The sequence below is a fragment of the Pontitalea aquivivens genome (assembly GCF_046507575.1).
GTDB lineage: Bacteria > Pseudomonadota > Alphaproteobacteria > Rhodobacterales > Rhodobacteraceae > Pontitalea > Pontitalea aquivivens.
The window spans coordinates 1-57,050 of sequence record NZ_JBKFEY010000002.1; the positions used below are offsets into that span (position 1 = coordinate 1).

52 protein-coding genes and 1 tRNA gene (1 of these 53 running past the window's edge) are annotated in these 57,050 nt (G+C 63.0%); 30 read left to right on the forward strand and 23 right to left on the reverse strand.

What is annotated here, in order from left to right:
* Positions 1–77 precede the first annotated feature (77 nt).
* The 4 genes from ACK8OU_RS03560 to phoB all read left to right on the forward strand — a co-directional run bounded on the left by ACK8OU_RS03560 (position 78) and on the right by phoB (position 3,108).
* Positions 78–773, forward strand: a complete 696-nt coding sequence (locus ACK8OU_RS03560; RefSeq protein ID WP_410302018.1) for a sirohydrochlorin chelatase — start codon at positions 78–80, stop codon at positions 771–773.
* Between the two features lie 117 nt (positions 774–890).
* On the forward strand, positions 891–1,688 hold the full coding sequence (gene pstB, locus ACK8OU_RS03565; protein WP_410302019.1) for a phosphate ABC transporter ATP-binding protein PstB: 798 nt from the start codon (positions 891–893) through the stop codon (positions 1,686–1,688).
* A gap of 10 nt (positions 1,689–1,698) precedes the next feature.
* Positions 1,699–2,412: a phosphate signaling complex protein PhoU gene (gene phoU, locus ACK8OU_RS03570; protein WP_410302020.1), complete on the forward strand. Its 714-nt coding sequence runs from the start codon at positions 1,699–1,701 to the stop codon at positions 2,410–2,412.
* A 3-nt stretch (positions 2,413–2,415) separates the two neighbouring features.
* A complete protein-coding gene (gene phoB, locus ACK8OU_RS03575; protein WP_410302021.1) occupies positions 2,416–3,108 on the forward strand; it encodes a phosphate regulon transcriptional regulator PhoB in 693 nt (230 codons plus the stop codon).
* Here the strand turns inward: phoB and ACK8OU_RS03580 are convergent.
* Both ACK8OU_RS03580 and ACK8OU_RS03585 read right to left on the reverse strand, forming a co-directional pair.
* On the reverse strand, positions 3,093–3,974 hold the full coding sequence (locus ACK8OU_RS03580) for a ribokinase (protein WP_410302022.1): 882 nt from the start codon (positions 3,972–3,974) through the stop codon (positions 3,093–3,095). The two genes, phoB and ACK8OU_RS03580, sit on opposite strands and share 16 nt — an antisense overlap.
* A gap of 77 nt (positions 3,975–4,051) precedes the next feature.
* The gene (locus ACK8OU_RS03585) at positions 4,052–6,319 is read right to left on the reverse strand and encodes an NADP-dependent malic enzyme (protein WP_410302023.1); all 2,268 of its coding nucleotides are present in this window, start codon (positions 6,317–6,319) and stop codon (positions 4,052–4,054) included.
* Between the two features lie 112 nt (positions 6,320–6,431).
* On the opposite strand from ACK8OU_RS03585, the gene mutS reads away from it, so the two are divergent.
* A complete protein-coding gene (gene mutS, locus ACK8OU_RS03590; protein ID WP_410302024.1) occupies positions 6,432–9,077 on the forward strand; it encodes a DNA mismatch repair protein MutS in 2,646 nt (881 codons plus the stop codon).
* A gap of 63 nt (positions 9,078–9,140) precedes the next feature.
* Here the strand turns inward: mutS and ACK8OU_RS03595 are convergent, their stop codons facing one another.
* Together ACK8OU_RS03595 and hrcA are read right to left on the reverse strand one after the other, a co-directional pair.
* Entirely contained in the window at positions 9,141–9,692 is a 552-nt protein-coding gene (locus ACK8OU_RS03595; protein ID WP_410302025.1) for a nucleotide exchange factor GrpE, read from the reverse strand.
* A gap of 5 nt (positions 9,693–9,697) precedes the next feature.
* On the reverse strand, positions 9,698–10,759 hold the full coding sequence (gene hrcA, locus ACK8OU_RS03600) for a heat-inducible transcriptional repressor HrcA (RefSeq protein ID WP_410302026.1): 1,062 nt from the start codon (positions 10,757–10,759) through the stop codon (positions 9,698–9,700).
* Positions 10,760–10,873: 114 nt separating this feature from the next.
* Here hrcA and rph point away from each other — a divergent pair, with 114 nt between their 5' ends.
* The 5 genes from rph to ACK8OU_RS03625 are packed head-to-tail and all read left to right on the forward strand — an operon-like array spanning position 10,874 to position 14,075.
* Entirely contained in the window at positions 10,874–11,587 is a 714-nt protein-coding gene (gene rph / locus ACK8OU_RS03605) for a ribonuclease PH (protein ID WP_410302027.1), read from the forward strand.
* Entirely contained in the window at positions 11,584–12,192 is a 609-nt protein-coding gene (rdgB, locus tag ACK8OU_RS03610) for an RdgB/HAM1 family non-canonical purine NTP pyrophosphatase (protein WP_410302028.1), read from the forward strand. The genes rph and rdgB overlap by 4 nt, the downstream gene beginning before the upstream one ends.
* Before the next feature lies 1 nt (position 12,193).
* Positions 12,194–12,568: a RidA family protein gene (locus tag ACK8OU_RS03615; RefSeq protein WP_410302029.1), complete on the forward strand. Its 375-nt coding sequence runs from the start codon at positions 12,194–12,196 to the stop codon at positions 12,566–12,568.
* Positions 12,568–13,722 (forward strand): radical SAM family heme chaperone HemW, encoded by a 1,155-nt coding sequence (gene hemW / locus ACK8OU_RS03620; RefSeq protein WP_410302459.1) that lies wholly within the window; start codon positions 12,568–12,570, stop codon positions 13,720–13,722. The genes ACK8OU_RS03615 and hemW overlap by 1 nt, the downstream gene beginning before the upstream one ends.
* The gene (locus ACK8OU_RS03625) at positions 13,722–14,075 is read left to right on the forward strand and encodes a YbaN family protein (RefSeq protein WP_410302030.1); all 354 of its coding nucleotides are present in this window, start codon (positions 13,722–13,724) and stop codon (positions 14,073–14,075) included. The genes hemW and ACK8OU_RS03625 overlap by 1 nt, the downstream gene beginning before the upstream one ends.
* A gap of 3 nt (positions 14,076–14,078) precedes the next feature.
* On the opposite strand, the gene ACK8OU_RS03630 is transcribed toward ACK8OU_RS03625, so the two are convergent.
* From ACK8OU_RS03630 to ACK8OU_RS03660, 7 genes are all read right to left on the reverse strand, one after another.
* A complete protein-coding gene (locus ACK8OU_RS03630; RefSeq protein ID WP_410302031.1) occupies positions 14,079–14,969 on the reverse strand; it encodes a ParB/RepB/Spo0J family partition protein in 891 nt (296 codons plus the stop codon).
* A 3-nt stretch (positions 14,970–14,972) separates the two neighbouring features.
* The gene (locus ACK8OU_RS03635) at positions 14,973–15,788 is read right to left on the reverse strand and encodes a ParA family protein (protein ID WP_410302032.1); all 816 of its coding nucleotides are present in this window, start codon (positions 15,786–15,788) and stop codon (positions 14,973–14,975) included.
* Positions 15,781–16,410 carry a 16S rRNA (guanine(527)-N(7))-methyltransferase RsmG gene (gene rsmG, locus ACK8OU_RS03640; RefSeq protein ID WP_410302033.1) on the reverse strand — a complete coding sequence of 210 codons (630 nt, stop codon included), beginning with the start codon at positions 16,408–16,410 and terminating at the stop codon, positions 15,781–15,783. Before rsmG ends, ACK8OU_RS03635 begins: the two co-directional genes overlap by 8 nt.
* Positions 16,410–18,272: a tRNA uridine-5-carboxymethylaminomethyl(34) synthesis enzyme MnmG gene (gene mnmG / locus ACK8OU_RS03645; protein ID WP_410302034.1), complete on the reverse strand. Its 1,863-nt coding sequence runs from the start codon at positions 18,270–18,272 to the stop codon at positions 16,410–16,412. The genes rsmG and mnmG overlap by 1 nt, the downstream gene beginning before the upstream one ends.
* A gap of 12 nt (positions 18,273–18,284) precedes the next feature.
* Positions 18,285–19,568 (reverse strand): tRNA uridine-5-carboxymethylaminomethyl(34) synthesis GTPase MnmE, encoded by a 1,284-nt coding sequence (mnmE, locus tag ACK8OU_RS03650; RefSeq protein WP_410302035.1) that lies wholly within the window; start codon positions 19,566–19,568, stop codon positions 18,285–18,287.
* Between the two features lie 33 nt (positions 19,569–19,601).
* On the reverse strand, positions 19,602–20,873 hold the full coding sequence (gene rho / locus ACK8OU_RS03655; protein WP_410302036.1) for a transcription termination factor Rho: 1,272 nt from the start codon (positions 20,871–20,873) through the stop codon (positions 19,602–19,604).
* A 123-nt stretch (positions 20,874–20,996) separates the two neighbouring features.
* A complete protein-coding gene (locus tag ACK8OU_RS03660; protein WP_410302037.1) occupies positions 20,997–21,461 on the reverse strand; it encodes a CopD family protein in 465 nt (154 codons plus the stop codon).
* Positions 21,462–21,865: 404 nt separating this feature from the next.
* On the opposite strand from ACK8OU_RS03660, the gene ACK8OU_RS03665 reads away from it, so the two are divergent.
* From ACK8OU_RS03665 to nadC, 13 genes are all read left to right on the forward strand, one after another.
* Positions 21,866–22,459, forward strand: coding sequence for a Maf family protein (locus ACK8OU_RS03665; RefSeq protein WP_410302038.1), 594 nt, complete (start codon positions 21,866–21,868; stop codon positions 22,457–22,459).
* Positions 22,456–23,295 carry a shikimate dehydrogenase gene (locus tag ACK8OU_RS03670; RefSeq protein WP_410302039.1) on the forward strand — a complete coding sequence of 280 codons (840 nt, stop codon included), beginning with the start codon at positions 22,456–22,458 and terminating at the stop codon, positions 23,293–23,295. The genes ACK8OU_RS03665 and ACK8OU_RS03670 overlap by 4 nt, the downstream gene beginning before the upstream one ends.
* Positions 23,292–23,897 carry a dephospho-CoA kinase gene (gene coaE / locus ACK8OU_RS03675; protein WP_410302040.1) on the forward strand — a complete coding sequence of 202 codons (606 nt, stop codon included), beginning with the start codon at positions 23,292–23,294 and terminating at the stop codon, positions 23,895–23,897. The genes ACK8OU_RS03670 and coaE overlap by 4 nt, the downstream gene beginning before the upstream one ends.
* The gene (gene dnaQ / locus ACK8OU_RS03680) at positions 23,890–24,591 is read left to right on the forward strand and encodes a DNA polymerase III subunit epsilon (protein ID WP_410302041.1); all 702 of its coding nucleotides are present in this window, start codon (positions 23,890–23,892) and stop codon (positions 24,589–24,591) included. Before coaE ends, dnaQ begins: the two co-directional genes overlap by 8 nt.
* Positions 24,592–24,743: 152 nt before the next feature.
* A complete protein-coding gene (locus ACK8OU_RS03685) occupies positions 24,744–25,694 on the forward strand; it encodes a TAXI family TRAP transporter solute-binding subunit (protein WP_410302042.1) in 951 nt (316 codons plus the stop codon).
* A gap of 69 nt (positions 25,695–25,763) precedes the next feature.
* On the forward strand, positions 25,764–27,863 hold the full coding sequence (locus ACK8OU_RS03690; protein WP_410302043.1) for a TRAP transporter permease: 2,100 nt from the start codon (positions 25,764–25,766) through the stop codon (positions 27,861–27,863).
* Positions 27,860–28,222 (forward strand): DUF1850 domain-containing protein, encoded by a 363-nt coding sequence (locus ACK8OU_RS03695; RefSeq protein WP_410302044.1) that lies wholly within the window; start codon positions 27,860–27,862, stop codon positions 28,220–28,222. The genes ACK8OU_RS03690 and ACK8OU_RS03695 overlap by 4 nt, the downstream gene beginning before the upstream one ends.
* Before the next feature lie 2 nt (positions 28,223–28,224).
* On the forward strand, positions 28,225–29,424 hold the full coding sequence (gene lhgO / locus ACK8OU_RS03700; protein ID WP_410302045.1) for an L-2-hydroxyglutarate oxidase: 1,200 nt from the start codon (positions 28,225–28,227) through the stop codon (positions 29,422–29,424).
* Positions 29,421–31,196, forward strand: a complete 1,776-nt coding sequence (locus tag ACK8OU_RS03705; RefSeq protein WP_410302046.1) for a sensor histidine kinase — start codon at positions 29,421–29,423, stop codon at positions 31,194–31,196. The genes lhgO and ACK8OU_RS03705 overlap by 4 nt, the downstream gene beginning before the upstream one ends.
* Entirely contained in the window at positions 31,193–32,497 is a 1,305-nt protein-coding gene (locus tag ACK8OU_RS03710; RefSeq protein WP_410302047.1) for a sigma-54-dependent transcriptional regulator, read from the forward strand. Before ACK8OU_RS03705 ends, ACK8OU_RS03710 begins: the two co-directional genes overlap by 4 nt.
* Positions 32,498–32,605: 108 nt before the next feature.
* Positions 32,606–33,658: a quinolinate synthase NadA gene (gene nadA / locus ACK8OU_RS03715; protein ID WP_410302048.1), complete on the forward strand. Its 1,053-nt coding sequence runs from the start codon at positions 32,606–32,608 to the stop codon at positions 33,656–33,658.
* The gene (locus ACK8OU_RS03720) at positions 33,655–35,217 is read left to right on the forward strand and encodes an L-aspartate oxidase (RefSeq protein WP_410302049.1); all 1,563 of its coding nucleotides are present in this window, start codon (positions 33,655–33,657) and stop codon (positions 35,215–35,217) included. Before nadA ends, ACK8OU_RS03720 begins: the two co-directional genes overlap by 4 nt.
* Positions 35,214–36,059 carry a carboxylating nicotinate-nucleotide diphosphorylase gene (gene nadC / locus ACK8OU_RS03725; RefSeq protein WP_410302050.1) on the forward strand — a complete coding sequence of 282 codons (846 nt, stop codon included), beginning with the start codon at positions 35,214–35,216 and terminating at the stop codon, positions 36,057–36,059. Before ACK8OU_RS03720 ends, nadC begins: the two co-directional genes overlap by 4 nt.
* 11 nt (positions 36,060–36,070) lie before the next feature.
* Here the strand turns inward: nadC and ACK8OU_RS03730 are convergent, their stop codons facing one another.
* From ACK8OU_RS03730 to rsfS, 6 genes are all read right to left on the reverse strand, one after another.
* On the reverse strand, positions 36,071–36,559 hold the full coding sequence (locus ACK8OU_RS03730; RefSeq protein WP_410302051.1) for an RNA pyrophosphohydrolase: 489 nt from the start codon (positions 36,557–36,559) through the stop codon (positions 36,071–36,073).
* Positions 36,560–36,612: 53 nt separating this feature from the next.
* The gene (locus tag ACK8OU_RS03735; protein ID WP_410302052.1) at positions 36,613–37,968 is read right to left on the reverse strand and encodes a S41 family peptidase; all 1,356 of its coding nucleotides are present in this window, start codon (positions 37,966–37,968) and stop codon (positions 36,613–36,615) included.
* Between the two features lie 3 nt (positions 37,969–37,971).
* Complete coding sequence (locus ACK8OU_RS03740) at positions 37,972–39,117, reverse strand: murein hydrolase activator EnvC family protein (protein WP_410302053.1); 1,146 nt, start codon at positions 39,115–39,117, stop codon at positions 37,972–37,974.
* Positions 39,118–39,119: 2 nt separating this feature from the next.
* Positions 39,120–40,640, reverse strand: coding sequence for a 2,3-bisphosphoglycerate-independent phosphoglycerate mutase (gene gpmI, locus ACK8OU_RS03745; protein ID WP_410302054.1), 1,521 nt, complete (start codon positions 40,638–40,640; stop codon positions 39,120–39,122).
* 123 nt (positions 40,641–40,763) lie between these two features.
* Positions 40,764–41,231, reverse strand: coding sequence for a 23S rRNA (pseudouridine(1915)-N(3))-methyltransferase RlmH (gene rlmH / locus ACK8OU_RS03750; RefSeq protein ID WP_410302055.1), 468 nt, complete (start codon positions 41,229–41,231; stop codon positions 40,764–40,766).
* Positions 41,231–41,602, reverse strand: a complete 372-nt coding sequence (gene rsfS, locus ACK8OU_RS03755) for a ribosome silencing factor (protein ID WP_410302056.1) — start codon at positions 41,600–41,602, stop codon at positions 41,231–41,233. Before rsfS ends, rlmH begins: the two co-directional genes overlap by 1 nt.
* A gap of 68 nt (positions 41,603–41,670) precedes the next feature.
* On the opposite strand from rsfS, the gene ACK8OU_RS03760 reads away from it, so the two are divergent.
* From ACK8OU_RS03760 to ACK8OU_RS03780, 5 genes are all read left to right on the forward strand, one after another.
* Positions 41,671–41,958, forward strand: a complete 288-nt coding sequence (locus ACK8OU_RS03760; protein WP_410302057.1) for a hypothetical protein — start codon at positions 41,671–41,673, stop codon at positions 41,956–41,958.
* A 72-nt stretch (positions 41,959–42,030) separates the two neighbouring features.
* The gene (gene leuC, locus ACK8OU_RS03765; protein ID WP_410302058.1) at positions 42,031–43,449 is read left to right on the forward strand and encodes a 3-isopropylmalate dehydratase large subunit; all 1,419 of its coding nucleotides are present in this window, start codon (positions 42,031–42,033) and stop codon (positions 43,447–43,449) included.
* A 12-nt stretch (positions 43,450–43,461) separates the two neighbouring features.
* A complete protein-coding gene (leuD, locus tag ACK8OU_RS03770; RefSeq protein WP_410302059.1) occupies positions 43,462–44,067 on the forward strand; it encodes a 3-isopropylmalate dehydratase small subunit in 606 nt (201 codons plus the stop codon).
* A 253-nt stretch (positions 44,068–44,320) separates the two neighbouring features.
* Complete coding sequence (locus ACK8OU_RS03775; RefSeq protein ID WP_410302060.1) at positions 44,321–45,148, forward strand: hypothetical protein; 828 nt, start codon at positions 44,321–44,323, stop codon at positions 45,146–45,148.
* Between the two features lie 11 nt (positions 45,149–45,159).
* A complete protein-coding gene (locus ACK8OU_RS03780) occupies positions 45,160–46,149 on the forward strand; it encodes an endonuclease/exonuclease/phosphatase family protein (protein ID WP_410302061.1) in 990 nt (329 codons plus the stop codon).
* Here ACK8OU_RS03780 and ACK8OU_RS03785 read toward each other — a convergent pair.
* On the reverse strand, positions 46,136–46,993 hold the full coding sequence (locus ACK8OU_RS03785; RefSeq protein ID WP_410302062.1) for a Rossmann-fold NAD(P)-binding domain-containing protein: 858 nt from the start codon (positions 46,991–46,993) through the stop codon (positions 46,136–46,138). The genes ACK8OU_RS03780 and ACK8OU_RS03785 overlap by 14 nt on opposite strands.
* Before the next feature lie 223 nt (positions 46,994–47,216).
* Between ACK8OU_RS03785 and leuB the strand changes: the two genes are divergently transcribed.
* On the forward strand, positions 47,217–48,323 hold the full coding sequence (gene leuB, locus ACK8OU_RS03790; RefSeq protein WP_410302063.1) for a 3-isopropylmalate dehydrogenase: 1,107 nt from the start codon (positions 47,217–47,219) through the stop codon (positions 48,321–48,323).
* Between the two features lie 48 nt (positions 48,324–48,371).
* On the opposite strand, the gene ACK8OU_RS03795 is transcribed toward leuB, so the two are convergent.
* Positions 48,372–49,916, reverse strand: a complete 1,545-nt coding sequence (locus ACK8OU_RS03795) for a Na/Pi cotransporter family protein (RefSeq protein WP_410302064.1) — start codon at positions 49,914–49,916, stop codon at positions 48,372–48,374.
* Positions 49,917–50,057: 141 nt separating this feature from the next.
* Between ACK8OU_RS03795 and ACK8OU_RS03800 the strand changes: the two genes are divergently transcribed.
* Positions 50,058–50,134, forward strand: a tRNA-Pro gene (locus ACK8OU_RS03800).
* A gap of 58 nt (positions 50,135–50,192) precedes the next feature.
* Here ACK8OU_RS03800 and mtgA read toward each other — a convergent pair.
* The 4 genes from mtgA to ACK8OU_RS03820 all read right to left on the reverse strand — a co-directional run.
* Positions 50,193–50,927 carry a monofunctional biosynthetic peptidoglycan transglycosylase gene (gene mtgA, locus ACK8OU_RS03805; protein WP_410302065.1) on the reverse strand — a complete coding sequence of 245 codons (735 nt, stop codon included), beginning with the start codon at positions 50,925–50,927 and terminating at the stop codon, positions 50,193–50,195.
* Between the two features lie 30 nt (positions 50,928–50,957).
* Positions 50,958–51,860 (reverse strand): Hint domain-containing protein, encoded by a 903-nt coding sequence (locus ACK8OU_RS03810; RefSeq protein ID WP_410302066.1) that lies wholly within the window; start codon positions 51,858–51,860, stop codon positions 50,958–50,960.
* A 182-nt stretch (positions 51,861–52,042) separates the two neighbouring features.
* Complete coding sequence (gltB, locus tag ACK8OU_RS03815; RefSeq protein ID WP_410302067.1) at positions 52,043–56,584, reverse strand: glutamate synthase large subunit; 4,542 nt, start codon at positions 56,582–56,584, stop codon at positions 52,043–52,045.
* 9 nt (positions 56,585–56,593) lie between these two features.
* Positions 56,594–57,050, reverse strand: the 3' portion of a protein-coding gene (locus ACK8OU_RS03820) for a hypothetical protein (protein ID WP_410302068.1). Its footprint extends 260 nt past the window's final position; the window shows 457 of its 717 coding nt (coding positions 261–717); its start codon lies off the right edge, out of view; it ends in the stop codon at positions 56,594–56,596.

Below are 57,050 nucleotides of genomic sequence, written 5' to 3' on the forward strand. Positions count from 1 at the left end.
GGTAACTGTGCCGCGCATCCTTCTGCGCCATTGCCCTGCCTGGCAAACCGCCTAACTTCACCGGAAAAGGAGTCCCCATGCCCCAGGCCATCATCGTCGCGCACGGCTCGCCATCCGAACCGGAACCGCAGGAAGCCGCGCTTCGGGCGCTTGCGGCCGATGTCGGGGCACGCCTTCCCGGTTGGCAGATCCGCGGCGCGACGCTTGCCGCCGATGGCGCACTTGCCGCCGCGCTGAATGGGTTCAACCGCCCGCTGATCTACCCCTTCTTCATGGCCGAGGGATGGTTTACCGGCAAGGAACTGCCGCGCAGGCTTGGCGAACTTGGGGCCGAGGCGGTGCAGCTGCCCCCCTTCGGGGTTGACCCGGACCTGCCGGCGCTGATCGCACGGGTCACGCTGCAGGCCGCGGCCAAGGCCGGGATGGCCCCGCAGGATACCGCGCTGATCCTGGCGGCCCATGGGTCCAGGGTCGCGCGCCGGTCGAAGGATTCCAGCTATGCCATGGCCGAACGGCTGGCCGCGATCACCCCGTTTCCCCGGATCGAGGTCGCCCTGATCGAAGAGCCGCCGTTTCTGGCCGATGTCGCCCGCGACCTTGGGCGCGGCATCTGCCTGCCCTTCTTTGCCCTGCGCGCCGGCCATGTCGAAGGCGACATCCCCCAGGCCATCGCAAAGGCCGGTTTCCAGGGCCCCTGCCTGAAAGCCATTGGCGAACACCCCGAGGTTGCCAGCCTGATCGCGGCCGCGCTGCGCCGGTCCGCCGGGGCCTGACGTTTTTCCGGGATATTGTCACACGATCGTCACACCGATTTTGCATAAGGCACCGGGCAGGCGCCGGTTGCGCGGCGGGGCCCGCACCAGCCAAGTGAACGCGCCGGGGACCAGGCGATGAAGGACATCAGACTGACGGAGAGAGCTGTGGACAGCCAGCAGAACAAGATCAGCGCCAACGACGTGCATGTGTTCTACGGGGCAAGCCACGCGCTGAAAGGTGTCAGTGTCGAGATCCTCGACCGCACCGTAACGGCCTTCATCGGCCCATCGGGTTGCGGAAAATCGACCTTTCTGCGCTGTCTGAACCGGATGAACGACACCATCGACACCTGCCGCGTCGACGGCAAGATCCTGCTGGATGGCGAAGATATCTATGACCGCGCGGTCGATCCGGTCCAATTGCGCGCCCGCGTGGGAATGGTGTTCCAGAAACCCAACCCCTTCCCGAAATCGATCTATGACAACGTCGCCTACGGCCCCAAGATCCACGGCCTGACCCGCGGCAAGGCCGAACTGGATGAGGTGGTCGAAGCCAGCCTGCGCAAAGCCGCGCTGTGGAATGAGGTCAAGGACCGGCTGGATGCGCCCGGCACCGGCCTTTCAGGCGGACAGCAGCAGCGGCTTTGCATCGCGCGCGCCATCGCGACCGCGCCCGAGGTTTTGTTGATGGATGAACCCTGTTCGGCGCTTGACCCGATCGCAACCGCCCAGGTCGAGGAACTGATCGATGAGCTGCGGGCGCAATTCTCGGTGGTGATCGTGACCCATTCGATGCAGCAAGCTGCGCGCGTCAGCCAGCGGACCGCCTTTTTCCACCTTGGGCATCTGGTGGAATACGGCGAAACCGGCCAGATTTTCACCAATCCGCGCGACCCGCGGACCGAATCCTACATCACCGGCCGCATCGGCTAAGGCAGGGATCATGTCAGGTCAACACATCGTTTCATCCTTTGACCGCGATCTGGAAAAGGTCCAGGCCCTTGTCGCCAAGATGGGCGGCATGGTCGAGGCCGCCATCCTTGAGGCGGCACAGGCGCTGGAAACCCGCGATGACGAGCTTGCCCGCGAAGTGCGCCGCCGCGACAAGGACATCGACACGCTGGAAGAACAGATCAACCACGAAGCGGCCCTTCTGATCGCCCTGCGCGCGCCCGCAGCCGGTGATCTGCGCATGGCGCTTTCGGTGATCAAGATCGCTGCCAGCCTGGAACGGGTCGGCGACTATGCCAAGAATATCGCCAAACGCAGCCATGTGCTGACCTCGATGCCCACGGTGACCGGCGCGCCCGCCGCGATCCGGCGCATGGCACAGGCGGTTGAGCTGATGCTGAAGGACGCCATCGACGCCTATATCCAGCGCGACGTGAACCTGGCCGCCGACGTACGCGCGCGCGATATCGAGGTGGATCAGATGTATAACGCGCTGTTTCGTGAATTCCTGACCTACATGCTGGAAGACCCGCGCAACATCACGGCCTGCATGCATCTGCATTTCATCGCGAAGAATGTCGAACGCATGGGCGATCACGCGACCTCGATCGCGGAACAAGTGATCTATCTGGTCACCGGCGACCTGCCCGAGGACGCCCGCCCCAAGACGGAAAGCGTCACCGCGCTTCCCCAGCAAGAGGTTTAGACCATGTCACCCGCGCAACAGCCCTGCGTTCTGGTGGTGGAAGATGAATCCGCCCAGCGCGAAGTTCTGAAATACAACCTTGAGGCCGAAGGCTTCCGCGTTGCCCTTGCGGAAAACGGCGATGAGGCGCTTTTGATGGTCAGCGAGGAAAAACCCGATCTGATCGTGCTCGATTGGATGCTGCCGAATGTGTCGGGCATCGAAATCTGCCGTCGCGTGAAGGCCAATCCCGAAACCCGCAGCATCCCGATCATCATGCTGTCCGCCCGGTCCGAAGAAACCGACCGCGTACGCGGCCTGGAAACCGGCGCCGATGACTATGTCGTCAAACCCTATTCCGTGGTCGAACTGATGGCGCGCCTGCGCACGCAGCTGCGCCGGACACGCCCGGCCACGATGGGCGAACGCCTGATCTTCGAAGACATCGTGCTGGATGCCGCCGAACACCGTGTGTTCCGCAACGGGCAACCGCTGAAGCTTGGCCCGACCGAATTCCGCCTGCTGTCCACCCTGATGGAAAAGCCTGGCCGCGTCTGGACCCGGGATCAGTTGCTGGACCGCGTCTGGGGGCGCGACATCTATGTGGATACGCGCACGATTGACGTGCATGTCGGGCGACTGCGCAAGGCACTGATGGTGCATGGCGGGTCGGATCCGGTTCGCACCGTGCGCGGCACCGGCTATTCGCTGGGCTGATCGGCCAGGAAAGCCTCAACCTCGGCGCGGGCCGGGATCGCATCGGCGGTCCCCACCCGCATCACCATCAGCGCCGCCGCAGCCGCAGCCAGCCGCAACGCGGCCTGTGGGCCAAGGCCTTCATCCAGCCCGGCCGCGAAATACCCCGCAAAGGTATCGCCCGCCCCGGTCGTATCCGCCGGGCGCACGGGAAAAGCCGGCTGGAAAATCCGCACCCCGCCGCGCAGGTCGCGCCATTCGGCACCTTCCGCACCCCGCGTGATCAAAAGCTCGGGCACCGGCAGATCGTCCAGATCCTTGCCCAGCGCCTCGGCCAGCTGCGCCGCCTCAACCGCATTCAGGGCCAACAGCGTCACGAAAGGCATCACAGCACGCACCGCATCGGCATCAAACGGCGCCGCCGAATAGATGACGCGCAGGCCACGCGCCTGCGCCATCTGCGCCGCATCTGCCTGATGCAGGGTTTCATTCTGGATCAAAAGCGTATCACCCGGCCCGGCATCGCGCAGCGCCGCCACAATCCCGGTTTGGGAAAAGGCCCTGTTCGCGCCGGGATAGAGAATGATCGAATTCTCGGCACCCTCATCGATAAGAACGATCGCATGGCCCGTAGCAACATCCAGCCGTTCGACAAACCGGCAATCCACGCCCAAACCGGACAGCCGGTCCAACGCCCAGGCCCCGGGCCCGATACCGCCGACATGCACAACCCGCGCCCCGGCGCGCGCCACGGCGACCGACTGGTTCGCCCCCTTGCCGCCAAGCCCGATCGCATGGGCTGTGGCCGCAAGCGTCTCACCCGGCCCCGGCAGCCGGGGCAGACGATAGAAATGATCAATATTGATGGACCCGAGATTGAGGATCATGGCGCGCACTCCTGCCTTCGGCTTTGCGAAAATATCCTCGGGGGGTCCGGGGGGCAGACAGCCCCCCGGCTTCGCCGTCAGCGCGTCTGGCCCAGCCGGCAGGCCGCAATCGCCGCCATGTTCAGGATATCGTTCACCGTCGACATCGTGGAACAGATCTGGATCGGCGCGGAAACCCCCGTAAGGATCGGCCCGATCACCGTGGCGCCCGCCATTTCCTGCATCAGCTTGACCGAGATCGACGCCGAATGCCGCGCCGGCACCACCAGAACGTTTGCCGGGCCGGACAGGCGGCAGAACGGATAATTCGCCATCTGGTCGGGGTTCAGCGCGACATCCACCGTCATTTCGCCTTCATACTCGAAACCAACGCCGCGCCGATCCAGGACCTTGGTCGCCTCACCCATCTTCGCGGCGCGTTCGGATACCGGATAGCCGAAGGTCGAGAATGACAGGAACGCCACCCGCGGATCGATGCCCAAACCCCGCGCCACATGGGCGCCGCGTTCCGCGATATCGGCCAGATCCTCTTCATCCGGCCATTCATGTACCAGGGTGTCACCCATCAGCACGATCCGCCCCTTGTGCAGGATCGCCGTGATCCCGACCGCCCCGTCCGAGGGCTTGGCATCATAGACCTTGTTGATCAGTTCCAGCACATGGGCGGATTTGCGCGTGGCGCCGGTCACCAGACCATCACCATGCCCATGCGCCAGCATCAGCGCGGCAAACACATGGCGGTCGCGGGTGGCCAGTTTGTGCACATCCTCGCGGTCGGCCCCCTGACGCTGCAAGCGTTTGTACAAAAGCTCCTTGTAGCTGTCGATATGGCCGCTGTTCTGGGAATTCACCACCTGGATCTCGCTAACGGCATCACCGATACCTGCCGCTTCAAGCTTTTCGCGAACGTCGCTTTCCACACCAACCACAAGCGCACGGCCCATGCCCGACCGCTGATAGGCCACCGCCGCGCGCAGCACGCGCGGGTCGTCGCCTTCTGCAAAAATCATCGTGGCCTGTGCCTGCCGGGCGCGGGCGTGGATACCCTGCAGGATGCTGGCGGTGGGATCCATGCGCGCCTTCAGGCTAAGCTCATAGGCGGTCATGTCGATGATTGGACGGCGCGCAACGCCGGTTTCCATCCCCGCCCGGGCCACCGCGGGCGGGATCACATGGATCAGACGCGGGTCGAAGGGCGTGGGAATGATGTAGTCACGCCCAAAGGTCAGCTTGCGGCCATAGGCCATCGCCACCTCATCAGGCACATCCTTGCGCGCCAGTTCCGCAAGCGCCCTGGCGCAGGCGATCTTCATTTCGTCATTGATCGCCCGGGCATGGATATCCAGCGCGCCGCGGAACAGATAGGGAAAGCCCAGGACGTTGTTCACCTGGTTGGGGTAATCGCTGCGCCCGGTGGCCACGATCGCGTCCTGGCGCACGGCATGGGCCTCTTCGGGGGTGATCTCGGGGTCCGGGTTGGCCATGGCGAAGATCACCGGATTGTCGGCCATGCTTGCCACCATCCCGGGCGTGACCGCCCCCTTGGCCGAAACGCCAAGAAACACATCCGCGCCCACCATCGCCTCTTCAAGGGTGCGCGCATCGGTTCTGGCGGCATGGGCCGATTTCCACTGGTTCATGCCCTCGGTCCGGCCCTGCCAGATCACGCCCTTGGTGTCGCACATGATGCAGTTGTCATGCCGTGCGCCCATCGCCTTGACCAGTTCAAGGCAGGCGATCCCGGCCGCACCGGCACCGTTCAGCACGATACGGCAATCCTCGATCCGCTTGCCCGACAGTTCCAGCGCGTTGATCAGGCCGGCGGCGCAGATCACGGCGGTGCCATGCTGATCATCGTGGAACACCGGGATGTCCATGATTTCCTTCAGGCGCTGTTCGATGATGAAGCATTCGGGCGCCTTGATATCCTCAAGGTTGATGCCGCCGAAGGTCGGCCCCATCAGGCGCACGGCCTGGATGATCTCATCGGGGTCTTCGGTATCCAGCTCGATGTCGATGGCGTTCACGTCGGCAAACCGTTTGAACAGAACCGCCTTGCCTTCCATCACCGGCTTGGAGGCCAGCGCCCCAAGGTTGCCCAGCCCAAGGATCGCCGTGCCATTGGAAATGACCGCAACCATATTGCCCTTGACGGTATAGTCATAGGCGGTCTCGGGCCGCTCGGCGATGGCCTCGACCGGAACCGCAACCCCGGGGCTGTAGGCCAGGCTAAGGTCGCGCTGGGTGGTCATCGGCTTGGTCGCCGTGATTTCGTATTTCCCCGGACGCGGGTCCAGGTGATAGGCCAGCGCCTCTTCGGGCGTGATGCGGTTCTTGGTGGACATTGGGCCGTGCTCCTCCTGCAGGCCTCTCTCTTAGCGCCGCGCGTGGCGTGCCTCAATGGATTTGCACCTGTCCCGGGGCTTTTGTAGGGTCGCGCAAAGCCAAGGGGGAAGCATGTCGGACCAAAGTGTCACACCGATGATGGCGCAGTATCTGGGGATCAAGAACGCCAATCCCGGTGCGCTTTTGTTCTACCGGATGGGCGATTTTTACGAGATGTTCTTTGACGACGCGGTACAGGCCGCCGCCGCGCTGGACATTGCGCTGACCAAACGCGGTCAGCATCTGGGCGAAGATATCCCGATGTGCGGCGTGCCCGTACATGCCGCCGAGGGGTATTTGCTGACGCTGATCCGCAAGGGGTTTCGCGTCGCCATCGCCGAACAGATGGAAGACCCTGCCGAGGCAAAGAAACGCGGGGCCAAATCCGTCGTTGCGCGCGATGTGGTGCGGCTTGTCACCCCCGGCACCCTGACCGAAGACAGCCTGCTTGAGGCGCGGCGCCACAATTTCCTTGCCGCCTTTACCGAGGTCCGCGATGACGCGGCCCTTGCCTGGGTGGACATCTCGACCGGCGAATTCCGGGTCATGCCCTGCCCGCTGCTGCGTCTGGCGCCGGAACTGGCGCGTCTGGCCCCACGCGAGGTTCTGGTCTCCGAGCTGCGCGAGGCCGATCTGGCCGGCATCATCACCGACATGCGCGCCGCCGTGACGCCCCTGCCCCGCGCCAGCTTTGACAGCCAGGGCGCGGACAAACGCCTGTGCGCCCTTTTCAACGTCGGTACGCTGGATGCCTTTGGCACATTTTCACGCGCCGAACTGTCGGCCATGGGCGCCATTGCGGATTATCTGGACCTGACGCAGCGCGGCAAACTGCCGCTGCTGCGGGCGCCGGTGCGCGAAGATGCCGGTGGAACCGTGCAGATCGACGCGGCGACGCGCCGCAATCTGGAACTGACGCAGGCCCTGTCCGGGGGGCGCGAAGGATCGCTGCTGCAGGCCATCGACCGCACCGTCACCGCAGGCGGCGCAAGGTTGCTGGAACGGCGCATATCCGCCCCGTCACGCGATCTTCGGGAAATCCACACCCGGCATGAATCGATACGATTTCTGCTGGAACAGAGCCGTTTTTGCGAAGATCTTCGGGCCGATCTGCGCCGCTGCCCCGACATGGACCGCGCCCTGTCGCGTCTGGCGCTTGACCGCGGCGGCCCACGCGACATGGCCGCCATCCGCAACGGGCTGGAACAGGCCGCGTGCATCGCCACGCGGCTTGACGGGTCGGATGCCCCAAGCCTTTTGGGCAAAGCGACACAGGCCTTGACCGGGCATGCGGCACTGCGCGATCTGCTTGATGCCGCGTTGATTGCCGAACCCCCGCTTCTGGCCCGTGACGGCGGCTTCATCGCGCCAGGTTACGATGCGGAACTGGACCAGACGCGTCAGCTGCGCGATGAGGGTCGCGGTGTGATTGCCCGCATGCAGGCCGAGTATATCGGGCAGACCGGCATCCAAAGCCTGAAGATCAAGCATAACAACGTGCTGGGTTATTTCATCGAAACCACCGCGACCCATGCCGAACGGATGATGGCCCCGCCGCTGAATGAAACATTCATCCACCGCCAGACCACCGCCAATCAGGTCCGTTTCACCACCCTGCCCCTAAGCGAACTGGAAACCCGTATCCTGAACGCGGGCAACCACGCGCTGGAAATCGAAAAAAGGCTCTATCACAGCCTGAAAAGCGCGATTCTGGACCAATCAGGCCCGATCGCCGCCGCCGCCCGCGCGCTGGCAGAAATCGACCTGGCCACGGCCTTTGCCGACCTTGCGGCCAGCGCGGACTGGGTCGAGCCAAAGATCGACAATTCCCGCAGTTTTATCATCGAGGGTGGTCGCCATCCGGTGGTCGAAGCCGCCCTGAAACGCAACGGCGAACCTTTCATTGCCAACGACTGCACCCTGAGCGAAGGCGAAACCGCCGCCATCTGGCTGCTGACCGGGCCCAACATGGCCGGCAAGTCAACCTTTCTGCGCCAGAACGCGATCATCGCGCTTCTGGCGCAGGCAGGCAGTTTCGTTCCCGCCCGCCGCGCCCATATCGGTCTGGTCAGTCAATTGTTCAGCCGCGTCGGCGCCGCCGACGATCTGGCACGGGGCCGGTCGACCTTCATGGTGGAAATGGTCGAAACCGCCGCAATCCTGAACCAGGCCGATGACCGCGCCCTGGTCATCCTGGACGAAATCGGCCGCGGCACAGCAACCTATGACGGGCTGTCCATCGCCTGGGCGGTTCTGGAACACCTGCATCAGGTCAACCGATGCCGCGCGCTTTTTGCCACCCATTACCACGAAATGACCGCCCTTGCGGCCAAGCTGGACGGCGTGGAAAATGCCACCGTGGCGGTGAAGGAATGGGAAGGCGAAGTCATCTTCCTGCATGAGGTCCGCAAGGGCGCCGCTGATCGCAGCTATGGCGTTCAGGTCGCGCGTCTTGCAGGGCTACCCGAAAGCGTGGTGGCCCGCGCACGCGTCGTTCTGAATGCACTGGAACAGGGCGAACGTGAAGGCGGTACCAAGAAACAGACCATTATCGATGACCTGCCACTGTTTTCCGCCCATGTCCCACCCCCGCCCGTCCTGGCCCCAAAGCCCCCTTCACGGGCAGAAGAGCACCTGCGCGGCCTGCATCCCGACGAAATGACCCCGAAAGAGGCGCTCGCCGCTCTGTATGATCTGAAGGCACTTCTGAAAGACTGATCTTCGGCTTTGCGAAAATATCCTCGGGGGGCTCGGGGGGCAGACAGCCCCCCGCGTCACCGTTCAGCTTTTCGGCATGGATGACACGCCAACCTTGGCTGGGCGCAACAGGCGGTCATGCAGCAGGAAACCCTCTTCCATCACCTGAATGATGTCACCTGCCACGGTTCCCGGCACGGGGGCTTCGAACATGGCCTCATGCTGCTGCGGATCGAACCTGTCGCCGACCACCGGGACCACGGCCTGAACGCCGTGCCGCCCAAAGACATTCAGCAATTCGCGCAGCGTCAGTTCCACCCCTTCGATCAGACCAGCCGCCGCGGCACGCTGTTCCTCGCCGGCGGCGTCCAACGCGCGGCGCAGCGCATCGTAGACCGGCAAAAGGTCACGGGCCAGTTTGGTTCCGCCATATTGTTCGGCTTCGCGCCGGTCGCGTTCCCCACGCTTGCGCATGTTTTCGGCATCAGCCAGGGCGCGCATGAAACGGTCGCGAAGTTCATCACGCTCGGCGCGCAGCGCCTCAAGCTCATCCTGACCTTCGTTCAGGACATCCTCGAAGGTTTCATCGATCCGGGCCTGCTCTTCGGCGATCTCGTCTTTCTTCATCTCGCTCATGCGTCTCATCCTCTGCCCCGACCGGACAACATCCGCCCGACCAGTTGCGCTGTGTAATCCACGATCGGCACGATCCGCCCATAGTTAAGCCGCGTGGGGCCGATGACCCCGACCGCACCGATGATCTTTCGATCCGCGTTCATATAGGGAGAGACAACCAAAGAGGAACCCGAAAGTGAAAAAAGCTTGTTTTCCGAGCCAATAAAAATGCGCACACCTTCGCCATCCTCGGCCAGTTCCAGAAAGCGGGCGATGTCGCGTTTGCGTTCCAGATCATCGAACAGGCTTCGGATGCGGTCCAGGTCGGCCTCTACCCCGATCAGATTGGCGCGGCCGCGCACGATCAGACGCTCGGTCACCTCGCCCTCGTCCTGCCAAAGCGCCAGACCATTTTCCACAAGCTCGCGCGCAAGCGTATTCAGCTCTTGCCGGCGTTCGCCGATTTCCCGGACAATTTCGCCGCGCAACTCGGACAGGGTGCGCCCTTCGGCCAATGCGTTCAGGAAATTCGCGGCCTCACGCATGGATGCAGGCGTCTGGCCCGGCGGTGGGGTAAAAACGCGGTTTTCCACCTGACCATCGGCAAAGACCAGAACGACAAGGGCGCGTTCGGGGGCAAGGCTGACGAATTCGATATGGCGGATCGACGCTTCGTGTTTGGGCGCCAGCACCAGACTTGCGCCATGCGTGATCCCCGACAGCGCCGCGCCGACCCGATCCAGAAGCGACCCGACATCGGCATCGCCCGAACCGAACGTCGCCTCGATCTTTTCGCGGTCGCGGGAATCCAGGCTGCCGACCTCCATCAGGGCATCGACGAACATGCGCAGGCCCAGTTGGGTGGGCACGCGTCCAGCCGAAACATGTGGGCTGTCCAGAAGCCCAAGATATTCCAGATCCTGCATCACGTTGCGAATAGTCGCCGCGGACAGCTTTTCGCTCATCTGCCGGGTCAGCGTGCGCGATCCCACCGGATCGCCCGATTCAATATAGCCCTCGACAACCCGGCGAAACACCTCGCGGGAACGTTCGTTCAGCTCAGAAAGGATCTGGTTTCCGTCAGTCATCGCATTTCACCTTGGCGCGATTGAGATAAGACCGGGACGGTTGTGCCGTCAATCGGGGTTGCATCGCGCCGGGCACGGCCTGTAATTGGCGCAGAACGCAAAAAAGGACACGTCATGCGCCCCTCTGGTCGGAATTTAAGTGAAATGCGCCCGATTTCAATCGAGACTGGGATCACGAAACATGCAGAGGGATCCTGTCTGATCCGCGTGGGGGATACCCAGGTTCTGTGCACCGCCACGATTGAGGATCGCGCCCCCCCCTTTCTGAAAGGGTCGGGGCTTGGCTGGGTGACCGCCGAATACGGCATGCTGCCGCGCGCCACCAACACCCGCAACCGGCGCGAGGCAGCGGCGGGCAAGCAATCAGGCCGAACCCAGGAAATCCAGCGGCTGATCGGGCGCGCGCTGCGGGCCGGTGTCGACCGTGTGGCACTTGGCGAACGCCAGATCGTGGTGGACTGCGATGTCATCCAGGCCGATGGCGGCACCCGCTGCGCCGCGATCACCGGCGGTTGGGTTGCGCTGCGGCTTGCGGTAAACAAGCTTATGAAAGCTGGCGTCTGCACCTCGGACCCGCTGGTGGATCATGTCGCCGCGGTGTCCTGCGGTATCTATGCCGGGCAGGCCGTGCTGGATCTGGATTATGCCGAAGACAGCGAGGCGGGAACCGACGGGAATTTCATCCTGACCGGGGCCGGCAAGTTGATTGAAGTGCAGATGTCCGCCGAGGGGGCAACCTTTTCGCGCCCGCAGATGAACGAGTTGCTTGATCTGGCCGAGGCTGGCATCGCGGAACTGGTTACAGCCCAGAAAGCAGCCATTGCATGAGGAAGTTCCAGGGCAAACGCCTGCTGGTGGCAACCCATAATCGCGGCAAGCTGGAGGAAATCGCGGCGCTGCTGGCGCCCTTTGGTATCGACATCATCGGCGCGGCCGAGATGAACCTGCCCGAGCCTGCGGAAACCGAATCCACTTTTGTCGGCAACGCCCGGATCAAGGCCCATGCCGCCGCACAGGCCACTGGCCTGCCCGCGCTGGCCGACGATTCCGGGATCGAGGTGGATGCCCTGGGCGGCGCACCCGGGGTTTACACCGCAGATTGGGCGGAAACCCCGAACGGGCGTGATTTCATTCAGGCGATGACGCGCACCTGGACCGAATGCGAGGCCATGGCCGCCCCCTACCCCAGAACGGCACGGTTTCGCTGCACCCTGGTGCTGGCCTGGCCCGATGGGCATGATGAGGTGTTTGACGGCAAGGCCGAAGGACAACTGGTCTGGCCAATGCGGGGGGTTCAGGGTCACGGCTATGACCCGATGTTTCAACCTGACGGGCATGATGTGACCTTTGCCCAAATGGACCCGGCCAGGAAAAACCAGATCAGCCACCGGGCGGATGCGTTCCGCAAGCTGGTTGAATGCTTCGAGGGATAAGATGCGCCGCATTTCCACCGGATCGCCGTTTGAACGCAGCATGGGCTACAGCCGCGCCGTCGTGAAGGGGCCCTGGTGCTTTGTGTCCGGCGTGACGGGCTATGACTATGCGACGATGCAGATGCCACAGGACATAGCGGATCAGGCACGCAATTGCTTTGCGACGATCAGCACGGTCCTGGCCGAGGCGGGCTTTGCCATGGAAGACATCGTCCGCGTTCAGTACACGGTCACCGATGCATCACTTGTGGATGATTTGGTGCCGGTATTGGGCGCCACGCTGGGCGAAATTCGCCCGGCGGCAACCATGGTCATCGCCGGACTTATCCGACCCGAGATGAAGGTGGAAATCGAAGTCACGGCGTTCCGTCCATGATCGAAGACTGGCGCCACGGGGGGTTTGGGCTTTATCTGCACTGGCCGTTTTGCGCGTCGAAATGCCCCTATTGCGACTTCAACAGCCATGTGGCGGGGCAAATCGACATCGCCCGCTGGCGCAGCGCCTATATCAGCGAGATCGACAGGATCGGGCGGGAAACCAAAGGCCGCGTTCTGAACACCGTCTTCTTCGGCGGCGGCACGCCTTCGTTGATGCCCGCGGACCTTGTGGCCGCGATCCTGGACAGGATCGGCGAAACCTGGACACTTGCCAACGATCTGGAAGTAACACTGGAAGCAAACCCGACATCGGTTGAGGCACAGCGGTTCCGGGGCTATGCCAAAGCAGGGGTAAACCGCTTGTCGATGGGGGTTCAGGCGCTGAACGACGCCGATCTGAAGCGGCTGGGAAGGCTTCATTCGGTCGCCGAGGCAGAGCGCGCCTTTGGCATCGCGCGCGAAGTTTTTGACAGGGTAAGTTTTGACCTGATCTATGCCCGTCAGGATCAGACCCTGCGCGCGTGGGAGTCCGAGCTTGGCCGTGCGTTGTCGATGGCGGTGGACCATCTGTCGCTGTATCAGCTGACAATTGAAGACGGCACCGCCTTTGGCACGCGCCATGCTGCAGGGGGCCTGCGCGGGCTTCCAGGTGAGGATCTGGCGGCAGATATGTATCACCTGACGCAAGAAATCTGCGATGCGGCGGGAATGCCCGCCTATGAGGTTTCCAACCATGCCCGGCCCGGTGCGGAAAGCCGCCACAATTCTATTTATTGGCGTTATGGCGATTATGCCGGGATCGGACCGGGCGCGCATGGGCGGCTGACGCTGGGCGGAACGCGCAAGGCGACCGACACGCCCAAAGCGCCGGGGGCCTGGCTGAACCGGGTAGAGCAAACCGGCACGGGCGAAAATTTACGCGAAGATCTTCCTTTACACGAGCAGGCCGAGGAATATCTGATGTTCGGGCTTCGGCTGCGCGAGGGGATCGATGCACGGCGATACCACGCACTTTCGGGCCAACCGCTGGATGCCGATGCCCTGACCGAAATGGAGGATCTGGGCTTGCTGGTCATCGATGACGCGCAAATTCGCACCACGCCTGCCGGGCGTGCCGTTCTGAACGCGATCCTGCGCCGGCTGTTTCCCTGATGCGCATTCTGTGGCTGATCGCGGGTCTGGTGTGCTTTGCGCTTGGCGTGATCGGGGCCTTTCTGCCGCTGTTGCCCACCGTTCCCCTGATGCTGCTGGCAGCCTTTTGCTTTGCCCGCTCATCCGAGCGGTTGCACAACTGGCTGCTGAGCCACCCACGGTTCGGCCCTGCCATCATCGACTGGTCCGAGCGCCGTTCGATCGCGCGGCCCGCAAAATGGGCCGCGTCAGTTTCAATCCTGGCCGCCTTCGCGCTGTCTGTCGCATTCGGCGTTGGAACGAAGATTCTGGCGGTTCAGGCAACAACCCTGATCGCCGTGGCAGCGTTCATCTGGAGCCGTCCCGACAGTTGATCCTTAGCGCATTCCGCTGAGAAGCTGGCACAATTCGTCCAGCTGTTCGAGCGTCCGATAGCTGATTGAAAGTGTGCCGCCATCCAACCCATTGTGGTCGATTGATACCTTCATACCAATTGTAGCGGAAAGATCGCCTTCTAGCGCGCGCGTATCGGCATCTTTCTCGGCGGATTTTCGTGCGCCATTGCTTTTTCGCGCCTCCTCCCCCGTTGGTCCCTTGGCCAGACGCTCGGTCTCACGCACAGACAGACCCCGAGAGATCACATCTTGTGCGAGCTTGACGGGGTTTTCTGTCGTGATCAGCGCCCGTGCGTGGCCGGCAGAAAGCTTACCTTCACGCAACCAACCCTGAACCTCGGACGGAAGCTGCAACAAACGCAAGAGGTTCGCGATATGGCTGCGGCTTTTCGAAAGCGCCTCTGCCAGTTTTTCTTGCGTATGACCAAAGCGATCCATCAACTGCCGATAGGCCAGGGCCTCCTCCAGCGGGTTCAGATCGGCGCGCTGGATGTTTTCGATGATCGCAACTTCCAGAACCTCGGTATCCGAAAAATCGCGAATGATAACAGGCAGATCGTGCAACTGTGCAATCTGCGCGGCGCGCCAGCGACGTTCCCCGGCAACGATTTCATAGCCATCCTTTGACGGATGCTTTCGAACGATCAGCGGCTGAATGACCCCTTTTTCGCGGATGGATGCGGCGAGTTCTTCCAGAGCTTCAGGCAGGAAATCGCGGCGCGGCTGATTGGGATTGGGTTCGATCTGTTCGATCGGAATACGATGCTCGGCCCGGCGCGCCGGGGCCTGTTCTTCCGTCGTGACCCCCACATCCGCCATCAGCGCCGAAAGGCCCCGACCAAGACCGCGGCGTTCAAATCTCTTGTCGTTCATCCCCTAGCCTTTCCGTTGTGCGATCTCATGCCGAGAAACCAGTTCCTGCGCCAGGGCGCGATATGCCGCCGCGCCACGCGATGCAGGATCATAGGACAGAACCGGCAATGCAAATGACGGTGCCTCTGACACTCGGACATTCCGCGGAATCATCGTGCGGAACACGATCTCACCCAAGGTTGCACGGGCATCCGCCTCGACCTGCTGCGATAGATTATTCCGAACGTCATACATCGTCAGAACAACACCCTCAATCCTAAGTCCTTGGTTTGCAGACTGCCGAACCTCACGAATCGTCAGCAAAAGCTGTGACAAGCCTTCAAGGGCAAAGAATTCTGCCTGCAGGGGCACCAGAACGGACTGAGCCGCCACCATGGCGTTGATAGTCAAAAGGCTGAGAGAAGGCGGGCAATCGATCAGAATGTAATCAAAGCCATATACGTCAAGCGCGGGCTGATGCAACGCGTCATGCAAAAGGAAACTGCGCTTTTCGCTTGCGACAAGCTCCATATCAGCAGAAGACAGATCGGTTGTCGCAGGACAAATCCACAAGCCCGAAATGTTCGTAGGCAGAACCACCTCGGAAACAGGGGCCTCCTCAAGCAAAAGGTCATAAGTTGTGCGCTGACGGGCCTCCGGCTCAATCCCAAGACCAGTCGAGGCGTTACCCTGCGGATCCAGATCCACCAAAAGCACCTTGCGGCCACCTTCTGACAGGGCCGCCGCAAGATTGATCGCCGTTGTGGTCTTGCCTACGCCACCTTTTTGGTTGGCGATCGCAATGATCCGGGGCGCGGGCGGGCGCGTCGGGTCAGGCACGAGAAACTCCTTGAATGTTCAGCACGACAGAAGCGGGATCCGTAAGGCTGGGAATCGGATCCACCATAAAAACCCAGCGCCCCCTGGCCTCGGCAACCTCGTCACGCCAACTTGCGCCTTTCGGGAACAGCGCGGTGCCGTCGGGCTTCAGGTGCAGCTGCGCAAACCCCAGAAGCCCTGGCAAAGGCGCGAGGGCACGGGCGCTTAGAACGTCCGCATTCAGGGGATCGAGACCCTCTATCCTCTCCGAAAGAACAGCCACCTGAAGGCCGATGTCGCGCGCCACGGTGGATAAAAAGGCTGACTTTCTCAGGTCGCTTTCGACCAGAGTCACCTGCACAGAAGGGGCCTTTTCTGACGCGAGAATCGCAATGACAAGACCCGGAAACCCACCACCGCTACCCAAATCAACCCAGCGCCCCTCACTAAGGCTGGCCATCGAAAACAACTGGGCCGAATCCAGGAAGTGACGCGCCCAAAGATCTTGAAGCGTGCCATTTGACACGAGGTTGATTGCTGGATTCCACTTTCGCAGAAGCGATTCGTAGCGGCGCAATCGGTCCAGTGTTTCACGTGAAACATCGAAGCGATCCTGAAGTGTGCGCTCAGCCGGGTTAGCCATCATGCCGACCGCGCCCGCGCCAGCTGACGCAGCTTTGCCAATACCAGCGTCAGAGCCGCCGGTGTCACCCCGTCAACCCGTGAAGCCTGCCCCAGGTTTGCAGGGCGCGCGCGATCAAGCTTACCTTTCAATTCGTTGGAAAGGCCATGCAAAGCGTGAAAATCGAAATTTTCGGGGATTTCCCACTCTTCATCCCGCCTAAGCGCCTCAACATCCGCTTCTTGGCGCGAAAGGTAGTTCGCATAAAGCGCGTCGCGGCCAAGCTGATCCGCGACATCCCCGGGGATTTCCGCCAATGAGGGTTCAGCCTGCACAAGCTGTTCAAAAGTCACATCCGGGAACGATAGTAAAGCATAGGCGCTGCGCCGGATTCCATCCTGATTCACCTTGATGCCGACCACATTCGCTTGCTTTGGCGTGAACTGGACCGTGTCAAGCAACGCTTTACCGCGAGACAGTTCTTCCATCTTTGCATGAAATACGGTCGAGCGAGCCTGATGGACACAGCCAAGCCCTATCCCAAGGGGTGTTAACCGCTGATCTGCGTTGTCCGCCCGAAGAGAAAGCCGGAATTCGGCCCGTGAGGTGAACATCCGATACGGCTCGGTCACGCCACGCGTTACAAGATCATCAATCATCACGCCGATATAGCTGTTCGTTCGGCTCAGGATGACAGGATCACGCCCGGTCGCGGCCAAAGCGGCATTCAAGCCTGCGACAAGGCCCTGCGCTGCTGCTTCTTCATACCCGGTCGTCCCGTTGATCTGGCCCGCCAGGTAAAGCCCGGGAAGCGCCCGAAGTTCCAAACTGCTACGAAGGGCGCGCGGGTCAACGAAGTCATATTCAATGGCATAGCCCGGCTGCAGGATACGGACTTGCTCCAGGCCTTTGATTGACCGCACATAAGCTTCCTGCACATCTTCGGGTAAAGACGTCGAAATACCATTCGGGTAAACAGTCGGATCGTCGATCCCTTCAGGCTCCAGAAAGACCTGATGCGAAATCTTGTCAGCAAATCGCACCACCTTGTCTTCAATCGATGGGCAATACCGCGGGCCGACGCCTTCAATATGCCCGCCATACATTGCAGACCGACTAAGGTTTTCGCGAATGATCCGATGGGTTTGCTCATTCGTGTGCGTGATTCCACAATTCACCTGCTGCACAAAAGGCTTCTTGTGCAGAAAGGAAAACAAGACGGGGTCATCATCGCCCGGCTGCGTATCCAGGGAAGCCCAATCAATGGTGCGTCCATCCAGCCGCGGCGGGGTCCCGGTTTTCAGGCGACCAAGCGGCAACCCAAGGTTAGTCAAGCGCATAGCCAAGGCAACTGATGGGCGATCCCCCATCCTGCCACCAGCACGGCGCTGATCCCCGATATGAATGATCCCATTCAGGAACGTTCCCGTGGTTAGAACAACCGCACCGGCGGAAAGCGCCGATCCATCCGCCAGAACGACGCCACAAACCCGGCCTGCATCCACGATCAGATCAGCAACCTCGCCTTCAATCACCGTCAGCCCAGGCTGATCTGCCGTCAGCTTTTGCACTGCCGCGCGATACAGCTTCCGATCCGCCTGCGCCCGGGGTCCCTGGACAGCAGGGCCTTTGCGTCGATTAAGCAAACGGAACTGAATCCCCGCCCAATCAGCGGCGCGGCCCATGATACCATCAAGGGCGTCAATCTCTCGAACCAGATGCCCTTTGCCCAGACCGCCGATCGCCGGATTACAGGACATGACCCCAAGCCCGTCCTTGCGTAATGTAACAAGCGCGGTTTGCGCACCCATGCGGGCGGCGGCATGGGCCGCCTCGGCACCCGCATGCCCCCCACCGACAACGATGACATCCAGATGTTTCACGTGAAACACTCCTTACTTGCCGATGCAGAAGCTGGCAAAGATTTCATCCAGAAGATGCTCTACATCCACCCGCCCAACAAGGGACTCAAGCGCGCGTGCCGCCCGGCGCAGATTCTCTGCCGCCAATTCCGCACGATCCGGTCCATGCGATATCTCATTCTGCGCCGATTCCAAAGCTTCAAACGCGCGCAGCATCGCAATTCGATGCCGCTCTCGTGTCATTACACCAGCTTCTGCCGCACGCGCAGCCAAAATTCGCGTGACCTCTTTCACCAAAAGATCAAGCCCTGCCCCGGTCTTGCCCGATACCGCAAGCCCGCCATGGGCTCCCAGATCTGCCTTGGCATGCGCAACGATGTCGTCGCCAACCGGCGCCAGCAAAGGCATGCCGTTGTCTTCCACCAGAAAAATCCGCAAATCGGCCGCTTCCGCCCGTTGTAGCGCGCGTTCAACGCCAATTGCTTCGACGACATCGTCGGTATCGCGCAATCCAGCCGTATCCAGCAGCGTCACAGCCAAACCGTCCATATCCATGCGTACTTCGATCACATCGCGTGTGGTTCCGGCGATTTCCGAAGTAATCGCCGCCTCACGCCCCGCCAAAGCGTTCAAAAGGGTGGATTTCCCGACATTGGGGCGCCCCACGATCGCAACTTCAAAACCTTCCCGGATACGCTCGGCCGATGAAAGGCGCCCCAGTTCCTGACCAAGGGCATCCTGCACAAAACCGACCAGCACTTGCACTTCGGCTGAAACATCAACCGGCACATCTTCATCCGCGAAGTCAATCGTTGCCTCGATCAGAGCCGCTGCCCGGACAAGTTTGCCGCGCCACTCATCGACCAACGACCCGACCGCCCCGGACAAGACCCGAAGTGCCTGCTTCCGCTGTGCTTCTGTCTCGGCAGCGATCAGATCCGACAACCCTTCGACCTGCGCCAGATCAAGGCGTCCATTTTCCAGCGCGCGACGCGTGAATTCACCCGGCTCTGCCAACCGCAGGCCCGGCATTGAACCCAGGCCGCGCAAAACCGATGCCACGGTCGCAATGGCGCCATGCACATGTAATTCGGCTACCTGTTCACCCGTAAAGCTTTTGCCCCGTTCAAAGCAAAGAACCACCGCCTCATCCAGAATTTCGCTATCAAGCTGCAGCCGTCGAACGCCGGCCACCCTGGGCGGCGGAAGGTCCCCCGCCAGTGTCATGGCGGAATCCCAGGCCAGCGGCCCGGAAATACGAATGACGGACACGCCCGCTTTTCCGCGGGCAGTGGCCTGCGCAAATATCGTATCCAAGCTGTAACCCCTTGTGGGAAAAGAAAAACAGCGTCAGCCGTTCATGGAATCGAAGAATTCTGCGTTGGATTTGGTCTGCTTCAGCTTCGAAATCAGGAACTCGATCGCATCTGTCGTCCCCATCGGGTTCAGAATGCGGCGCAGCAGATAGGTTTTCTGAAGATCCTTGGAATCGACCAGAAGATCTTCTTTCCTGGTACCCGATTTCAGAATATCCATCGCCGGGAACACGCGCTTGTCGGCCACCTTGCGGTCCAGCACGATTTCGCTGTTGCCGGTACCCTTGAACTCTTCAAAGATCACTTCATCCATCCGGCTTCCGGTGTCGATCAGCGCCGTCGCGATGATGGTCAGGCTACCGCCCTCTTCGATGTTTCGCGCCGCACCGAAAAACCGCTTGGGCCGTTGCAGCGCATTAGCGTCCACGCCCCCCGTCAACACCTTGCCCGAAGACGGCACCACCGTGTTGAAGGCCCGGCCCAGACGTGTAATCGAGTCAAGCAGGATAACAACGTCGCGCTTGTGTTCCACCAGGCGCTTGGCCTTTTCAATCACCATTTCCGAAACCGCAACGTGCCGCGTTGCCGGTTCGTCAAAGGTCGAGGAAATCACCTCACCCTTCACCGACCGCTGCATGTCGGTCACTTCTTCCGGGCGTTCATCGATCAGAAGAACGATCAGATAGCATTCCGGATGGTTCTTTTCGATCGAATGCGCAATGTTCTGAAGCAGGACCGTCTTACCCGTCCGCGGCGGCGCCACGATCAGGCTTCGCTGCCCCTTCCCGATCGGTGCCACCAGATCGATGATCCGGGCCGAGCGGTCCCTGATCGTCGGATCCTCGATTTCCATCTTCAGCCGCTCATTGGGATAAAGCGGGGTCAGGTTATCGAAAGCGACCTTGTGACGTGCCTTTTCCGGGTCTTCAAAATTGATCTTTTCAACCGTGGTCAGGGCAAAATACCGCTCATTCTCACCGGGTGCGCGGATGATCCCTTCAACGGTATCGCCCGTGCGCAGGCTGTACTGGCGGATCATGTCGGGTGACACATAAATATCATCCGGCCCCGGCAGATAGTTCGCTTCGGGCGAGCGCAGGAACCCGAAACCATCCTGCAGCACCTCAAGAACGCCATCGCCGCCGATCTCGATCTCTTCCTCGGCATGCTCTTTCAGGATCGAGAACATCATCTCGCCCTTGCGCATGGTCGAAGCGTTCTCAATTTCCCATTCCTCGGCCATCGCCAGCAGGTCAGCCGGGCTTTTCGCCTTCAGATCAGACAGGTTCAAACGTTCCTTGGTCATGGCGGGCCCACTCGCTCTGGCGACCGTCTTGCGGCGCGAATATGAAATATCGGAAGCCCTCATGCCGGACGGCAGAGGTTTGAACGCCATCTAAGCGTCAACGACGCCCGAGTCAACAAAAGCTCAGAATTTGACGATCACCGCCAGCACGATCACGATCATGAACAGGGTGGGAACCTCGTTCATCATCCGGTACTGTCGGCCGGTTATCTGGTTCGTTCCACCTGCCAGATCCTTGCGCCGTGCCGCGCACCACATGTGAAACCAGGTCATACCGATCACCGCCGCACCCTTCGCCCAGGGCCAGGTCAAGCTCCAGTCGACAATTCCCGGGGTCAGAACCAGCGCCAGACCGAACAGCCAGCTGGAAATCATCGCGGGATTCATGATTGCCTTCAGCAACAGTCTTTCCTGGTGCTGGAACAGCAAATCCATATCGGATCCCCGCACAACGCCCTGCTTTTTCAGCCCTTCAACATGATAAACATACAATCGGGGCAGATAGAACAGCCCCGCCATCCAGGCAAGGATCGACATGACATGCATGGACTTGATCCATGGGTATGTCGAGGCAAGAAAATCCGTCATCGGCGTAACCTTTCCGTAACTGCCTCTTCTTAATGATAAGAAGAAATAAAAGAAAAGATGATGATGATATAAGCCCTGTGGACGATGGGGATTAACGGGTTATAAACATCTTGTCCCCAAACCGAACAAGGTTTTCCGCAAAATTTTGTACTTGTGGAAAAAATTAATATTTCAATTATATTTCAATATCTTGTGGTAGATTTGACATCGAAGAAAGCCTGTGCACAACTCGCGTACACATGGCCAGACGCGGCATAATCCCACAGGTGGCTTGAAGCAACGCCAACAGGTGGAAAACCTGTGCTGTTGCTTGACAAGACCGATCGGAAACGGGGATGGATCAGGGGTCCGTAACTTCTCCCCAGCTTTGCCCCTTGTCATCAGCCCGATTTATCCACACGCCCATGCACATGATCCTTGCCTCTGCATCCCCGATCCGGGCAACCCTTTTGCGCAACGCGGGGCTGGACCTGCGGATCGAACCCGCACGGATCGATGAAGACGCGATCCGCCACGCGCTGACGGCGGAATCTGCCCATCCGCGTGATGTGGCCGATACCCTGGCCGAAATGAAGGCGCTGAAGGTGTCGGTCCGCCATTCCGGCGCCCTGGTGCTTGGCGCCGATCAGGTGCTGGAGATGAGGGGCACGATTTTTTCCAAGCCCGCGACACCACAGGACGCCTGTGACCAGCTTGCGCAACTGTCGGGTCGCACCCATCGCCTGCTGTCCGCGCTTGTCTGTGCACGCGATGGCATGCCGCTTTGGCGTCACATCGCCGAGGTTCGGCTGACCATGCATGACCTGACCCCGGATTTCATCGAATCCTATGTTGCCCGCAACTGGCACAGCATCAGCCATGCGGTGGGCTGCTATAAGCTGGAAGAGGAAGGCGTGCGGCTTTTCTCGTCCATTGAAGGCGATTACTTTGCCGTTCTGGGCCTGCCCCTTGTCGAATTCCTCAACTGGCTGCGCGCCCGAGAAGAGCTGAGAACATGAAAGACCACCCCCGCATTCCACTGGCCGGCGTGATCGGCTCACCCGTCGCGCATTCCCGTTCACCGGCGCTGCACGGGCATTGGTTGCGCAGCTACGGTATCCAAGGGTTCTATATTCCCATGGATGTGGCAGCGGACAACCTTGAAACGGTGCTGCGGACGTTGCCCAAGGCGGGTTTCGTCGGGTGCAATATTACCATTCCGCACAAGGAAGCGGCGTTGAAAATTGCCGATGTCGTGTCGGACCGCGCGGCCTTGATCGGTGCGGCGAACACACTGATCTTCCTTCCCGATGGGCGTATTCATGCCGACAATACCGACGGATACGGCTTCATCGCAAACCTGCGCCAGAATGCCCCCGCCTGGGACCCCGGCGCGGGCCCTGCGGCGGTGATCGGTGCGGGGGGGGCCGCACGCGCGGTCGTTGCCTCGTTGCTGGAAGCGGGCGTTCCGGAACTGCGCATTGCCAACCGCACCCGCGCCCGGGCCGAAACCCTGCGCAGTGAATTCGGCGCGCGTCTGGTTGTTTATGACTGGGGGCAGGCCGGAAACATGCTGGATGGCGCGATAACGGTGGTGAATACCTCTTCGCTGGGCATGGTCGGCGCGCCGGATTTCCGAATTCCGCTGGATGCCCTGTCCCCGAAGGCTGTTGTGACAGATATTGTCTATACGCCCCTGCGAACCCCGCTTCTGGAACAGGCCGAGGCTTTGGGTTGTACCGTTGTTGACGGGCTTGGCATGCTTTTGCATCAGGCGGTTCCGGGCTTTGAACGCTGGTTCGGCCTGCGCCCCGAGGTCACGGACAGTCTCCGCAACGCGGTGTTGGGCGCATGATGGAACGCAAGGGTCCGTTCCGCCTTGGCCTGACCGGGTCAATTGGCATGGGAAAATCGACGACTGCCGCAATGTTTGCGGCGCAGGGCGTTCCGGTCTGGGATGCCGATGCAACCGTGCATGCGCTTTACGCGCCGGGCGGTGCCGCCGTGCCCCCCATCGCCGCCGCCTTTCCCGAAGCGGTGCGCGACGGTGCGGTGGATCGCACCGTCCTGAAGGCTATTCTGGCGGCGGATAAAACGGCTCTGCCCCGGCTGGAATCGATTGTTCATCCGCTGACAACGGCTGCGCGGCTGGCGTTTCTGGACGCGCATCGTGATACCGACATCGTGTTGCTGGATATTCCGCTTCTGTTCGAAACCGGCGCCGATCGTGATTGCGATGCAACCCTTGTCGTATCGGCACCGCCTGCGCTGCAGCGCGCCCGTGTCCTGCAGCGCCCCGGCATGACCCAAGAGCAACTGGACCTGATCCTGTCCCGGCAGATGCCCGATGCGCAAAAGCGTGCCCGCGCCGATTATGTCATCGAAACGCTGACCCTTGAAGCGACCCGTCAGGCTGTGCAAAGCTTGATCGCGCAGATCCGGGGGCAAGATGCGTGAAATCGTTCTGGATACCGAAACCACCGGCTTTGAACCGTCCGAGGGTCACCGCATCGTGGAAATCGGCGCGGTAGAGCTGTTCAACCACGTTCCCACCGGCCGCACCTACCACCAGTATATTCAGCCTGATCGGAAAATGCCGCAGGAAGCCTTTGATGTTCACGGCATCAGCGACGATTTCCTGAAAGACAAACCCCGATTTCCCGAAATCGGCCGGGCATTTCTGGATTTCATCGGCCCGGATTCCAAACTGGTGATCCATAACGCCGCTTTCGACATGAAATTCCTGAACGCGGAACTGGGTTGGGCGAAAATGCCGCTGATCGGCAATGACCGGGCGGTGGACACGCTGATGATCGCGCGGCGCAAGTTCCCGGGTTCCCCGGCTTCGCTTGATGCGCTGTGCCGCCGTTTTGGCATCGACAATTCCATGCGCGAAAAGCATGGCGCGCTGCTGGACAGTGAAATTCTGGCCGAGGTCTATCTGGAACTGATCGGCGGGCGCCAGCCGGGTTTTGGCCTGCATACCGAAACCGCGGGCCTTGCCGATGCCGCCCTTTCGGATGATTGGCGCCCCCGTCCCCGGCCGCAGCCATTGCCCCCCCGGCTGACCGAAACCGAGGCCAGGGCGCATGACGATTTTGTCGCGCGGATGGGTGAAAAGGCGATCTGGGGTCGCTACCGCGTGCATTGACCGCGGGCGAATTTCTGCGCCGGCTCTGGCGGAAATTTGCGAAGATTCTTGCATCCATCTGCTTCAAATTCTTGAGTGGTGCCTGATTTTTCAGCAACCATCCCGCATCGTCCGCAAACGATGCGGCCCATTGTCCTGAGGAGGAGATGACGATGACCATCAAACTGAAACTCGGCGCGTTCGTTGCCGGGGCGGCGCTTAGCGTGGCCCCCCTGGCGGCACAGGCCGAACAATTCATCAACATTCTGACCGGCGGCACGTCGGGCGTTTATTACCCCCTTGGGGTTGCGCTGTCCAAGGTCTATGCCGACGGCATCGAAGGCGCGCGCACCCAGGTGCAGGCTACCAAGGCCTCGGTTGAAAACCTGAACCTGCTGCAGCAGGGCAAGGGCGAACTGGGTCTTGCGCTGGGGGATTCGGTCAAATTCGCCTGGGAAGGCAATGAGGATGTCGGTTTCAAGGCCCCCCTGGACAAGCTGCGCGGGATTGCGGCGGTTTATCCGAACTACATCCAGATTGCGGCTTCGGCAGAATCCGGCGTGACCAGCCTTGCCGATCTGGCGGGCAAGGGCCTGTCGGTCGGTGCGGCGAAATCGGGCACCGAACTGAACGCGCGCGCGATCCTTGAAGCGGCCGGCATGGGCTATGCCGATCTGGGCAAGGTGGAATATCTGCCCTTCGCGGAATCGGTTGAACTGATGAAGAACCGGCAGCTGGATGCAACCCTGCAATCGGCGGGTCTTGGTGTGGCTTCGCTGAAGGATCTGGGCACCAGCCAGGCGATTGAAATCGTCTCTATTCCGGCTGAAATCGCCGAAAAGCTGGGTGCGCCCTACGTCGCAGCCACCATCCCTGCGGGTACCTATCAGGGCCAGGATGAAGACGTGCCGACCGTGGCCGTCGTCAATTTCCTTGTGACCCATGATGGCGTTGACGAAGAAACCGCCTATCAGATGACCAAGCTTCTGTTTGAGAACCTTGAAACGCTGGCGGCGGCGCACAACGCGGCCGCAGCGATCGATCTGCAAAAGGCGATCGAAGGCATGCCGATCCCGCTGCATCCTGGGGCGGAACGCTATTACCGTGAACAGGGTCTGATGTAAGATCCAAAAGCCGGCAAGGTCGGGCAGCCGTGTGCTGCCCGCCTTTTCTGTCGTATCGCGGAGGAACGGATGCTGCACGACAACCCGAAACACGAAATGCCCGATAGCGCGCCCGACCTGGCGATTCACGATCCCTTGGCCGACAGCTTTCCGGGCGGCGCCGAAGGTCGTACCCTGTTCTGGATAGCGGTCGCGTTTTCCGCCTTCCAGATCGCCACTGCCGCGCATCTGATCGACTTCGCAAGCCAGATCGTCCGCGCCTTCCACGTCGGTTTCTTGTTGCTGCTGGGCTTTCCGCTTCTGGCGCTGGCGCGCAAGGCGGGGCCCGCCATGAAGGCGTTCGCCTGGGCCATGGCCGGGCTGGGTGTGGTCGTGGCGCTTTATCAATATTGGGATTTCGTGCCGCTTCTGATGCGCGCCGGTGATCCCTTGCCGCGCGACATCGTGTTGGGTGTGATCGCCATCGGCACGGTCTTTGTTGCTGCCTGGGCGCTGATGGGCCCGGCGCTGCCGATCATTTCGGCGCTGTTCCTGTCCTACGCGCTGTTTGGCCAGAACCTGCCCGCGCCGCTTAATCACCGCGGCTATGATTTCGCGCAGGTGATCGAACATCTGGCCTATGGCACCGAAGGGATCTACGGCATCCCGACCTATGTGTCCTCAAGTTACATCTTCCTGTTCATCCTGTTTGGCGCTTTTCTGGAAAAGGCGGGGATGATCCGCCTGTTTACCGATGTGTCGCTGGGCCTTGTCGGGCACAAACAGGGCGGCGCGGCAAAGGTGTCGGTTCTGTCCTCGGGTCTGATGGGCACGATCTCGGGGTCTGGGGTGGCCAATGTCGTCACCACCGGACAGTTCACCATTCCGCTGATGAAAAGCTTTGGCTATCGCCCGGCCTTTGCCGGCGGTGTTGAGGCGACGGCTTCGATGGGTGGTCAGATCATGCCGCCGGTGATGGGTGCGGTTGCCTTTATCATGGCCGAAACCCTGGGCGTTGATTATGTCGAGGTGGTCAAGGCCGCGCTGATCCCCGCGATCCTGTATTTCCTGGGCGCGTTCTGGATGGTGCATCTTGAAGCGGGTCGCCGCAACTTGCGCGGCCTGTCGCGCGACGAATTGCCCTCGCCCCGCAAGGCGTTGAAGGAAAGCTGGTATCTGATCCTGCCGCTGGCTGTGCTGGTCTATCTGCTGTTTTCCGGCTACACCCCGCTGTTCGCCGGTACGATCGGCCTGGCGCTGACGGTGTTGCTGATCCTGGGCGGTTCGGTGGCGCTGGGTCTGCCCGCCGGTGCGATCCGGGTGATCTTCTGGATCGGCCTGGGCCTGATTGCCGCCGCCTTCTTCAAATTCGGTATCTGGGTGGTTACTGCCGCGATTGTGGCGCTGATCGTCGTCAACGCCCTGTCCAAGGGTGGGCGTGAAACGCTGGCCATCTGCCGTGACAGCCTGGCCGACGGGGCCAAGACGGCGCTGCCGGTGGGCATCGCCTGTGCGCTGGTGGGCGTGATCATCGGCGTGATGACGCTGACCGGGGCGGCAAATACCTTTGGCCAGTTCATTGTCGGCGTGGGGGAACAGAACCTGTTCCTGTCGCTGGTGCTGACGATGATCACCTGCATCGTGCTGGGGATGGGGATTCCCACGATCCCGAACTATATCATCACCTCGTCGATCGCGGGTCCGGCGCTGCTGGAACTGGGTGTGCCGCTGATCGTGTCGCACATGTTCGTGTTCTACTTCGGCATCCTTGCCGATCTGACGCCGCCGGTGGCCCTGGCCTGTTTTGCGGCGGCACCGATTGCCAAGGAAAACGGCCTTCGCATATCGATTGAGGCGATCAAGGTCGCCGCCGCGGGTTTCGTCATTCCGTTCATGGCGGTCTATACCCCGGCCTTGATGCTGCAACCCGGTGGTCCCTTGGCCGAGGCCATCGGCTTTGCGCCTGCCGTGGCCTACATCGTGCTCAAGGCGGTGCTGTCTATCGGGCTTTGGGGCGCGGCGGTGATCGGTTGGCTGGGGCGCGATCTGGTCTTCTGGGAACGTGCGCTGGCGATGGTTGCGGCATTCACGCTGGTTGCGGCGATGCCGATCACCGATGAAATCGGCTTTGCCCTTGTCGTCCTGTTCGCCGCGGCGCTTTGGTTCCGGCGCGGTCGCGTGGCGGCATGACCGCCTGCCTGATGATCGGGGCCACGCTTCTTTCGCTGTCGGGCGATGCTTTCACGCTGGAATGGGAACATTCGGTGGAAAGGATCGCCTGGCAAGAGGCGTGGCAGATCACGTCCGATGGCCTGAAACTGACCCGCGCCGCCGTGAAAGGATCTGGCGCGGGGATGGAACCGGGTCCCGGTGCCCGTCTGGCCGATGGCTGGTGGGTCTGGGCCCCGTCCCTGCCGTTGCTGCCCGCGCTGACCCTTGCCGCCTCTGGCGCAACGCGGGCGGGCTGGCGGCTGTGTGATGGGGATGACTGTCGCGAACTGGGCGCGGACCCCGGGGATGCAATCACGCTTGCCCCTTGCGGAGACTAGATATGGAAACAGCGGATTTCGTGGTCGTCGGCGGTGGCATCGTGGGGCTTGCCACGGCCTTGCGCCTTCAGGCGCTGCACCCCCGTGCGCGCATCCTTTTGCTGGAAAAAGAAGAATCTGTCGCCCAGCATCAGACGGGGCGCAATTCGGGCGTGATTCATGCAGGTGTCTACTATGCCCCCGGCAGCCTGAAGGCGCAGTTCTGCCGCGATGGCGCCGCGGCCACGCGCGCCTTTTGCGATGAACACGGGATTGCGCATGAAACCTGCGGCAAGCTGATCGTCGCGACCGACCCCGCGGAACTGCCACGCATGCAGGCGCTGTTTGAACGCGCCAGTGCCAATGGCATCCGCATCGAGCAAATCCCCGGTGAGACCGCCCGCCAGTGGGAGCCGAACATCCATAGTCTGGCCGCGCTTTGGTCGCCAGATACCGGCATTGTCGATTTTGGCGCGGTCGCCGCCCATATGGCGCGCCTGTTTGCCGAACGCGGTGGCGCAATCCGCCTTGGCGCCCGCGTCCTTGACGGAATTGAAACGGAATCGGGCGTCACCATCCGCAGCAAAACAGGCTCTATTTCAGCAGGAAAGGCCGTTTTCTGCGCGGGGCTGCATGCCGACAGGATGGCCCGTGCCTTTGGCCTTGACCCGGAATTCCGTATCATCCCGTTTCGCGGCGAATATTTCCGTATCCTGAACCAACCCAAGGATCTGGTGCAGCGGCTGATCTATCCGGTGCCTGATCCGGAACGCCCCTTCCTTGGCGTGCATCTGACGCGCAAGATGGACGGTGGGTTCACGGTGGGACCAAATGCGGTGCTGGCGATGAAGCGCGAAGGCTATGGAAAGTTTGATCTTTCGGTATCCGATCTGGCACAAAGCCTTGCCTGGCCGGGGTTCTGGCGGGTGGTGGCCCGCAACTTTGGCCCGGCGATGGGGGAACTTGCCGCCTCGGTCGCGCGCCCGCTGTATCTGCGCAAGGTGCGGCGCTATTGTGATCGGATCGGATTGCGCGATCTTGCCCCCTACCGCGCCGGTGTCCGCGCGCAGGCTGTTGCCCGTGATGGCAGCCTGATCGACGATTTCCTGTTTCTGGACGGGCGCCACAGCCTGCATGTCTGCAACGCGCCCTCACCTGCGGCCACCTCGGCCATTCCGATCGCGGATCACATCGTCACGCGTCTGCTTGGGCCGGGCGGATGATGGCGCGGCGCGGCATCCTGTGGCTTTTCCTGGTGGTGGTGGTGCTTGCCGCCGTGGCCTTCATGACCGCGCAGCGAATTGGCATGGCACAGCTGGACATGCGGCTGGATCAGTCGCTGATACTGACCGCCCGCGCCGTTGAAAGCGAGATTGAGCGGTTCCGTTCCCTGCCCGCCGTCGCGGCCGAGGACGCGCGTATCCGCGATGCGATCCGCACCCCGGAAAGCCCCGCAGTGATCGATGCCGCAAACCGCTATCTGGAAACGCTGGTGCGGCACACCGGGGCCACGCATCTGTATCTGATGGATGCGCAGGGCCGGACGCTTGCGGCCTCGAACTGGGATCAGGTGGATAGTTTCGTTGGCCAGGATTACGGCTTCCGCCCCTATTTTACCGATGCCCTGGCGAATGGCCGCGGCGGTTTCTATGCCATCGGCGTGACCACGCGATTGCCAGGATATTTTCTGTCCACATTGATTGAGGGTGGTGCGCGTGGGCCCGGGGTCCTGGTGGTCAAGATCGACCTGATGCCGCTGCAGCAAACCTGGGCTTCGGCGCGGTCTTCAACCGCGTTGGCGGATGCCGATGGCGTGGTCTTTCTGTCGGGTGATCCGTCCTGGCTTTATCGTCCGCTGCGCCCGCTTGGATCGCCGGCACAGGCGCGGCTGGCCGAACAGCGCACCTATGACGGCACCGATCCCGCCGCCGCCGCCCCGCTTCTGGTCGACGCAGGCGAACCGCTGGCCCTGCGCGACGGGGCTGGCCGCATGATGCGCGTGCGCACCGCCGACATTCCCGGCGAAGGCTGGCAGTTGCTGGCGGCCGACCCGGTCGCGCCGGTGCAGGGCGCTGCGGCGGCCTGGGCGGCGGCTGTGGCGGTTCTGGCGATGATTGCAGCTGGTGTCGCGAAAATTCAGCGTCAGCGCAGGCAGTTGGTGGCGCTGCGCCTGCGCCAGTCCGATTTGCTTGAGGAAAAGGTGACCGCGCGCACCCGCGCCCTTGCCCGCGAGATTGAGGCCCGCCGTCAGACCGAGGCCAGCCTGCGATCGGCGCAAGAGGTGCTGGTGCATTCCGAAAAAATGGCCGCGCTGGGCCGCATGTCCGCCGCGATCGTCCATGAAATCAGCCAGCCCCTTGCGGCGATGGAGGCGACGCTTGCCGCCGCCGAAATGTCCTTGCCACAGGGCGATACCGCGCGCACGGCCACGCGCATTGATACCGCGCGTGGGCTGATCCGCCGGATGCAGCGCACGACCAAGCATCTCAAGACCTTCAGCCGGAAAGAGCCGAACACACTGGACGTCATCGCGCTTGGCGGCCCGGTTGAAAATGCTCTGGAACTGGTGCAGCCCCGTGCCCGCGCCGTTGGGGTATATCCCACGTTTTCCGCAGGAACAGAGCCTGTTTTGGTGCGGGCCGGGGCGGTCCGGCTGGAACAGGTGTGTGTCAATCTGCTGCTGAACGCGCTGGACGCGGTCGATGGCCGGGCCGGCGGCACGGTATCCATCGGCATCACGACGACCGGGCCCGAAGCCCGCATCACCGTGCAGGATACCGGCGCCGGGATTGCGCCCGATGACCTGAAACGTGTGGCCGAGCCGTTCTTTTCCACCAAGGAAAGCGGCGAGGGGCTTGGCCTTGGGCTTGCCATCTCTCAGGCGATCATTGCTGAATTCGGCGGACGGATCGTGATTGAATCCACCCTGGGCGTCGGCACTACGGTCACCGTGATCCTGCCGTGCGCGCAATCCGGTCAGGAGGCCGCCGAATGAACGCGCTTGTCCATGTCGTCGATGATGATGCGGATCATCTGGCCGCCCTGTGCGATCTGATCGAGGCGGGTGGCCATCGGGTGCAGGGGTTCACATCCGGCGCGCAGGCGTTGGCGGTGCCGGATCAGCCCGATGCGCTGATCACCGATCTGCGGATGCCCGGCATGGACGGGTTCGCCCTGCTGGAGGCACTTCGCGCCCGCGGTGGCGACCTGCCCGTCATCATGCTGACCGGGCATGGTGATGTGCCCCATGCCGTGCGCGCGATCCGCATGGGTGCCGAGGATTTTCTGGAAAAGCCCTATGATGCGGCCCATCTGCTGATGGTGCTGGACCGTACCCTGCGCGCCCGCGCCACGCGCGAAGAACTCGCGCGTTTGCAGGATGCGGTGCGGGTTCGGGAAAGCGGCGCGATCCTGGGTGACTCTGTTGCGATCATCGCCCTTCGTGACCGTGTTGCCGCACTGGCCGTGCTGGATGTTGACGTTGTCGTCACTGGCGAAACGGGCACTGGCAAGGAACTTGTGGCGCGCGCCCTGCACAACCAGGGCCCCCGCGCCCCGGGCCCCTATGTCGCGATCAACTGCGCCGCCCTGCCCGAGGCATTGTTTGAATCCGAAATGTTCGGCCATGCCGCCGGTGCCTTTCCCGGCGCGCCGGAAAAGCCGGGCAAGCTTGAATCCGCGCATGGCGGCACCCTGGTTCTGGATGGGGTTGAGGCCCTGCCCCTGACGCTTCAGGCCAAGTTGCTGCGCGCGCTGCAGGAACGTCAGGTGGAACGGCTGGGCGAAAACCGTTTGCGTCCGCTGGCGCTTCGGGTCGTGGCAACCTCCAAGGCCGACCTGCGGGCGATGACGCTGGACGGCAGCTTTCGCGCGGATCTGTTCTACCGGCTTGCGGGCGCCGAAATAGCAACGCCCGCGCTGCGCGAACTGGGGGATGATATCACCGTGATCTTCACCCATTTCGCGCGCCTTGCCGCCGGCCGCTATGGCCGCCCCCTGCCCGACCTTCCCTTTGCCTTGCGCGGGGCCCTGTTGCGCCGTCCCTGGCCCGGCAATGTGCGTGAACTGAAGACCGCCGCCGAACGCTTTGCGCTGGGCCTTGACCTGCCAGAGGCGCTGCCCCCCGCCGCCGCGCCCGCCGAAACGCTTGCCGATCGCGTCGCGCAGTTTGAGGCGCGCGAAATCCGCGCCACGCTGGAACGTTGCCGGGGCAATACCGAACGCGCCGCGCAGGCCCTTGGAATGCCGCGGCGGACACTGAACGACAAGATGAACCGCTATGGAATCCGCACCTGATCACGCCCGCCCGGCAGAAAAGTGACCTTGGGTGCACTTTTCCCGTGGAACTCGGCCCCGGCAATCCTTAAATGGCACCCGTCTTCGGTCTTGGGGGGAGGATTACCCATGCTGGACTTCGCGATGATGCGCGCCACCCTGGCCGAGGCCTATGACCTCGCGCCCTCTGTCACGCTGGCCGAGGAGATGCGCGATATCCATGCGCGCATGGATCGCGTGGTTCCGTTCCCGGATTTCGCCCGCTACGCGCCCTATATCCGGGCGATCAACGCCCTGAAACGGGATCGCAACGCCGTGATCCTGGCCCATAACTACATGACGCCGGAAATCTTTCATGGTGTTGCCGATGTGGTGGGCGACAGCCTGCAGCTGGCGATCGAGGCGACCAGGGTCGAAGCCGATGTGATCGTGCAGTGCGGCGTGCATTTCATGGCCGAAACCTCCAAGATCCTGAACCCGGCAAAGACGGTCCTGATCCCCGACATCGAGGCCGGCTGTTCGCTGGCTGAATCGATTACCGCCGAAGGCATCGCCGAGATGCGCGCCAAATACCCCGGTGCGCCGGTCGTGTCCTATGTCAACACCACCGCCGAGGTTAAGGCTGCGTCCGACATCTGCTGCACCTCTTCCAATGCGGCGCAGATCGTTGCGGCGATGGAAAGCGATCTGGTGATCATGACGCCCGACCAGTACCTGGCGCAGAACGTGGCCAGGCAGGTGCCGCAGAAAAAGATCGTCTGGTGGGCGGGGTCCTGCATCGTGCACGAACAATACACCCCCCAGGATCTGCGCGATTTCCGCAGCCACTGGCCCGGTACCCGCATCATCGCCCACCCCGAATGTCCCCCAGATGTGGTGGCCGAGGCGGATTTTTCGGGCTCGACCTCGGGCATCATCGACTATGTGCACCGTGAAAAGCCGGGCCGGGCGATGCTGGTGACGGAATGTTCGATGGCTTCGAACATCGCCGACGCCCTGCCCGAGGTGGAATTTGTCGGCCCCTGCAACATGTGCCCCTACATGAAAAAGATCACGCTGGAAAAAATCCTGTGGTCGCTGCACACGATGACCGAAGAGGTGGTCGTCGATCCCGACATTTCGGAAAAGGCACGGATTTCGGTGCAACGGATGATTGATCTGTCGCGGAAGCTTGCGAAGTGAACCCGATCCGCACCGATCGCGTGATCATCGTGGGCGCGGGTCTGGGCGCGCTTTATGCCGCGCTGAAACTGGCGCCCCATCCGGTTCTGGTTATTTCGCCGGAAATGCTGGGTGTCGGGGCCTCATCCGCCTGGGCGCAGGGTGGCGTCGCTGCTGCGATGGCCGCCAACGACACGCCCGAGGCCCATGCCCAGGATACCGTGCGTGCCGGTGCCGGTACGGTGGATGCCGCGGTCGCACAGATGGTCACCGCCGAGGCGCGCCAGCACATCCTTGACCTGACCGATCTGGGCACGCCCTTCGACCGCGATGTCAGGGGCGGCTATGTCATGTCGCGCGAGGCGGCCCATTCGACTGCGCGCGTGGTGCGGGTCAAGGGCGATCAGGCCGGGCATGAGATCATGCAGACGCTGATCGCCGCAGTTCGGGAAACCCCGTCCGTTCAGGTGGCCGAAGGTGTCCTGGCATCGGGGCTGGATCTGCGTGATGGCCGCGTGGCCGGGGTCTGGGTTGAACGCGCCGGGACCCCCACGGGACGGATTCTGGTAGAGGGCACCGCGGTTCTGCTGGCGGGTGGCGGGTCCGGCGGCTTGTTCGCTGTAACCACCAATCCGCCGCGCATCCGGGGCCAGGTGATCGGCATGGCCGCCCGCGCCGGGGCCGTCATTGCCGATGCGGAATTCGTACAGTTCCACCCCACCGCGATCGCGTCGGGCGAAGATCCCGCCCCCCTGGCGACCGAGGCGTTGCGGGGCGAAGGGGCCACACTGATCAACAGCGCGGGTGAACGCTTCATGCTGACGGTCCACCCCGATGCAGAACTTGCCCCGCGCGATATTGTTGCACGCGCGGTCTATCGTGAAACGCAGGCCGGGCGCCGCCCGGCGCTTGACACCCGTTCCGTGCTGGGCACCGAGGTTCTGACCCGCTTTCCCGCGGTTGCCGAAGCCTGCAAAAGGGCTGGAATAGACCCTGTTTCGCAGCCCATTCCCGTGGCCGCCGCCGCGCATTACCACATGGGCGGGATCAAGACGGACCCGCAGGGCCATGCCAGTCTTGGCAATCTTTGGGTCTGTGGCGAGGCCTCATCCACCGGCTTGCACGGGGCAAACCGGCTTGCGTCCAACGGGCTGCTGGAGGCGCTGGTTTACGCCCGCCGCTGCGCGCTGGATATTGCCGCAATGCTTTCCGACCCGGTCGATGCGCCGCCGGTTGCGCTGGATTTCCCACAAGGTGGTGCGGTGGTTGATGAGGCCGCCGTGGCGCGGTTGCGTCAGGCGATGACCGATGGCGTCGGTGTCGTGCGTACCGCCCAGGGTCTGCGCCAGGCGCTTGCCACGATCGCCGAGATCGAGGCCGCGGCCACCTCGGAAACGTTGCGCAACATGACCGCCACCGCTACGCTGATCGCCGCCGCCGCCCTTGTGCGCCGCGAAAGCCGGGGCGGACATTTCCGTGCCGATTATCCGCAGGCCGATCCGGCACAGGCGCATCGTTCGCATCTGACCCTTGCCGAGGCACTGAAAATCCGCGCCCAGGCCCTGGAGGAAACCGCATGACCGCCCCCCTGCCCGATTTCCTGCTGGAACCGCTGGTCCGCGCCGCGCTGACCGAAGATCTGTCGCCGATGGGCGATGTTACCACCCGCGCCGTGGTTCCCGCGGGCGCACGCTACAAGGCGCGGCTGAACGCGCGCGAACCGGGCATGGTGTCGGGCATGCAGATCGCGGCGCTGGCGTTCCGGCTGATCGATCCTGCGCTGCGGATCCGCGTGCTGGTTGACGACGGCCAGCCCTGCACCCCCGGCGCCACCCTGATGGAGATTGAAGGCGCGGCCAGTTCGATCCTGATGGCGGAACGCGTCGCGCTGAATTTCGCAGGCCGGCTTAGCGGCATTGCCACCCTGACCGCCGCATTCGTGGCCCAGACCAAGGGTACCAGGGCCCGCATCACCTGCACCCGCAAGACGACGCCGGGCCTGCGCATGGTGGAAAAGCTGGCAGTGCAGCATGGGGGTGGGTCAAACCATCGCTTTGGCCTGTCGGATGCGATCCTGATAAAGGACAATCACATCGCTGCCGCCGGCGGGGTGCGTCAGGTCCTGCAGGCCGCCCGTGCCGCCCGCAGCCACATGATGCGGGTGGAACTGGAGGTGGACAGCCTGCGCCAGCTGGAAGAGGCACTTGGCGTCGGCGGCGCCGATGTCATCTTGCTGGACAACATGGATACCCAAACCCTGCGCGCCGCCGTTGCCATCAATGCCGGCCGGCTGGTGCTGGAGGCGTCGGGCAACATGCGCCTTGACCGCATCGCCGAGGTTGCCGCGACCGGTGTCGATTATATTTCCAGCGGTGCGCTGACCCATTCGGCGCGTACGCTGGACCTTGGCCTGGATTTCTGAACCGGCGCCGGTCAGGCCAGATGGCCGCGAAAGGCGCTGACCACCTGTTCATAGACCGACCTTTTGAACGGCACGATCGAGGCGACCATTTCGTCGGCATCGATCCAGCGCCATGTGGAAAATTCCGGGTGGTCGGTGTCGATGCGGATCTGGTCGTCGTGGCCAAGAAAGCGGAACAGGAACCATTTCTGCCGCTGGCCGCGATATTTTCCGCCCCAGACCTTGCCCAGAAGGTCGGGCGGCAGGTCATAGGTGACCCAGTCCGGCGTCTTGGCAACGAATTCCACCAGATCGTCGGTGACGCCGGTTTCTTCCCACAATTCGCGCAGTGCCGCCGCGCGCGGCTTTTCACCATCATCAATCCCGCCCTGGGGCATTTGCCAGGCCGGTGTGGGGTTGTCGATCCGCTGGCCGGCAAAGATCAGCCCGGCGCTGTTCATCAGAACCACGCCGACACAGGGACGATAGGGCAGCAAGGACGGGTCGGTCGTGGTCATCACGCTCTCATGGCTGAAAAAGGGGACCGTGGGGTCCCCCTTGGCGTTCAGGTTTGTTACCTGCCCTGGCTGTAGGCAGGGGCCAGCGCACTGAACCCGCGAAGGATATCCAGCGCATAGGCCAGCTGATAATCCTCTTTGCGCAGTTTTGCCGCGGCTTCGGCGCGCGCCAGTTCCTCATCGGCCAGACGCTTTTCATCCTCGGTCATGGAATCGTTGGCAAGCGAACCGCGCAGATCCGCCTCGGACCGGTCATGCGCCCCGTTCGCCGCATCGGCTTCTTCCTCGCCGGTGACGGGGGGGCGAACGGGCTGTTCCACGATGATGTCGGGCGCGATTCCCATCGCCTGGATCGACCGCCCCGAAGGCGTGTAATACCGTGCGGTGGTCAGGCGCATCGCCGCCTCGCCCCGGATCGGCATTACCGTCTGAACCGATCCCTTGCCAAAGCTTTTCGTGCCCACGACGATGGCGCGTCGGTGATCCTGCAAGGCCCCCGTCACGATTTCCGAAGCCGAGGCCGAGCCGCCGTTGATCAGCACCACGATCGGCTTGCCATCGGCCAGATCCCCGGGCGTTGCGTTGAAGCGTTCGCTTTCCTCGGGGTGACGGCCGCGGGTTGAAACGATCTCGCCCGCGTCAAGGAAGGCGTCGGACACCTCGATCGCCTGGTTCAGCAGACCGCCGGGGTTGTTGCGCATGTCCAGAACAAAGCCATTGACCTTGTCCATGCCGCCGACGTCATCCACGGCCTTCTTCAGGCTTTCCCGCAGGTTGGCAAAGGTCTGGTCGTTGAAGGTGGTGATGCGCAGCACGACGGTTTCACCCTCGGTCCGGCCGCGCACGGCGGTCAGCTTGATCGTGTCGCGGATGATCGACACATCAAAGGGTTCTGCCACGCCTTCGCGGACCACGGTAATGATGATTTCCGACCCGACGGGACCGCGCATCCGGTCCACCGCCTGATCCAGCGTCAGGCCCAGAACGGATTCGCCATCGACATGGGTAATGAAATCGCCCGCCTGCATGCCCGCCGCTGCCGCGGGCGTGTCATCCATGGGTGCGACGACCTTGACGAAGCCTTCTTCCTGGGTGACCTCAATCCCCAGGCCGCCGAAAGACCCGCGGGTCTGCACGCGCATGTCATCGTAATCTTCGGGCGGCAGATAGCCGGAATGCGGATCAAGCGAGGACAACATCCCGTTGATCGCCGCCTCGATCAATTCGGCCGCATCCACCTCTTCGACATAATCGGCGCGGACGCGTTCAAATATGTCGCCGAAAAGGTCCAGCTGTTCATAAACCGAGGACGGCTTGGCCGCTTCCTGCGCCAGCAGCGGGGCAGCCACCTGTGTGGTCATCAGCGCCCCGGCGACGGTTCCGCCCAACGCGGCCATGAGGAATTTTTTCATCGTCTAACCCTGGTCTTCCCTTGTTTCGCTGAACCACCCGGCCGGGTCCACAGGCTCTCCCTCGACCCGAAGTTCAATATAAAGCGTTTCCGATCGCCCCGCGCCACCGCCTTGTGTGGCGGCGGCCACAAAAAGGGCACCGAATTCCTGCGCCGACAGCTCTGTCCCGCCCATAAGGCCCAGCGGCGCCCCTGCCGGCAGGACGTCGGCCGTTTCACCATAAACGGTTCCAAGCCCCGCCAGGATCAGAAGATAGCCTTCTGCGGGCTCAATGATCATCACATTTCCGTAGTCCAGCAGCGGGCCGCGATAGCGGATCGTTGCGGGCCAGGGCGTGGTGACCAGCGCCGCGGGTGCCGTCGCCAGGATCATCCCGGGGCGACGGATGCCCGCCGCGTCCGCCTCGTTGAAGCGGCGCAGAACCGTGCCCATGACCGGCAGGCGCAGCATGCCCCTTGCCGCGGCGAAATCCTCCAGCGGCGCGCCGATGTCACTGTCCAGCCCCGCCAGCCCCAAAGCGAACCCTTCCAGCGTATCGGCGCTTTCAACCAATTGGCGCAGCTCGGCCGGGTCTTCCAGATAGCGGCGCGGAAGGTCGGTCCGGTCGGCCATCGCCTGGCTTAGCGCGGTGCGCGCCGACTGGACCGAGGCCAGCCCCTCTTCCAGCACATCCGCGGCGCTTTGCTGCAACGCCCGCAGGGTCGAGATTTCTTCCAGCGCCCGGCGCATCGTCTCGGCTTCGGCCTGCAGCGCGGGGGTGACCGACGACAGGATCATCCCCGACCGCGCGGATCCCTCGGCCCCGGACGGATGCAGCATCAGAAGCGGGCCTTCCGATTGCTCCATCGTCGACATCACACCCAGCAGACGCCCGACATGGTCGCGCCGGGCCTCAAATTCGGCCCGGATCTCATTCTCGCGGATGGCGGCGCGGCGCAGACCATCGCGCATCGCAGCCAGACCTTCCTCATAGGCGCGGATCGTTTCGGTCAGCGCATCCACCCGATCCCGTCGGCTTTGCGCGGCATCCAGCTGACCGATCGCCGCGCGCAAACCTTCGGCGGCACGCAGGGCGCCGTCTGTCGCGGGGTTTTCGGCCAGCGCCGCGCCCGCCGCAAGGAACACAAGGGCCAGAAGGGCTGCGCGCATCCTTACCGCTCGATCAGGGTCTTGCCGGTCATTTCGGGCGGCACCGGCAGGCCCATCAGGTCCAGCAGCGTCGGCGCAAGGTCCGCCAGCCGCCCGTGCCGCAGCCGCACCCCCGCAGGCCCGCCGATCAGCGCGACCGGCACCGGGTTTGTCGTATGCGCGGTATGCGGTCCGCCGGTTTCGGGGTCGATCATCGTTTCGCAATTACCGTGGTCGGCGGTCAGGATCATCGTGCCGCCCGCCGCCCGCAGCGCCCCAAGCACGCGGCCCAGATCGCGGTCGATCTCTTCGCAGGCTGCGATGGCGGCGGGCAGGCTGCCGGTGTGGCCCACCATGTCTGGGTTGGCATAGTTCACCACGATCAGGTCATAGCCGTGGCCGATCGCCTCGACCAAATGGTCGGTGACCTCGGGCGCGGACATTTCCGGCTGCAGGTCATAGGTCGCCACCCTGGGCGATTTCGGCATGAAGCGATCCTCGCCCGCCTCGGGCGTTTCCTTCCCGCCGTTCAGGAAGAAGGTGACATGGGGGTATTTTTCGGTCTCGGCCAGCCGGAACTGGGTCAGGCCCTGCCTGGCGACCCATTCACCCAGCGTGTTGACGATTTCGCGCTTGGGAAAAGCGGTCGCCATGAAGGCGCTGTGCGCGGCGGAATATTCCACCATGCCCAGCAGCGCCGCCCAGTCCGGGCGCTTGCCGGTGCCGAACCCGTCAAAGCCGGGGGCCGCCAGCGCCGCCAGGATTTCACGCGCGCGATCGGCCCGGAAATTCAGGCAAAAGAAGCCGTCTCCATCCCTGGCCCCGGCATAATCCCCGATCACGCTGGGGGCGATGAATTCGTCCATCTCGCCCTTGGCATAGCTGATGGCGACCGCCTCGGCCGGGGTTGCAGCATGTTCGCCCGCGGCATTCACCATTGCCTGATAGGCGCGCGATACACGTTCCCAACGATTGTCACGATCCATCGCCCAATAGCGCCCGATCACTGTGCCCACCCGCGCCCCTTCGGGCAGATCGCGCACCAACCGTTCGATGAACCCGCCGGCGCTGTCCGGGGCCACATCGCGCCCGTCGGTGATCGCATGCAGCACCACCGGCACACCCTGACGGACCAGCGCATGACAGGCCGCCAGCACATGCACGATATGGCCATGCACCCCGCCATCCGACACGACCCCCATCAGATGTGCCGCCCCGCCCGAAGCTTTCAGCTTGCCGGCAAACGCCACCAGCGCCGCGTTTTCAAAGAACGACCCGTCCTCGATCGACAGGTCGATCGCGCCCAGATCCATCGCGACCACGCGACCCGCACCGATATTGGTGTGCCCCACCTCGGAATTGCCCATCTGTCCGGTGGGCAGGCCCACATCCGGCCCATGGGTGATCAGCGTGGCCTTCGGGCAGGTCGCCATGATCCGGTCGATATTGGGGGTGTGGGCCAGCGCGGGGGCGTTGCCCTCGGTTTCGGCGCGCTCGCCCCAGCCGTCAAGAATGCACAGCACAACGGGTTTCGGACGGGTCATCGGCGCCTCCTGAACTGATTTGGCCTTACATACGGCGGCGCCCCCCCAACGGCAACAAGGCCCCCTTCGGCTTTGCACAAATATCCCGGGGGAGTCGCCGCAAGGCGACGGGGGCAGCGCCCCCTACACCCGATGGTAGGGGGTGCCGGCCAGGATCTGGCCCGCCCGGTAAAGCTGTTCGGCCAGCATCACCCGCACCAGCATGTGGGGCCAGACCATCTTGCCGAAACTGATCGAGAAATCGGCCCTGGCGCGCAGCACCGGGGCGATCCCGTCGGCGCCGCCGATCACCAGGCACAGGTTGCGTCCGGCATCACGCCAGCCGCCGATCCGGTCCGCAAATTCCGGCGAGGACAGCATCGCCCCGCGCTCATCCAGCGTCACCAGAACCGCGCCCTGCGGAATGACGCGTTCCAGCAGCGCGGCCTCGGCTTCCATGCCAAGGTTCTTCTTGTCCTCGACCTCGACAACGGCGGCAGGGCCAAGGCCAAAGGCCCGCCCCGCCTTGCCGAAACGGTCAAGATAGTCGTTCACCAGCGTCAGTTCGGGTCCGGCGCGCAGCCGGCCCACCGCCGCGATCGTCACCCGCATCAGACCTGGGTCGCCCCCGAGGGCATCCACATCTTTTCCAGCTGATAGAATTCGCGCACTTCGGGGCGGAACACATGGACGATCACGTCATTGGTGTCGATCAGGACCCAGTCGCCCTGATCCTTGCCCTCGATCTTGCAGCTGCGGTCAAAGTCCTGCTTCAGCCGATCCATCAGCTTTTCGGCGATGGCACCCACCTGCCGCGAGGACCGCCCCGAGCAGATCACCATGTAATCGGCCATGGACGACCGGCCCCGAAGGTCGATCGGGACGATGTCTTCGGCCTTGTCATCTTCGAGGGACTCGATGATCCGGGCAAGCAGCTGTTCGCTTGTCACGTCGGATCCGTGCGTGCTGACGCCGACCGTCATGGGCGCGGCCTTTTCGGCCGGGGTTCTGGCCGCCGATGGTGTCTGAGACAGGACATAGTCCTCCTGGGTTGCGCGCCGATACCGGACCCCGGCGCCGGGAATATGACAAGCCTAACACCGGGCGCGCGAAATCTCAACGTTGGCACGATGCTGCTGTCGTGGTTTTCAGCCGTCGGCCATATCCGCCGGCCGGGCGCGCGGCAAGGGCCGTTTTCGGTTTCAGCACGGTTTCGATTGCCAGACTCGATCCGCTGGCTTATTTAGCGCGCATGATCCGTTTTTTCGACATGGACGATCGCGCCCGTCTTCCCTGGCGCTTTTACGGCGAAAGCCGGTCCATCCTCGCGCGACTTTGACGCCGGGGCGTGCCTTGGCGCGCCCAGTTACGCGTTAACCGATCACCAGCCATCCTTCAGAAAGTGAGAGCCATGTCCGCTCCGAAAACCCTCTATGACAAGATCTGGGATGCCCATGTCGTGGATACCCAGCCCGACGGCACCTGCCTGCTGTATATCGACCGTCACCTGGTCCACGAAGTGACCAGCCCGCAGGCCTTTGAAGGGCTGCGCATGTCGGGCCGCAAGGTGCGGGCGCCGGAAAAGACCATCGCCGTGCCGGACCACAACGTCCCCACCACCGCGGGCCGCGAAACCCATATCGACAATGAGGAATCGCGCATCCAGGTCGACGCGCTGGACAAGAACGCCAGGGATTTCGGCATCAACTATTATCCGGTGACCGACATCCGTCAGGGCATCGTGCATATCGTCGGCCCCGAACAGGGCTGGACCCTGCCGGGCATGACCGTCGTTTGCGGTGACAGCCACACCGCCACGCATGGCGCCTTCGGCGCGCTGGCGCATGGCATCGGCACCTCCGAGGTGGAACACGTTCTGGCCACCCAGACGCTGATCCAGAAGAAATCCAGGAACATGAAAGTGGAAATCACCGGGAAACTGCGCCCGGGCGTCACCGCCAAGGACATCACCCTGTCGATCATCGGTCAGACCGGCACCGCCGGCGGTACCGGCTATGTCATCGAATATTGTGGCGAGGCGATCCGCGATCTGTCGATGGAAGGCCGCATGACCGTGTGTAACATGGCGATCGAAGGCGGCGCCCGTGCCGGCCTGATCGCACCGGATGAAACGACCTTTGACTATGTCAAGGGCCGTCCGCACGCCCCCAAGGGCGCCGCGTGGGAAGCCGCGCTGGCCTGGTGGAAGACGCTTTACACCGATGAAGGCGCGCATTTCGACAAGGTCGTGACGATCCGCGGCGAAGACATCGCCCCCGTCGTGACCTGGGGCACCAGCCCCGAAGACGTGCTGCCGATCACCGCCACCGTCCCCGCGCCGGAAGATTTCAACGGCGGCAAGGTCGATGCCGCACGCCGCAGCCTGGACTACATGGGCCTGACGCCGGGCATGAAGCTGACCGACATCAAGATCGATGCGGTCTTCATCGGGTCCTGCACCAACGGCCGGATTGAGGATCTGCGCGCCGCCGCCGAAATCCTGAAGGGCAAGCATCTGGCCCCGGGTGTGCGCGGCATGGTGGTGCCGGGGTCTGGTCTGGTGCGGCTGCAGGCCGAGGAAGAGGGTCTGGATAAGATATTCAAGGACGCGGGCTTTGAATGGCGTCTGGCCGGTTGCTCGATGTGCCTGGGGATGAACCCCGACCAGCTGGCACCGGGCGAACGCTGCGCGGCCACCTCGAACCGCAACTTCGAAGGCCGCATGGGCCGCGGCGGGCGCACCCATCTGATGAGCCCGGTCATGGCGGCCGCCGCCGCGATCACCGGCCATCTGACCGATGTGCGCGACATCATGGCCGAAACGGTCTGAGGAGACAGAACGATGGAAAAATTCGAAAAGCTGACCGGGATCGCGGCGCCGATGCCGCTGGTCAATATCGACACCGACATGATCATCCCGAAACAGTTCCTCAAGACGATCAAGCGCACCGGTCTTGGCGTGAACCTGTTCGACGAGATGCGCTATAACCCCGATGGCAGCGAAAATCCCGATTTCGTGCTGAACCAGCCCGCCTGGCGCCAGACCGAGATCCTGGTTGCGGGCGACAACTTCGGTTGCGGGTCATCGCGCGAGCATGCCCCCTGGGCGCTGAAGGATTTCGGCATCCGTGCGATCATCTCGACCAGCTTCGCCGACATCTTTTTCAATAACTGCTTCCAGAACGGCATCCTGCCGATCGTTCTGCCGCAAGAGGCGGTGGCGGTTCTGATGGAAGATGCGAAAAAGGGATCGAACGCGCGCATGACCGTTGACCTTGAGGCGCAGACCGTCACGTCGTCCGATGGGCAAGGCTTCCACTTTGAGGTTGATGCCTTCAAAAAGCACTGCCTGCTGAACGGGCTGGATGATATCGGGCTGACGCTGCAGAAGGTACCGGCGATCGACAGCTATGAAGCGCAGATGGCGCAGGCCCGTCCCTGGGTATAGGCCTATGGGCCTGTGCGGCCTTCTGTCCGAAAGATATTGGCCGTCCCCATGGGGCGGCCATTTTTCGCACCAGAATTGATGCAAAGTCGCACCAGTTTTCCCGCGAAACTGCCCGAATACTTACGCTAACGTTATGCTTGGTTGCGTGATCGGTGGGATTTGTCAAAGTGACAAAGCCGTGGAAGCAGGCGGCGTGCTCATGGTACAAGGGTCCGGCAGTGTATCGGACCCGACCGAAAGTGAGGCTGGGACAGTGGTTTCTCGATTCCCCGGGGCGCTTTTTCGCGCCTGTCTGGTGGTGTTGCTGGTGGTCATGCCATCGCTGATGCTGCCATCGGTCACATCGGATGCGGCGCAGGTGGTGGCACTGCTGGCGCTGTGTGCCGCGGCGCTGACGATGTTCGAATATGGCTCGGTCTATCCTGGCCTGGTCGAATTTCGCGATGCCCCGCCGTTCAACCGTATCCGGTTCGCATCCTTGTTCCTGACGGTGTTTCTGCTGTCTTTTGTGGTCATGGCTGAATTTCAGCCTACCACCCTGACCCGCTTCCTTGAGGTGCTGGGCGCCGCGGTGGCACGGCCCATCGATTTTCCTTACAGCCCCGTGCGCGTTCTGGTTCTGATGCTGCCTGCGGATGTCGGGGCCGCACATCTGGAACGGGTCCGCACGGCGGCCGGGGTCAGCTATCTGATTTCCCTGATGACGCTGGGCTATTTCGTGGTTCTGTTGCGCACTATGGGCTGGCCGCAATGCCGGACGGGGTTCAATGTGTGGGTGAACCTGCCCACTTTTGACCCGGCGGCGGGCGGTGATGTGGTCGAACGTCTGCGCCGGGATGCCTGGTTCAACGTTGCCCTTGGCTTTGTCTTGCCGTTCATTATACCTGCGGTTGTAAAGGCGATCTCGATGACGGTGACCCCGATCACGCTGACCTCGCCGCATACGATGATCTGGATGGTGACGGCATGGGCATTCCTTCCGGCAAGCCTGCTGATGCGGGGCATCGCCATGGGGCGGGTCGCCAGCATGATCGAGGCGAAGCGCGCCGAAAGCCGGTCCGAGTCTTTCGCGCCGGCCTGATCGCCGCGGCTTTGGCCGTGCTGGCAGGTCCGGCCCTGGCCGAGGCGCTGCGCATCGCCACCTTCAACGCCGATCTCACCCGCCGGGGCCCGGGGCTTTTGCTGCGTGATATCCGGTCCGGCAAGGATGCCCGGGTTGAGGCTGTTGTAACGGTCATCGCCAGCGCCGGGGCGGATGTGATCGTACTGACCGGGATGGATTGGGACCATGACGCGCTGGCGCTACAGGCGCTGGCGGCGCGGCTTGCCGAACGCGGGGCAGATTATCCACATCTGTTCACCGCGCGGCCGAACACCGGCTTGCCGACCGGCCTTGATCTGGATGGAAACGGCAGGCTGGGCGAGGCGCGCGATGCCCAGGGCTATGGCCGGTTCACGGGTGAAGGTGGGATGGCCGTCCTGTCGCGCCTGCCGATCCGGGCGGACGGACTGCGCGATTTTTCCGCCCTTTTATGGGCCGACCTGCCCGATGCGCTGATCGATGGTGCCGGGCTTGTGCCCCCGGCGCGGGCAGTGCAGCGGCTGTCGTCCACCGCGCATTGGGATCTGCCGCTGGCCCTGCCCGGCGGTGCCGCGCTGCATCTGTGGGCCTATCATGCAACGCCGCCCGTCTTTGACGGCCCCGAGGATCGCAACGGGCGGCGCAACCATGACGAAACCGCGTTCTGGCTGCGCTATCTGGAAGGGCGATTGCCACAGGTGCCCGCCGATGCGCCCTTTGTCATTCTGGGCGATGCCAATCTCGACCCGGAAAAGGGCGAGGGCCGACCCCAGGCGCTGCGCGCGCTTTTGGCGCATCCAGCGGTGCAGGATCCCCTGGCGGGTCTGGCCACGGTGGATTGGCCCGATACCGGCCCGCGGCGGGTGGATTATGTCCTGCCCGCGGCGGAATTGCGGGTCACGGGCGCCGGCGTTCTGTGGCCCGCAGAAGGCCCCCTGGCCGGGGTGGTGGCGGCTGCCTCGCGGCATCGGCTTGTCTGGGTGGATGTCACCCTACCCTGAGCCCGCGCATGAACAGATGTTCCTTCACCACCCGTCCCAACGACTTCATCGGCGTGTCCGGGAACAGGGTGCGAAAGTCGGACCCGTCGATGCCATGGTCGATGTCGTAAAGATAGCGCATTTCACGCAGCTCGCGGCCCAGTTCCCAGACCGGCGAGGTCAGCGACAGCGCCCACCAGGGGAATTTTCCCACTGTCATCGCGCGGTTCAGTTGACGGCCCGTTTCGGCCACCAGATCGTCGGTGGAAAAGACGGTGCCGGGGTAGCCAAGGTCCAGGAAATCCGGCAGGCCGTCGCCCGTTTCGGCCAGGGCGACGGCGGTGCGGGTCAGATCGCCCAGATCGGTATAGACGCGCCGTGCCGCCGTGCGGCCCATCGCGGTGATGCGCCCCTTGGCGACATGTTTCAGCATCACGCGGTTCAGGATCGTCGCAGGCGCATCGGCCTGAATGAAATCGCCCGCCCGCAGGATCAGGACGCGCGCGCCTTCCTCGGCCACGGCGCGGCGATAGCGCGCCTCCATGCCGGCGCGCACGCGGCCCTTGCGCGAACAGGGGTCATGCGGGGTCTGCGCGCCCCAGGGGCCGGGTTGGCGGCCAAAGACATAGACATTGCCGGGCACCAGCACCCGCGCGCCATTGGTCCGGGCGGCCGCCAGAACCTGTTCGGTGATCTCGGGGATGAACCTGTCCCAGGCGTGGTAATCGGGGGGGTTCATCGCGTTGATGATCCATTGAACCCCGCGCGCGGCCAGCGCCATGTCGGTGCCGCGGTGATAGCGCGCCACATCCCAGCCCGCCGCGCGAAACGCGCGTGCCGCCGCCGTGCCAAATGTGCCGCTCATCCCGGTGATAAGAACCCTGCGTCCCATGCCCTGCCTATCCTGCCATCTTTTGGCGCAGCATGGACCGCCCGGTCCGGCGGGGCGAGGGGGCCGTTTGCCCACGCGCGGAACCTTGCCGGCCCTTCGGCCAAAGCCCGCCGACCGGGCCGTTACCGCAAGCGCGCTTGACCCGGCGTTCCCCTTTGGCTACGCCCCTTGCGACCCCATTTGACCGGAGATCCCCATGGCGAACCCCTCCCTCCTTATCCTCGCCGGCGACGGCATTGGCCCCGAAGTCATGGCCGAGGTGAAAAAGATCATCGGCTGGTTCGACACCAAGCGCGGCATCACCTTTGACGTGTCCGAAGATCTGGTGGGCGGCTGCGCCTATGACGCGCATGGCACGCCGTTGCATGATGATACAATGGCCAGGGCCCAGGCGGTGGATGCGGTCCTGCTGGGCGCCGTGGGCGGCCCGAAATACGACAATCTGGATTTCAGCGTGAAGCCCGAACGCGGCCTGCTGCGCCTGCGCAAGGAAATGGACCTGTATGCGAACCTGCGCCCGGCGCAGTGCTTTGACGCGCTGGCGGATTTCTCGTCGCTGAAAAAGGATGTGGTCGCGGGTCTTGATATCATGATCGTGCGCGAACTGACCTCGGGTGTTTATTTCGGTGAACCGCGTGGCATCTTCCAGGAAGGCAACGAGCGCGTGGGCATCAACACCCAGCGCTACACCGAAAGCGAAATCGCCCGCGTCGCGCGCTCGGCCTTCGAACTCGCCCGCAAGCGCGGCAACAAGGTCTGCTCGATGGAGAAGGCCAATGTCATGGAATCCGGCATCCTGTGGCGCGAGGTGGTGCAGAAGGTCCACGATACCGAATACCCGGATGTGGAATTGTCGCACATGTATGCCGATGCGGGCGCGATGCAGCTGACCCGCTGGCCCAAGCAGTTCGACGTGATCGTGACCGACAACCTGTTCGGTGACCTGCTGTCGGACCTGGCCGCGATGCTGACCGGCAGCCTTGGCATGCTGCCCTCGGCCAGCCTTGGCGCGCCGATGGCCAATGGCCGGCCCAAGGCGCTGTATGAACCCGTTCACGGTTCTGCCCCTGATATCGCCGGTCAGGGCAAGGCCAACCCGATCGCCTGCATCCTGTCCTTCGCGATGGCGTTGCGGTATTCCTTCGATCTGGGCGACGAAGCCAGCCGCGTCGAAAAGGCCGTGGAAAAGGTGCTGGCCGATGGCGCCCGCACCGCCGACCTGATGGGCCCCGAAGGCGGCAAGCCGGTCTCGACCTCGGAAATGGGCGACAAGATCATTGCGGCGCTGGACGCCAGCCTCTGATCCGCGACACATCCATGCAAAGGCCCGCGCATCACACGCGGGCCTTTGTCATTTATGCAGGGCCGTTTCCGCATAAAGGGCGACGCGCGCGGCATGGTGGGCCACCCGTTCCAGCCAGCGGATCGCATCGGTCAGGGGAAACAGGTCCGACACCGGGATCAGCCCGGCATGTTCGCGCAAAAGCACCCCGCGCCGATGCCGTCTGGTGCGTTGCGTGATCAGCGCGGCCAGACGTTCGCGCCGGTCCGCGGGCAGGTCGCGGGTCAATGATGCCGCCAGCGCCGCACCGGGCCGCAACAGATGGCGGTCCACCATCAGCGTGGCGATGCGGTTGTGTTCCCCGGCGCGGGCCAACAGGCGTGACAGGTGGTCGAAGGCGTGCAGCAGCGCCGAATAGCGCGCCAGATCGGCCTTGCGATCGGGGGGCACGCGGATGCGGGCCAGATAATCCTCAAGCTCGGTCAGGGCGGGTTGCACCTGTGCGCCCAGCGTCGACAGGCCGCGGAAATCGTGCGCCGGGCCAAGCGCGCCCGCCAGCGCGGCAAAGATCGCGCGCGCGATCGCCTGAACCACCGCTTGCGCGGCATCCATCGCAGCGCCCTCATCAGGCAACAGCCGCGGGTCCAGTGGCGCCGCCAGCGCGACGCGGCGTTCCGGCACCAGCCATTCGACAAAGGCCGCGAAACGGTGGGTCAAGGGCAGAAAGACAAGCGTGCCCAGAAGGTTGAACCCTGTATGGAACAGCACCAGCGCGGTCTGGTCATCACGGCCCAGCGCCGTGCCATGCAGCAGCGGCGCGGCGAGATCCAGCAACGGAAAGGCCAGAACCGCTGTGCCCAGATTGAACAGCAGGTTCGCCAGCGCGGTCATGCGCATCGCGCGCCCCCCGCCGATGGCGGCAATCACGGCGGTCAATGTGGTGCCGATGTTCATACCGATCATCATCGCAGCGCCCTGCGCGAAACTGACCGCGCCTGACCCCAGCATCACCAGGATCATCGCGGTCCCCGCAGACGACGATTGCGTCAGCGTCACCAGAATGATCCCGATGCCCACCAGTGCCAGCCGGCCAAGCCAGCCATCGCCGGGCAGCATGTCGGGCGTCAGCCGTCCTTCCAGCCCCACCATCGCGCCCTGCATCATGTCCAGCCCGATGAACAGCAGGCTGAGCCCCGCCAGAACACGGCCCGCGCGTTCGGTATGGCCGGTGCCCAGAACGGCCATCAGGCTGGCCATGAACAGGCCGGGCAGGGCGGCAAGGCCCAGTTTCAGCTTGAAGCCCACCAGCATCACGATCCAGCCGGTCACCGTGGTGCCGATATTGGCGCCGAACAGCACGCCAAGGGCCTGCGAAAAGCCGATCAGCCCGGCGCCGACAAAGCCGATCGTTGTCAGCGTTATGGCGGTGGAACTTTGCACCGCCGCCGTGGCCGCCGCGCCGGTGATCGTGCCTTTCAGCGGGGTTTCGGTAAAGCGGGCCAGCATCCGCCGCAGGCTGCCCGAGGCGATTTCGCGCAGGGAAACGGTCATCACCTCCATCCCGAACAGGAACAGCCCGATTCCACCCAGAAACTGCAGCAATGCCTGATTCATCCCGTCCTCCAACGCCCGCCGATCTTCGCGGGCGCGCCCCTGTTTCGCAAGCGGATGCGACCGCAAGTGGCTTGTGGCGTGCCATGCTGCAAAAGCCGCTTGCAAAAGCCGCTGCGAAGCGGTAACCCCCGCCCACACGGTCGGAGCGTAGCGCAGCCTGGTAGCGCACCTGCTTCGGGAGCAGGGGGTCGGAGGTTCGAATCCTCTCGCTCCGACCAGTTTTCCCGCATATTTCAAATGGTTTGGATCAGGCCACGGGGCAGGGCGCCCATTCGGTCATTCAAAGCAATCTGCGCGCCCGTCCCTGCGGATGGTGGCTGCCCCATCCTCGATCGACTGCGCGCGGCGCGACACGAAGGCCGAGGGCTTGGCCGCGCTGCGTTCCTTGGGGTTGGGCAGCACCGCGGCCAGCAGCGCCGCCTGTCGCGCCGTCAGCTTGTCGGGCGTGGTGCGGAAATAACGGAAGGCCGCGGCATTCACGCCAAACACACCCTCGTCGAATTCCGCGACGTTCAGGTAAACCTCAAGAATGCGCCGCTTGGACCAGACCGCCTCGACCGCCGGTGTCAGGGCCGCCTCCATCGCCTTGCGCAGCCAGCTGCGGCCCTGCCACAGGAAAACGTTTTTCACCACCTGTTGCGTCAGCGTTGACGCGCCGCGGTTTGCGCCTTCATCCAGCGCCAGCCGGATCGCGCGCATGTCAAAGCCCCAGTGGCGGCAGAAATTCGCATCCTCGGCCGCCACGACCGACCGGGCCATGACGGGGGCGATGTCTTCCAGCGGGGTCCATTGCCGGTCAACCCCGCCAAGGCGGCGCGTCTCGGACCAGATGGTCAGCGTGGTGGGCGGGTTGACCACGGTGTAAAGCACGACCAGCGCCAGACAGATTGCCGCAACCCCGGCCAGCGCGCGCAATCCCCAGCGCAGCGCCCAAGCCTTGGGCCGCCGCCAGAGAAGCCCCGGCAGGGCGGGCTTTGCAGCCGTTTTCTTCAAGGACTTCTTGCGCGCCATGCCGCCATAAGTCACGCGCCGCCGTGATGGTCAAGCCGACAGAAGCTGTGCGACCGACCCATGAGCAAGCGGCCGCGCGAGCCGCCAGTGCGGTGCCGCGCGGCCATCTGGCATCAGCGCGCCAAGGTCCACCAGTTCGGCCCGCAGCGCGGGATCGGATTCAAGGATCGTGTCGCCGGGGAAAAAGCTTTCGCAGGGCACGCCATTCCCGGTCAGGATTTCGTGGCGTTCCAGCAGCAGGTGGACATAGGTCACCGATGCGCGTGGCGCGCGGCGGATGCTGTGGCCGTTGATCAGATGCTTGGCCGCTATCAGCACCTCGGGCGCGCCCAGATGGATCTCGGCCCGCCAGCCACACAAAAGCATGCGGTGCTGCGGGGAAACCTCGATGGCTTCGGGGTTGTCGAAGGCGCCCGGCTCAAAGCGCACGGGGGCGTGTTCGCGCCAGGCGTCAACCGTGCGCTTGCCCACCCAGCACAGGGGTTGCGCGCCATGATCGCGCGTGCTGACCAGATCGCCCTGCCGCAGCCATTCCACCGGCTTTCGCCCTTCGGGTGTGTCGATCAGCGTGCCTGCGGTGAAGCAGGGAATGCCCAGCGCACTGGCAGGAATTTGCGTTGAATTGGGCACCGATGTGGAACTGATAAAGACCGCCGGGTCCAGGTTCGTACCGTCAATAGGCGTGAACAGTATACGCCCGTCGTCAAGATGAAAGGTCACGCCGGTGATGGTCTGGGTGATGCCGTTCACCTCGACGGTGACGGTATCGTTCACATAGACCTTGGTGATGCGGCTTCCGTCGATCAGGTCACGATTCGCGCTGTTGCTTGATGGTGCCGGGTTCAGGTAGCTGTTGTTGTTATTGTCTTCGATTGTCAGGTAGAGGACGCCAAGCGTGGTCCCCTCGGCCGGTGGATTGGCCGGGTCCAACATATAAAACTGATCCTGAAAAATCGCCACTATGTCTTGCCTGCTTATATTTTCTCATCATGATATGATGACATGGAAGGACGCGCAGGGCAAAATAATTCGTTAACTTTTTCGGGGATGCGTGTCATGGCACGGAAAAAGGCGGGACCGATGGCCCCGCCTCTTGTGCATCGTTTTTTGCCGCGTCACTCGGCCGGGATGGCGCGTTCGGCCTCGGTGCCCAGCGGGTGGGGCAGGTGGATCAGCATCTCCCTGGGGCAGACCTGCAGGAAATTGGCGCGTTCGGCTTGCCAGTTCTGCACGATCTGGGCGGCCTTGCGGCTGCCGGTCTGGGCGGCGTGACGTTCGATCAACCCCTTAAGCTGTGCTTCCCAATGCGGGTGCGATACCGCACAGGTCACCAGGCTTTCCAGGTTCATGTAATCATGGGCCACGCCGTTGGGATCATACAGATAGGCCATGCCCCCGGTCATGCCCGCACCAAAGTTCGCGCCGATCCGGCCAAGGATGACCGCAACACCCCCGGTCATGTATTCGCAGCCATTGGTGCCACAGCCCTCGACCACCACCTTCGCGCCCGAGTTGCGCACGGCAAACCGTTCGCCCGCACGGCCTGCCGCGAACAGATGGCCATCGGTCGCCCCATACAGGCAGGTGTTACCGATGATGGTGTTGTCCGATGCGGTCAGCGGCGAATTCATCGGCGGGTGCACCACGATCATTCCGCCCGAAAGGCCCTTGCCAACATAGTCGTTGGCATCGCCCGACACCTCGATTTTCAGCCCCGGCGCGGCAAAGGCGCCCAGCGACTGCCCGCAAGACCCGGTCAGCTTGACCGTCAGATGGTCGGGCTGCAGGCTGTTGCGCATGCCAAATCGCTTGACGATATGGCTGGACGCGCGCGTGCCGATGGTGCGGTGCGTGTTGCGCACGGCATAGGACAGCTGCATCTTTTCGCCATCCTCGAAGAAGCGCGCGCCGTCGCGGATGATTTCCGCATCCAGCGTATCGGGCACGAAGTTGCGCGGCTTGGACCGATCGTAGACGATCTTGTCCCAGCCATCGACCGTGATCAGCAGCGGGTTCAGGTCCAGATCGTCCAGATGCGCGGACCCGCGGCTGACCTGGGTCAGCAGATCGGCCCGCCCGATCACCTCGTCAAGCGACCGCGCGCCGATCAATGCAAGAATTTCCCGCACCTCTTGCGCGTAAAAGGTGATCAGGTTCACGACCTTGTCGGCGCTGCCGCTAAAGCGGGCACGCAAGGCGGGGTCCTGGGTGCAGACGCCCACCGGGCAGGTGTTCGACTGACACTGGCGCACCATGATGCAGCCCATCGCGATCAGCGCGGCGGTGCCGATGCCGAATTCCTCGGCCCCCATCATCGCCGCCATCACGATGTCGCGCCCGGTCCGCAGGCCACCATCGGTTCGCAGGGTGACGCGTTCGCGCAGGTTGTTCATTGCCAGAACCTGATGCGCCTCGGTCAGGCCCATTTCCCAGGGCAGGCCCGCGTACTTGATGGACGTGGCGGGGCTGGCCCCGGTGCCGCCGTTATGGCCGGAAATCAGGATGATGTCGGCCTTGGCCTTGGCCACCCCGGCCGCGATCGTGCCCACGCCCGAGGACGCCACCAGCTTGACCGTCACCTTGGCGCGCGGGTTGATCTGTTTCAGGTCATAGATCAGCTGCGCCAGATCCTCGATGGAATAGATGTCATGGTGCGGCGGGGGCGAGATCAGCGTCACGCCTTTGGTCGAATGGCGCAGCCGCGCGATCAGTTCGGTGACCTTCATGCCGGGCAGCTGGCCGCCCTCGCCGGGCTTGGCGCCCTGGGCCACCTTGATTTCCAGTTCCTCGCAGGCGTTCAGATATTCTGCCGTCACGCCGAACCGGCCCGAGGCCACCTGCTTGATCTTGGCGCTGGGGTTGTCGCCATTGGGCAGCGGCATGTGGTGTGCCGGGTCTTCGCCACCCTCGCCGCTGTCGGATTTCGCGCCGATGCGGTTCATCGCGATGTTCAGCGTCATATGCGCCTCGGGCGACAGGGCCCCAAGCGACATGCCCGGCGTCACGAACCGCTTGCGGATCGAGGTGATCGATTCCACCTCTTCGATCGGCACCGGCTTGCCCAGCGACTTGATGTCCAGCAGGTCGCGGATGTGGATCGGCGGGTTGGCCCGCATCGCGGCGGAATATTGTTTCCACAGGTCATAGCTGGCACGGTCGCAGGCCGATTGCAGCATGTGCATCGTCTGCGCTTCCCAGGCGTGCTTTTCGCCGGTACGGCGCGCCTTGTAGAAGCCGCCGATCGGCAGAACGTCCTGACCGCCCTTCCAGCCCTTGGCGTGAACTTCTTCCAGTTTGTGCTGGATGCCGTGCAGGCCGATGCCGGAAATTCGGCTGTGCATGCCGGGGAAATATTCCGCCACCATCGCGCGCGACAGGCCTACGGCCTCAAAGTTCAGGCCGCCGCGATAGGACGACAGCACCGAGATGCCCATCTTGGCCATGATCTTCAGCAGGCCCGCGTCGATCGCTTCGCGATAGCGGCGGATGGCCTCGACCAGGCTGCCCTCCAGCAGGCCGCGTTCGATCCGGTCGGCGATGCTGTCCTGCGCCAGATAGGGGTTCACCGTGGTCGCGCCGCAGCCGATCAGTACCGCAAAGTAATGCGCGTCGATGCATTCGGCGGACCGCACGTTAAGCGAACAGAACGTCCGCAGCCCCTTGCGCGTCAGCCAGCTGTGCACCGCGCTGGTGGCCAGGATCATCGGCATCGCGACCCGATCCGCGCCCTGATGCTGATCGGTCAGCACCAGATGGCCCGCACCGGACCGCACGGCATCCTCGGCCTCGGCGCGGATGCGTTCCAGCCCCTCGCGCAGCGCCTCCTGGCCGGCACCGGCGGGGAAGGTGCAGTCGATCACGCTGACATTGGCGCCGAAATATTTCAGCATCTCGTCGAATTCGGCATTGGCGACGAAGGGGCTTTCCAGCACCAGGATTTCGGTCTGGCTGCTGTCTTCGTCCAGCACGTTCTTGAGGTTTCCAAAGCGCGTCTTCAGGCTCATCACCCGGGTTTCGCGCAAGCTGTCGATCGGCGGGTTGGTGACCTGGCTGAAGTTCTGGCGGAAGAAATGGCTTAGCGGACGGTATTGCCGCGACAGAACGGCGGGCGGTGTATCATCGCCCATCGAGGCGATGGCCTCTTTCGCATCCTCGGCCATGGGTGCCAGGATCTGTTCCAGTTCCTCGACCGAATAGCCCGCGGCGATCTGGCGCTTGCGCAGCCCGGCCCCGGCGAAGATCGCGGTTTCGGGCAGTTCATCCAGCGGCGGGCTGAGGTTGACGACCTTGGACACCCAGTCGCCAAAGGGCTGGCTGTTGGCCAGCCGGTCCTTGATCGCGGTGTCGTGGTACAACTTGCCCTCGCGCATGTCGACGGCGATCATCTGGCCCGGGCCAAGCGCGCCCTTTTCGCGCACTGTCGCCTCATCCACCGGAACCATGCCCACCTCGGACCCCGCGATCAGCAGGCCGTCGCCGGTGACGACGTAGCGCATCGGGCGTAACCCGTTGCGGTCCAGCCCGCCGCAGACCCAGCGGCCATCGGTCATCGCCAGCGCGGCGGGGCCGTCCCAGGGCTCCATCACGGCGTTGCAATAGGCATACATGTCCTGCCAGGCCTTGGGCATGTCGGTCGTGGCCTTGGACCAGGCTTCGGGCACCAGCATGGTCTTGGTCATCGGCGCGCTGCGGCCGGACCGCACCATCACCTCAAACACCGCATCCAGCGCGCCGGAATCGGACGTGCCAGACGGGATGATCGGCTTGATCTCGTCCGCCATCTCGCCAAAGGCGGCAGAAGCCATGCGGATTTCGTGGCTTTTCATCCAGTTGATGTTGCCCTTGAGCGTGTTGATCTCGCCATTATGGGCCAGCATGCGGAAGGGCTGGGCCAGCCACCACTGCGGAAAGGTGTTGGTGGAATATCGCTGGTGATAGATCGCAAAGGCGGATTCGAACCGCGGGTCCATCAGGTCGGGGTAGAAGACCGCGACCTGTTCGGCCAGCATCATGCCCTTGTAGATGATGCTGCGGCAGGACAGCGAACAGAGGTAAAGGCCCGCGATCTGCGCGGCGATAGCCGCCTTTTCGATGCGACGGCGGATGATATACAGCTCGCGCTCGAACGTTTCCTCATCAATATCCTTTTCGCAGCGGATCAGGATCTGTTCGATTTCGGGACGCGTGGCATTGGCCTTGTCGCCCAGAACGGATGTATCCACCGGCACATGCCGCCAGCCATAGATGTAATGGCCCATCCGCAGCACTTCGGTTTCCACGATCGTGCGGCAGCGTTCCTGCGCGGCGAAATCGGTGCGCGGCAAAAAGATCTGGCCCACGGCGACGCGCTTGGTCAGGTCGGGTTCGTGCCCGGTGCGGCGGACCTGATCGTAGAAGAATGGCACCGGGATCTGGACATGGATGCCCGCGCCGTCGCCGGTCTTGCCGTCGGCATCCACCGCGCCGCGGTGCCAGACCGCCTTCAGCGCGTCGATGCCGTTTTCCACGACCTTGCGGCTGGGCTTGCCATTGATCGACACCACCAGCCCCACCCCGCAGGATGCATGTTCGTCATCCTGCTTGTAGAGGCTGTTTTCCGCCATCCACTTGCGCTTGGCTTCTTCGGCGGCAACCCAGGTTTCGTCATATTTCGTCATAAGTGCCTCCTACAGGATGGGTCTTACAGGGGGGGCGGGCGTGCCGGTCATCAGCGCGTCGCAATCAAGGATCGGTTCTGCCGCGCCGAAACCTTCGTCGCCCGGAAAGGCGAACAGGACGGGCGGCTGGGTCGTGGTCACGCGGTCGCCGACCGCGTTTTCAAAGATTTCGCTGTCGGACAGGAACAGGCGCATGTCGCGGTTGATGAATTGCATCCCCCTGCGGCGCGACAGGAAATTGCCCGCCGCGTCAAAGGCGCTGAGGTCGAATTCGCAGCGTTCCAGCGGGACGCCGTCGATCGTCACCGTTTCGCCGGTCAGCCGGTCAAAGCCGCGATAGCGGGTCTGCGTGCCGGTGTTGCTGTCGGTGACGAAATCATAATCGTCCCGCCCCGTCGCCAGAAGCGCGCTGAAGGACGCGTGATCCGCGGATCCGCTTTCGTCCAGCCAGTCAACCTCGCCGGTG

What these genes read in the sequence shown, in the direction of transcription:
- mtgA (WP_410302065.1), bottom strand. Translation starts at nt 50,927, where the DNA reads ATGGCGCGCAAGAAGTCCTTGAAGAAAACGGCTGCAAAGCCCGCCCTG.
- phoB (WP_410302021.1), top strand. Translation starts at nt 2,416, where the DNA reads ATGTCACCCGCGCAACAGCCCTGCGTTCTGGTGGTGGAAGATGAATCC.
- ACK8OU_RS03710 (WP_410302047.1), top strand. Translation starts at nt 31,193, where the DNA reads ATGAACGCGCTTGTCCATGTCGTCGATGATGATGCGGATCATCTGGCC.
- ACK8OU_RS03585 (WP_410302023.1), bottom strand. Translation starts at nt 6,319, where the DNA reads ATGTCCACCAAGAACCGCATCACGCCCGAAGAGGCGCTGGCCTATCAC.
- phoU (WP_410302020.1), top strand. Translation starts at nt 1,699, where the DNA reads ATGTCAGGTCAACACATCGTTTCATCCTTTGACCGCGATCTGGAAAAG.
- ACK8OU_RS03580 (WP_410302022.1), bottom strand. Translation starts at nt 3,974, where the DNA reads ATGATCCTCAATCTCGGGTCCATCAATATTGATCATTTCTATCGTCTG.
- ACK8OU_RS03795 (WP_410302064.1), bottom strand. Translation starts at nt 49,916, where the DNA reads ATGAATCAGGCATTGCTGCAGTTTCTGGGTGGAATCGGGCTGTTCCTG.
- ACK8OU_RS03690 (WP_410302043.1), top strand. Translation starts at nt 25,764, where the DNA reads ATGCTGCACGACAACCCGAAACACGAAATGCCCGATAGCGCGCCCGAC.
- ACK8OU_RS03670 (WP_410302039.1), top strand. Translation starts at nt 22,456, where the DNA reads ATGAAAGACCACCCCCGCATTCCACTGGCCGGCGTGATCGGCTCACCC.
- lhgO (WP_410302045.1), top strand. Translation starts at nt 28,225, where the DNA reads ATGGAAACAGCGGATTTCGTGGTCGTCGGCGGTGGCATCGTGGGGCTT.
- rph (WP_410302027.1), top strand. Translation starts at nt 10,874, where the DNA reads ATGCGCCCCTCTGGTCGGAATTTAAGTGAAATGCGCCCGATTTCAATC.
- ACK8OU_RS03660 (WP_410302037.1), bottom strand. Translation starts at nt 21,461, where the DNA reads ATGACGGATTTTCTTGCCTCGACATACCCATGGATCAAGTCCATGCAT.
- ACK8OU_RS03630 (WP_410302031.1), bottom strand. Translation starts at nt 14,969, where the DNA reads ATGAACGACAAGAGATTTGAACGCCGCGGTCTTGGTCGGGGCCTTTCG.
- rlmH (WP_410302055.1), bottom strand. Translation starts at nt 41,231, where the DNA reads ATGCGGGTGACGATCGCGGCGGTGGGCCGGCTGCGCGCCGGACCCGAA.
- ACK8OU_RS03810 (WP_410302066.1), bottom strand. Translation starts at nt 51,860, where the DNA reads ATGTTGGACCCGGCCAATCCACCGGCCGAGGGGACCACGCTTGGCGTC.
- ACK8OU_RS03785 (WP_410302062.1), bottom strand. Translation starts at nt 46,993, where the DNA reads ATGAGCGGCACATTTGGCACGGCGGCGGCACGCGCGTTTCGCGCGGCG.
- pstB (WP_410302019.1), top strand. Translation starts at nt 891, where the DNA reads ATGAAGGACATCAGACTGACGGAGAGAGCTGTGGACAGCCAGCAGAAC.
- leuC (WP_410302058.1), top strand. Translation starts at nt 42,031, where the DNA reads ATGTCCGCTCCGAAAACCCTCTATGACAAGATCTGGGATGCCCATGTC.
- hrcA (WP_410302026.1), bottom strand. Translation starts at nt 10,759, where the DNA reads ATGACTGACGGAAACCAGATCCTTTCTGAGCTGAACGAACGTTCCCGC.
- rsfS (WP_410302056.1), bottom strand. Translation starts at nt 41,602, where the DNA reads ATGACGGTCGGCGTCAGCACGCACGGATCCGACGTGACAAGCGAACAG.
- gltB (WP_410302067.1), bottom strand. Translation starts at nt 56,584, where the DNA reads ATGACGAAATATGACGAAACCTGGGTTGCCGCCGAAGAAGCCAAGCGC.
- ACK8OU_RS03735 (WP_410302052.1), bottom strand. Translation starts at nt 37,968, where the DNA reads ATGAAAAAATTCCTCATGGCCGCGTTGGGCGGAACCGTCGCCGGGGCG.
- ACK8OU_RS03560 (WP_410302018.1), top strand. Translation starts at nt 78, where the DNA reads ATGCCCCAGGCCATCATCGTCGCGCACGGCTCGCCATCCGAACCGGAA.
- rsmG (WP_410302033.1), bottom strand. Translation starts at nt 16,410, where the DNA reads ATGGCTAACCCGGCTGAGCGCACACTTCAGGATCGCTTCGATGTTTCA.
- ACK8OU_RS03665 (WP_410302038.1), top strand. Translation starts at nt 21,866, where the DNA reads ATGCACATGATCCTTGCCTCTGCATCCCCGATCCGGGCAACCCTTTTG.
- ACK8OU_RS03595 (WP_410302025.1), bottom strand. Translation starts at nt 9,692, where the DNA reads ATGAGCGAGATGAAGAAAGACGAGATCGCCGAAGAGCAGGCCCGGATC.
- coaE (WP_410302040.1), top strand. Translation starts at nt 23,292, where the DNA reads ATGATGGAACGCAAGGGTCCGTTCCGCCTTGGCCTGACCGGGTCAATT.
- rho (WP_410302036.1), bottom strand. Translation starts at nt 20,873, where the DNA reads ATGACCAAGGAACGTTTGAACCTGTCTGATCTGAAGGCGAAAAGCCCG.
- ACK8OU_RS03685 (WP_410302042.1), top strand. Translation starts at nt 24,744, where the DNA reads ATGACCATCAAACTGAAACTCGGCGCGTTCGTTGCCGGGGCGGCGCTT.
- ACK8OU_RS03695 (WP_410302044.1), top strand. Translation starts at nt 27,860, where the DNA reads ATGACCGCCTGCCTGATGATCGGGGCCACGCTTCTTTCGCTGTCGGGC.
- ACK8OU_RS03740 (WP_410302053.1), bottom strand. Translation starts at nt 39,117, where the DNA reads ATGCGCGCAGCCCTTCTGGCCCTTGTGTTCCTTGCGGCGGGCGCGGCG.
- leuD (WP_410302059.1), top strand. Translation starts at nt 43,462, where the DNA reads ATGGAAAAATTCGAAAAGCTGACCGGGATCGCGGCGCCGATGCCGCTG.
- rdgB (WP_410302028.1), top strand. Translation starts at nt 11,584, where the DNA reads ATGAGGAAGTTCCAGGGCAAACGCCTGCTGGTGGCAACCCATAATCGC.
- gpmI (WP_410302054.1), bottom strand. Translation starts at nt 40,640, where the DNA reads ATGACCCGTCCGAAACCCGTTGTGCTGTGCATTCTTGACGGCTGGGGC.
- ACK8OU_RS03705 (WP_410302046.1), top strand. Translation starts at nt 29,421, where the DNA reads ATGATGGCGCGGCGCGGCATCCTGTGGCTTTTCCTGGTGGTGGTGGTG.
- nadC (WP_410302050.1), top strand. Translation starts at nt 35,214, where the DNA reads ATGACCGCCCCCCTGCCCGATTTCCTGCTGGAACCGCTGGTCCGCGCC.
- dnaQ (WP_410302041.1), top strand. Translation starts at nt 23,890, where the DNA reads ATGCGTGAAATCGTTCTGGATACCGAAACCACCGGCTTTGAACCGTCC.
- ACK8OU_RS03615 (WP_410302029.1), top strand. Translation starts at nt 12,194, where the DNA reads ATGCGCCGCATTTCCACCGGATCGCCGTTTGAACGCAGCATGGGCTAC.
- leuB (WP_410302063.1), top strand. Translation starts at nt 47,217, where the DNA reads ATGGCGAACCCCTCCCTCCTTATCCTCGCCGGCGACGGCATTGGCCCC.
- ACK8OU_RS03625 (WP_410302030.1), top strand. Translation starts at nt 13,722, where the DNA reads ATGCGCATTCTGTGGCTGATCGCGGGTCTGGTGTGCTTTGCGCTTGGC.
- nadA (WP_410302048.1), top strand. Translation starts at nt 32,606, where the DNA reads ATGCTGGACTTCGCGATGATGCGCGCCACCCTGGCCGAGGCCTATGAC.
- mutS (WP_410302024.1), top strand. Translation starts at nt 6,432, where the DNA reads ATGTCGGACCAAAGTGTCACACCGATGATGGCGCAGTATCTGGGGATC.